Below are 55,866 nucleotides of genomic sequence, written 5' to 3'. Positions count from 1 at the left end.
ACGCCGGAGCGACTGGGCGACCGGCTCATCGTCTTCCACCAGAAGTACGCGCACGCCACGGAGCTTAATGCTTGAAATTTTGACAGCCGTGTCTGTCAGCCAACAGATGTACTGAATGCGCGTTTCGGGCCGTATGTGAATGCGTTGGCTTCTTGCTTGAGGTACGCGGTATAGACGGTGCCTGCTTCCGCACGTACTTCCACGTGCACTTCCACACGTACTTCTCCACGTGCTTTCCACGCGAAGGGCTTTGAACGGTCTTATGAGATCTCGTCGGGTATGGGGCGCGGCTGCCGCGGTTGCGGCCGGGCTGTCCGGGGTGCTGGTGTTCCAAGGGGTGACCGGCGCAGGGGACTTCGGCACCGGCGGCGAGGCGAAGGGCGGGCCGGTCAGGACCGACGTACGCAGCGCCGGGCTGGAGACCAGCGCCGACGGGCGCAGCGCGGCACTGGGGCAGCGGGACACCGAACCCTTCAGCCTGCTGGGTGTGACGTGGACCGACCCCGCGGCCCGCGTCAAGGCGACCGTCGAGGCGCGCACCCGCGGCGCGGAGTCCGGCCGGTGGGGGCGCTGGCTCACGCTGGACGGCGACACCGGGCAGGGCGAGTCCGGCGCCGAGCGCGGCGGCACCGAGCCCGCCTGGGTCGGCCCCTCCACCGGGGTGGAGGTGCGGATCACCGCGGGCGGCAGGAGCAGCGGAAAGCTTCCTGCCGGGCTGCGGCTGCACATGATCGACCCGGGCAAGGGGGACGCGCGGTCGTCCGCCATGGAACCGGCGGCGTTCGCCGTGGAGACCGGGGAGCCGTCCGCGTCCGGTGAGCCGTCGCCCACCGAGCCGGCGCCGTCCGAGCCCGCGGCGAGCGAGCCCGCACCGTCCGAGCCGGCGCCCTCCGAGCCCGCGACCGGCGAGTCGGCGACGTCCGAGCCGGCTCCCTCGCCGAGCACCGCGTCGCCGGAGCCGTCCGCGTCCGCCTCCACGAGCCCGATCCCGAGCACCAGCCCGAGCCCGAGCGCGACGTCCACCGTGCCGCCCGCGCCGCCGTCGTCGATGCCGCAACCTCCGGTCACGTCACGCGCGCAGTGGGGCGCCGACGAGTCGATCAGCCCGGAGGAGCCCGGTTACCTGCCCGGCGGCAAGGTCAAGGCGGTCGTCGTGCACCACACCGCCGAGTCCAACGCGTACGCCTGCGCCGACGGCCCGGCCCTGGTGCGCGGCATCTACGCGTACCACGTCAAGACGCTGGGCTGGAAGGACATCGGGTACAACTTCCTCGTCGACCGGTGCGGCGTGGTCTACGAGGGCCGTAAGGGCGGCATCGACCGCCCGGTGATGGGCGCCCACGCCTACGGCTTCAACGGTGAGACCACCGGCATCTCCGTCCTCGGCACCTACACGGACATCGCACCGCCGGAGGCCGCGCTGACCTCCGTCGCCCGGGTGGCCGGCTGGAAGCTCGGCCAGTACGGCGTGAGCCCGACCGGCACCACCACCCTCACGGCGGGCGCGGGCGGCACCAACTACTTCGGCAAGTCCTGGGCCAAGGGCGCCCAGCTGAGCTTCCCCACCATCCACGGCCACCGCGACGGCTACAACACCCAGTGCCCCGGCAACGCCTTCTACGCGCAGCTGCCGAACCTGCGCAAGTGGGCGGCTGGCCCGGTCGCCGGACTCACCATCACGTCCGTCAGCGCGCCGAAGTCCGGGACGACCCACTACACCAAGGCGGCCCTGGCGGTGGGCTGGTCGGCGACCACGCCGTCGTCCCTCATCAAGGGCTACGAGCTGCTGGTCGACGGCAAGCCGGCCGTCGCCGTGGCGGGCACCGCCACGTCGGCGTCCACGAACCTCGCCCTCGGCTCGCACAGCGTCGCCGTCCGCGCCACGCACCACTCGGGCAGCACGTCGACCAGCGCCGCCGTCACCGTCGTCGCCGAGACCACCGCGCCGGCCTTCACCACCCGGCCGACGCTCGCACTGCGCACCGGCACCGTTAACACGACGGCCGTCCCCGTCACCCTGTCGTGGAAGGCCACGGACAACGCGGCGCTGAAGAGCGTCCGGCTCACGGCCCCGGCCTCCGTCACGTACGCGACCACGAGCACGAGCGCCGCCAGGACCGCCACGTCAGGTGTGGCCACGGCCTGGAACATGACCGCGTACGACGTCGCCGGCAACACCGGCTCCGCCTCCGGCACCTTCACACCGGTGATCCTCCAGGAGACCTCGGCGGTCAGGTCCGGTACGTGGACCACCAAGTCCTCCACCAGCTACCTGGGTGGCAAGTCCTACTCCAGCGGCGCCAAGGGCGCCTCGCTGACGTGGACCTTCACCGGCCGCTCGGCCTCCTGGGTGGTGTCGCGGGCCTCGACCTCCGGACAGGCGTACGTCTACGTCGACGGGGTGAAGGTGGCGACGGTCGACCTGAAGTCGAGCACCACGAAGTACCGTGACGCGATCTGGACCAAGACCTGGGCGACCAGCGCCAAGCACACGGTGAAGGTCGTCGTGGTCGGCACATCCGGCCGGCCGGCCATCACCACCGACGGACTGGTCTACCTCAAGTAAGGGCCGGACTCCTCAGATGACGCCGGAGGGCCTCGCGGCCTTCCGGCGTCACCGCTGTCAGGCGCGTGCCCGTCGTCTCGTACGAGCCAGGACGCGTCCAGTGCGCGCCGGAGGAGCACCGCGGCCACCGCGCCCGCGGCGAAGGTGGGGAGACCAGCCCGGTCGCCGCCGAGCAGGGCGCACGGTCGGGTCCCGCCGAAGCCGCAGCCCGCGAGGGATGCGACGCGGAGCGCACTCCGCCCTGGGTGGCTTCGTCAGTGCGGTGTCACAGCCAGTCCCGCTTCTTGAAGACCACGTACAGGCTCGTGCACACCACTGCCATCAGCAGGATCGCGAAGGGGTAGCCGTACACCCAGTGCAGCTCCGGCATATGGTCGAAGTTCATGCCGTAGATGGTGCCGACGAGGGTGGGGGCGAAGAGGATGGCCGCCCACGAGGAGATCTTCTTGAAGTCCTCGCCCTCGGGGCGCCGCACGGGCAGGCAGCGGCAAGTCCCGCCCGCCATGGCTGCGCAGCACCGTGAACGCGATGGTGGGCCTTGCTCTGGTGATCGCCGCCTACTCCATTGTTTTCCCGGCGGTGATCTGGTTGTTCGCCTCGCTGGCCCCGGAGGAGGAGAAGGGGCTGTGGGGCGACAGAGGGACGGCGATGACGGCGCTCGGTGCGATCACGGCAGCGGTGACCGCGGTGGGTACATGGTTCATCTCGGTCCACAAAACGGTGAAGAAGCTGAAGCCGGACGGCGAGAAGGCGAGTCTGTTCGGCAAGGGCGGGGCGCCCCTGGTCATGCAGGGCGGCGGCAGCTGGGTGAACGTTGTGGTGTGTTGGCTGGTGCTGCTCCTGGTCGCACTCTTCGGACTCGCCCTCATGTCCTGGGCCGCCGTCTACGCCAGCGGCTGGCACGCACCGTGGAAGTGGGGGGTGCCCATTGCCCTGATCACGCTGGCGTTCCTTATCGACCAGACCACGTTCAGCTTGCACCCCTTCTACCGCCAGCGCCTGGCCGGCACCTTCGCCGTACGCCGCGCGGTGCTCAGGGACGGATCGGTCGGCGCCCTGCCCTACGACTACAACAACGAGCCCACCCCACTGGACCCCTACGCAAAGCGGGTGGAAGGGAAAGAAGGCAAAGGCTTCCCTCAGGTCATCTTCGCCGCCTCCGCGGCCGTATCGCTGCGCAACCGCACCGCGCCCGGCCGCCCCGCCGTGCCCTTCACCTTCGCCTCCGACTACTGCGGGGGCCCCGACACCGGTTGGGTCCGCACCAGCACGCTGCAAGAGATGGCCCCACCGCTGATCGGTCGGGACTTGACCGTCCAGTCCGCCGTCGCCGTGTCCGGAGCAGCCTTCGCCTCCGCGATGGGGTCCCAGACGATGTTCATGGAACGGCTGCTCGCGCTGTCCAACATGCGGCTCGGCACCTGGGTGCCCAACCCCCTCTATCTAGCAGAACTTGCGAAGGACGGGCCGCACTGGACGATGCCTCGGCTGCCGCTACGACAAGACCTACGGCAGCGTCGCTGCGGTCATCGTCTTTCTGATCTGGCTGTGGATCTCCAACATCGCGATCCTGCTCGGCCTGGAGTGCAACGCTGAACTCGAACGTGGTCGTGCCCTGGAAGCAGGGCACCCGCCGGGTAAAGAGCCTTACGTCGAGCCCCGCGACACCCGCAAACTCTGAGCTTGTCCTGAAAGCCGTCCTGCATGCGCGGGTCAGAGGGCTCGCTTCCGGCGGTGCTGCCCGAAGCGACGGGAGCGGAACCTCAAGGACCAACCGCTCAACCCCGGCAGCAACAGCAGCCGCGTCGTCATGACCGACGCCGTCAAAGCATGTCGACGGCGAGCGTCGTTGAGTCCTTGGGCCGGCCTGGCGCGTTGTTGACGTGGAAGGTTGACGACGCCGTGACCATGTGTGGTGATGCGCGTTGGTTCAAGTGGCATTGCGTGCACCGAAGTTTGCTGCGGTTCTTGGTTGGCTGCTTCCCGGCGTTGGGCTGGGACTGCGTTGTTCATGGTTCCGGTGACCGCCCTGTCGTGGCAGAGGCCCCTGGTCTTCTCCCTCGGGGACCAGGGGTTGCCGATGTCAGGAGGCCAGGCCGGGGTGGTGGCGGACTTGCTGACTTAGCGGGCAAGGCGGCACTTCGTGAGCGTGATCGCGGCCCACGTGATCAGAGGGTCGGAGACTGATCACGAGCCGCTGGTAGTGGCGGGCACGCTGTCGGGCGTACATGATCCACACCAGCGAGCGTTCGACGACCAAACTGCGGGGTAGGGCGACGAACCCGGTGGTGTCCTTGGGGCGGCTGACGGTCCTTGTCCGTGAGGCTGCGGTGCTGTTGAGGCTAGCGGGTCAGGCTGTCGTTTCACGGTAGGTCGGAGGGCGTCGGTTTGGGACGGCAGCACGGCGCCCGAGCGGCGGTGGAAGTTGCCCTGGAGACGTCCAAGTCCGTGAATGAGCTCCTGCAGGACGTCCGCAAAAGCCTGTGGGAGACAGGGCCCGCCAGCGGCTTCGGGCTGACCGGCAGGGCGTCGCTGCTGCCGATCCGGGTCAGATGGGCGGTGCTCGGTGTCGCTCGCATGTCCAGGTGATGTGCGGTACAGCTTTGGTGATGTCACTCTCAGCGAACGATGCCGGCAAGCGGCCCGGCGTCCGGCGACCGGGTGACTGGCGGTCTGAGAAAGATGGCTCACCGCGCAGTTGAACAAGCCCGGGCAGCAGCCAGTGGGCGAAGCCACGCATGTGATGCTGGTGGCTGCCAGGCGGTAGCTGACGACCTGTCGGCGGCTGGAGGCCAAGGGCGGTGAGGCTCGCTGTGGCGCCGAGGGTGCTATCGATACGTGCTCGCCTGGGAGTTCTCGGCAGGTGAGGACGAAGGTGCGGGTACCGCCGTCTTTTTTGGGTCCCTCGGCGCAGACTTGCCCCTTTGGCGTGCGATCGCGGTTGGCGGCGGTCGCCTCTGCGTCATCTCGGCAAACCACCAGGTACCCGCCACCACGCACGACCACAGCAATCCTTTCATCGTCGCTGTCGGCCAGGGTGATTGTTCCGCCCACCGTTCTACGGCAGCCAGTGATATCCAGCTGATCAGCAGGACGCACGTAACCCGTACACGTCGGTGTTTGCACATACGCGCCCGGCTACCCGCAGTAGTAGTGATCACACCGTTGTTGAGTCGCCCCGCAGGTGTGCATCCAGTGCCCTTGCTGGGCTGTTGGTCCGGCATACGCGGTGGCCTGCTTGGGCAGCCCGGGAACCGGCAGCCGAAGCCCCGCCAATCAATTCCACCAGGAAGCGGTTCAGACCACTAAGGAACAGGCCCAGAGCGCCGGCCGGGACAGCGGACAGGGGCTGCGCGAGGTGGGCCAGAACACCGCTCAGGAGATGCGTGAGCAGGTCGGCCGCCCCGGGCAACCCAATACCTGACGATCTGGTGCTCGCCGCACCCCTTGGCCCACCGGTTACTCCCGTGCCTTCCGGGCGAAACGTCCGCAAGCAAAGGGAAGCTGTTTCGTGCCGCCGGGGGCGGTTACGCCTTTGGCATGGCACGGACACCGGAACCACATCAGCGTCAAGACGAACCCGGCCGCTACGAAGGCGGCGACCGCTATGAAGGCCATAAGGACGGCGATCATGAACTCCGGCGGGAGTCCGGCGGAGTCGGGCCCGATCCGGAAGTGGAGCGCAAGGCGCCCGATGAGCCGACTGCCATGCCTAAGAGGTCGTGGTGGGCGGTGCTGAAGCGCACGGTGAAGGAGTTCAAGGATGACGAGCTCGCCGACCGGGCTGCGGCCCTGACCTACTACGGCGTCCTCTCCCTGTTCCCCGCTCTGCTGGTGCTGGTGTCCCTGCTCGGTATCGCGGGCAAGTCCGCCACCCAGCAAGTGATGGACAACCTGCAAAAGCTCGCCCCCGGCCCGGCCCGGGACATCATCTCCAACGCCGTACAGCAACTGCAGGGCAACGGCGGCACCGGATCGCTCATGGCCATCGTGGGTCTGGTGCTGGCCCTGTGGTCGGCCTCCGGCTACATCGCGGCGTTCATCCGTACCTCCAACGCCGTTTACGACATGCCCGAAGGCCGCCCCGTATGGAAGGTGCTGCCGTTGCGCCTGGTGCTGACGGTGGTCCTGATGGTGCTGGCGGTCGTGAGCGCGCTGATCGTGGTGTTCACCGGTCCCCTCGCCCAGCGGGCAGGCTCCGCCCTTGGTGCCGGGGACACCGCCATGACGGTGTGGTCGATCGCGAAGTGGCCGGTCCTCGTTCTGCTGGTCACGATCATGATCGCGATCCTGTACTGGGCCGCGCCCAACGCCAGGGGCCGCGGTTTCAAGTGGGTGACCCCGGGCAGCTTCCTCGCGCTGCTGCTGTGGATGATCGCCTCGGCCGGCTTCGCCCTGTACGTGGCGAACTTCGCCTCCTACAACAAGACCTACGGGACCTTGGCCGGCGTCATCGTCTTCCTGGTCTGGCTGTGGATCACCAACCTCGCGGTCCTCCTCGGGCTGGAATTCGATGCGGAGATGGCCCGCCAGCGCGCCATCGACGGCGGCCACCCGGAGGCCGAGGAGCCGTACGTCGAACCGCGCGACACGGCCAAGTGGACCGAGGAAGACCGCCGCCGCCTCGACTGAACCGACCCTCACCCCTCGCTGTCACCGGTTCGCGACGCGCCGCCAGTCGGTTCGCCACGTCTCAGCGGCAGGGACAGAGCGTCTGTGTGTGACAGGCGCAGTGGTGGGAACCTGCCGCACATGACAGGCTTGGCTGCTCTCAAAGAAGAAGACCGTCGCCTCAAGCGATTCGGTATCGGCGGCGGCCTGTTCGGCGGCGCGGGCACGGTGGCGTTCCTCGCGCTGCAGGCCCTGGTGGCCACGGGGATTGCCGCGCTGGCCCTGGTGCTACCGGTGTGGGCGTCGGCGCTGATCATCTTCGGCGTGCTACTGGTGATCGCCGGGGCCTTGGCCCTGATGGGTAAGAAGCAGGTCGCCCAGGCCACACCGCCCACACCCGAGCGGGCGATCGACAGCGTCAAGGCCGACGTGGCCGAGATCAAGGAGAAAGCGCACCGATGAGCAACAAGTCACCGTCCCCTGACCAGACCCCTACGCCTGAGGAACTGCGCGAGAAGACCGAGGCCACGCGCGAGCAACTTGGGCAGACGGTGGAGGCTCTGGCCGGCAAGGCGGATGTGAAAGCCCAGGTTCAGGAGAAGACGACCGAGGTAAAGGTGCAGGTGCAGCAGAAGGCAGTGCAGGTCAAGGACAAGGCGGCCCAGGCCGCGAAGGTGGCGCAGGACAAGCTCCCCGACCCGGTTGCGGCGAAGGCCGCCCAGGCCAAGGAACAGGTCACCCAGGCCGCAGCCACGGTGGCGAGCAAGTTCCAGGAAAAGACTCCCGAAGCGGTCACCGAGAAGGCGAGTCAGGTCACGCAGGCCGCGCGTCAGCGCCGCGGGCCGTTGATGGCGGTGGCCACCGCCCTCGTGGTGCTGCTGCTGGTCAAGAAGCGCCGCAACAGGGGGCGCCGGTGAAAGCGTCCAAGATCGCGTACAAGCCCGTAGGTCTGACCCTCGGCGCAGCCAGCGGCATGATCGCCGGAGCGGCGTTCAAGCAAGCGTGGAAGATGCTCGGGCGCGACGATGTCGCTCCCGATGCCACCGATCAGGACCGCACCTGGCAGGAAGCCCTCCTTGCCGCGGCCGTCCAGGGAGCGATCTTCGCCGCCGTCAAAGCCGCCGTCGACCGGGCCGGCGCCGCAACCATGCACCGCCTGACCGGCACCTGGCCCGGCTGACACACACCGTGCGACCCGAGGAAGGGACAGTGGCCGCACACCGTGGACCGCACGCCCTCACTGCGGTGGTTCTGACCGCCATGGTTCTGGCCGCACGATGGTGGTCAGTGTCCCGCCACCGCCGGCGGTACGGGCAGGCCGGCGCCGCCGCGGCCCCCTGGGGGCGCACCCCCCCTCCACGTTCCCTCACCCTATCCGGGGAGCGACAGGCTGGCAGAGCTTCGCGCCTCCATGCCTGACCGCATCGCCGACCAAGCTCTGCGCGAGACCGACGGACACCTCGACCGGTACTGGCGACAACTCCAGCCGCTCTACGTCCGGCACGAGAACGAGCCAGGAGCCAGGAGCCAGTCAGGGCTGAAGCCCACCCGCTGACCCTATGTCGCCGGGCGACCGCTCCAGCGCCTCCCGCGGGCAAGCAGGAGGGTCAGATGATCGCCCGGGAGCAGATCCCGACCGTGCTAGGGCCTGTCTGAAGTCGTGATCAGTGGAGGCTGCGTATCCAGAGCACGGCTCCGCGTAGATGGAGGCCAGCGAGGTAGCTCTGGGGCGTCTTGTCGTAGCGGGTCGCGATGCCGCGCCACGCCTTCAGCTTGTTGATCAGGCGTTCGACGGTGTTGCGGTCCTTGTAGAGGTCGGCGTCGTGGGAGACGGGGCGTCCGCCCCGGTGGCCCTTCTTCTTCCGGTTTGCGGCCTGGTTGGCCTTCCGGAATCACGGCCTTGATGTTCCGGTTCCGCAGGTGGGCGCGGTTGGCGCGGGAGGAGTACGCCTTGTCGCCGACGACCGTGCTGGGCCGGGTGCGCGGGCGGCCGACCGGCCCCCGGACCTTGATCTGGTCCAGGACCGGGATGAAGCGGGGGCTGTCGGCGGCCTGGCCCTCGGTCAGGACGAAGGAGAGCGGGCGGCAGCGCAGGTCGGAAGCGAGATGGACCTTGCTGGTCAGACCGCCACGTGAACGGCCCAGCCGGGCCGCCTTCAGCCGGGCCCGGCGTCGTCGCCGGATGCGCCGCCGTTCCTCCCGGTCCGGGCCGACCGGGCCCTGTTCACCTTCGACCTGCGGCTTTCGTTCCTTTCCGCGGCCCCTTTGACTCCTCGGCGGCCCTCTGAAGGGACGACAGGACCTCCTCGTCAACCCGCATTCCCGCGGCGTCGTGATGAGCACGGGCGACCGTGGAGTCCACGCTGACCAAGGCCAGGTCCGTCTGCCCGCCCCGGGCCGCCTCGGCGATCATCCCGTCCATCAGTGCCTGGAAGACGCCTGCGTCACGCCACCGCACGAATCGGCCGTAGACGGTCTGCCAGATCCCAAACTCCGGCCCCTCTCCCGCCACTGGGCACCCGAGCGAAACTTCCAGATCACACCCTCGAACTGCTCTCGCAGATGCTCCGGATACGGGCCGGACCTGCCTATCGGCAGGAACGGCCCGATCAACTCCCACTCAGCGTCCGTGAGTTCCCTACGCGCCATCACAAACATCTACCAGCCACCGAACGATCACCGGAAGAGGCATCCCACCCACTGATCACGACTTCAGACAGGCCCTAAGCCCAAGCGGCCTCGGCCTCACCGGGCCGAGGCCGCCTCAGGCACCACCACGGGGCGTCGCGCCCTGGAACCGAAGGTTCTTACACAGCTCTAAGCCGACTAAACCCAGTCGCCGTCCGGGGGCGGCGGGGTGCACGGCCCCAAATCTGCATCGGTGCAGAAGTTCAGGTCCATGGAGATGAAGGCGCCGTGGCTGGGCGGGGCGAAGCCCGCATGCTGGTTGTGGTATTCGGTGGTTCCTCCCACGACATACTCCTCGTATCCGAGGGAGTCACGAACCGTGCCCATGGAGCGCGTGGATGTGTTGTTGACGGCGGAAGCGGCCACCTGAGCGCCGTGCGGGCGCAGGTCCAGGTCCTTCACCGCTTCCGTGACAAGCCACATCCGGCCCGGCTTCTCCTGATTGAACATGCGGTATTCGTAGAGGCAGAAAGCTTCCTGAGGGCAGGCGTCCTTGCCCTGGCCCGTAATCTGACGCACGTCAACGGACTCGGCCGATGCCGTGCCGGAGGGCAGGAACAATACGACGCTTGAGGTGACTGCGGCTGCAAGAGCCGTCATCTTCCTGATCATGAAGCGCCTAACGATGCGGCGCCGCCCAGGTCACACGTCTCGACACCCCTGCGACCCTCATGAAGGCCACATGAGCGGCCTCGCGCCCTACGAGCTAGGGTCGACCGCAACACCGTCGAACGCCTGATCAACAAGCTGAAGGCGTGGCGCGGCATCGCGACCCGCTACGACAAGACGCCCCAGAGCTACCTCGCTGGCCTCCATCTACGCGGAGCCGTGCTCTGGATACGCAGCCTCCACTGATCACGACTTCAGACAGGCCCTAGACCATCCGGTCTACGACGCCGAGGGCACCAAGATCGGCGAGGCCAAGCACGTCTTCCTTGACGACGTCACCGGCCGCCCGGAATGGGTCAGTGTCAAGACCGGCATGTTCGGCACCAGCGAGTCGTTCGTGCCGATCAAGGACGCCACCGTGGTCGAGGACCACCTTGAGGTCCCCTATGCCAAGGACAAGGTCAAGGACGCCCCGAACGTCGGTGTCGATTCCGGTGGACACCTGTCCGAGGACGAGGAGTACCGCCTGTACGAGCACTACGGCAGCCCGGCGACGTCGGCTGGGCCGCACTCCCACTACCGGCGGGATGCCGTTGGACGGTGCGCGTGGTGCCGGTGGCGACTCACCACTGGACGGGTGTGGTGGCCATGGACTGCGTACAACGCGGCTTGTCGGGCACGCGGGCTGTAGGTTCCCGAAAGACGGGGCAGTAGACAGGAGAAGTCGTCGTGTCGTTCCTATGGGCCATCATCGCGGGACTCATCATCGGCCTGTTGGCCAAACTCGTCCTGCCCGGTCGTCAGCCCATTCCCCTGTGGCTGACGGTTCTCCTCGGTATTGCTGGCGCCCTTGCCGGCAACGCGCTCGCCAGCGCCTTCGGCGTACGCGACACCGGCGGCATCGACTGGATCCGGCACATTCTCCAGATCGGTGTCGCTGCCGTCCTCATCGCCGTCGTCACCCCCCTGTGGGCCCGACGACACGCTTGAGCCACCCGGCCCCGCCCGCCCTGTCGGCCCTACGACTCGGTCGGCAGGGCGTCTTCATGCGCAAAACGCCACACGGATCGACTGATCGGCCGTCAACGATCGGCTCATCCCCCTCAGCACGGCCAAGCGAGCGCGAGGACGGATCACAGCCCGCAGCGGTTCGAGCCGAAGGCGGGGGGGTACGAGCTGCAGCGTACGACTCACCTCGCATCTGTTAACGGCACACCCGGACCAACAATCGACCTCACGTACCCCGTGAACGTAGTCGCGAGGACAGTGCGCTGGGTGGAATCCTCCATCTGCACGATGGCGTCGTGATTCCCGGTGATGGCGCCGAGGTAGCCGTGTCCTTCCGGCTTTGGTGGGCGTTGAGGAGGGCGACATGTGCACGTGGTTATGGACTGGCCAGTGCGGTCGGCGGCTCCGCCTCCCCGCCCGGCGGCAGGGTCGCACCCCTTCTACCGATCCCTCGCGGCGGTGAGGAAGGTCGTGACCCGCCCCGGGTTCATCGCCTTTGTCAGCGGCCCATCGGGGCCAGGGGTAGCGGCGGGCACGGATGACTCATTCCTCGTCGTGCCGGCCAGGCACGAGGCGACCGGCGCTCTCCCACCCTCCCGCGAGATCAGCGAGGATAGGTTCGAGCTGAGGGCGGGAAACCGCTGTGCTGCCGTCTCCCTGGACACCGATGGCGGGGACCGGCGGCATCGCCGTGGTGGCGGCAACGCCGCTTAACGCTGATCGGCTCAGCGGGGTTCACGCCCGGGAGCGGGCGTGGCGTAGGGGGTTGCACGCCCTGTGGCGCGAGGCGGATGGCGAGCTGGGCGGCACCACGGGCGATGATGTGTTCGCGTGTCGCGTCGTCGAGGCTGTCGTCGCAAAGCGCTGCCAGGACCTGCCGCCACAAGGTCACCGGTTGCTTCCGTCCGTCGGAGCTGGCAGGCAGTCCCCCCGCGGGGCGGCCCCGGTGGCGTCCTCGGCGTCGCAGGGTTCGGGCAAGCGGCCGACAGGCTGGTCTGGGGTGGCATCCAGGACGCCAGGGCCCTTGGTGCGGTGCGGGTGCAGCGGAATCAGGGCAATCAGCCTAAGCAACTCAACGGTGGACGCGGCGTCATACCGGGCTAACGCGCCGAAGTCGATTCAGCCCCGGTGGCTTTGGGGTCGCCGACGTACGGACGTGTCAGCCGGCGCGAAGGCGGCGGTGCCGGGCGCGACGGGCATTGAACAGATGTTCCTCGTAGTGGTCCAGCGCCAGCATCAGTCCTAAAAAGACGACGGGCAACAAGACCGCGATCACCGCCGCGATGGGTGCCGGTGTCAGGCCATCGTCCCGGCCGGAGTGCGGGCGGCGTCAAGGACATCGGCCAGCGGCAGCCGCAAAGCTGCGGCGAGTTCCGCCAGTTCCTTCTCGGTGGGAAGAATAGGTCCCTGGGCGCCGTCTTGCGCAAAGACCCTGATACGCGGGGTGCGAATGCCGGTCCGCTCCGCGAGAGCCTGAGGGGTCATGTGACGACGGCGCATGGTTACCTGCAGAAGTTCTCCAAGGTCGGCCATAAAGCTCGCCTGCCCCGACCGACCGCCGTCATACGTCGGGTAACTCGTTGGGAGGAACATGGTCGGCAACGGCGGCGGACTGGGCGCACAGCGCCGCAAGCGCCTCAGCAGGAGCCCGCAGCAGTTCGCCCGCCCCAGGTCCCCGTCACACTCGACCCCAAACTCTGGGAAAGGCACCGGCGCATCATTCGCCATCGTCTTTCGGAAACACGAGCCTGCGCCTACTCACGCAGATGGCCTGTGCATGCCACCATCCGCAGTCCGAACGTGAACCTCTTGTCGCCCGTGGCCCGAGATCACCAGGGAAGGCGGGCGAGCACCGTCTTCCCGCCGCCGGGCCCGGGCGTGACGCGTACCTCGTTGGCCACCCTGGCGATCAGTGTCCAGCCCCACCCACCCCCGCGCCCCGGTAATGTCCGGGGCGCGGGGTCGCGGGGGGCTGGCGCTGGTGTCGCTGACTTCACCAGCACGCTCTCGTCGTACAGGTTGAGGCGCAGAGTGCATGGCCCTGGGGCGTGTCGAACGGCGTTGGTGACCAGTTCGCTGGTCACCAACAGTACTGCGTCGGTCACCGCGGGGCTGACCGGGCCTCCGCACGCGCGTTCGGCTTCGGTCAGGAAGTCGGTGGCGATTCGGCGGGCCCGGGCGGGAGCGTCCAAGGCTTCATCCAAGTCGATGCAGCGCTGCACGCGAACGGTCATCAACGTCATCCCCCCGAGGCAGGCGGCCGGTGGTTGGTGGTGCTGCTGGTACGCCTTCCCCGCAAAGGTCCCGATATCAGAGGTCGAGCCGGATCAGGGGTGGATAGAGGGCGAGTGCGGCCCGTTTGGCCGTCGCCGGGGCTCGTCGGCGGGACCAGCTGTCAGCTTGAGTGCGGCCGGGTGAAACCGCCGGGTGCGGCAGGCTAGGCGGGTTCGGCTTCACTGTTGTTGGCGGGTTCGGCAAGCAGGAGCCGTGCCTGTTCCACGGCAGGGGCGATGTTGAAGTTCATCTCTGCGCCGACCATGCTCAGCAGGGACTGCAGCCGTCCTGAAATCGCGGCCAGCGCCAGGGCGGCCCCGGCGTCCTGAGTGGCCTGCCGGACTGTCAGCAATGCGTTCGATCCGCGGAAACGCAAAGCGCTACATCCGCGCAGTCCAGCACACTCGCGGGTACCCGGCGTCGATCAGCTCCTCGGCCGTCTCGGCCAGCAGCTCCTCGCTGCCCATGTCCGACATGCCACTGGTGGGGGATCCGGGAGGGCTCACCCCGAAGGACGCTCGTGCGCTGTCGAAGCACTTCTTCGATCAGCTCACGGTGCTGGAAGAGGGCACGCCCGAGTATCAGTACGCGCGCAACACGCTGATCGAGATGAACATGTCCCTGGTCCGCTACGCGGCCAGACGGTTCCGCCATCGCTGCGACGACATGGAGGACGTCGTCCAGGTGGGCATGATCGGACTGATCAAGGCCATCGACCGGTTCGAGCTGTCCCGCGACGTCCAGTTCGTCACGTTCGCCGTGCCGTACATCATCGGTGAGATCAAGCGGTTCCTCCGTGACACCTCATGGGCCGTACACGTGCCCCGTCGCCTGCAAGAGGCACGCCTCGAACTGGCCAAGGCCACGGACGAACTAAGCACGCGACTCGGCCGTGCGCCGACGGTCAGCGAGCTGGCCGCGCTGATGAACCTCACCGAGGACGAGGTCATCGGAGCCCGTCTGGCCGCGAACGGGTACAACTCCACGTCCCTCGACGTCGCCATCAATGGCGACCACGAAGACGGTGAAGCTGCGCTGGCCAACTTCATCGGAGCCGAGGACCCGGCTATGGAGCTCGTGGAGGACTTGCACAGCCTCGCCCCGCTCGTGCCCGACTCAGCCACCGCGACAAGAAGATCCTGCACCTGCGATTCGTCGAGGAACTCTCAGTCGCAGATCGGCGAACGCCTCGGCATCTCCCAGATGCACGTCTCGCGCCTGCTCTCCCAGACCCTGGCACGACTGCGCAAGGGCATGCTCACCCCCCACTGACCGCGCCACGCTTCGCGTCAGGAGCCCTGCTCACCACCGCGTCGCAGGAGCGCGGGGGTACGACCGCCTCTCCGCTGGAGCGATCCTGCTCCGGATGCGGAACCGAGCACTCGTAGCGTCTTCGGCTGGACAAAGGTCGACGGCGACTGGGCCGACGAAGGTGTATCCATGTTCGGCGGCGTGACGGCGTACCTGGTTCGCGAGGATCGACTCCACCGGTGCAACATGGGACGAGAGCTGCCGGTGGGTCTCCGGACGCAGCTCAATGACGAACGCGTTGGGTGCCACGACTCGCTGCCGGCCAAGGATCAGGGCGTTGTCGTCACACTGCCGCAGGAGCATGGCGAGCACCTCTCGCTGCTGCTGTGCAGCGGGAGCCAGGCAGCTCCACAGGACTGTTGTCCATCGCTCCATCACGTGTTCGGCGGTTCTGAGGAATCCCATTGTGCGCCTGGCCGACAGCCTGGCAGACAGGCTCGCCCACGAGGGTGTACTTGGCCCCGATACGGAGGTGGTGCTCGCGATGACGGTCGAGGCCGTCTGGCCGTAGAGGGGCGCTAGCATCAGTGCGCCGCTGATGTCCGATCGAGAAGGCGATGCCCGCGATGGCCGATGACGCTCACCTCTTCTTGCTTCCTGACCGGCATCCGCTGCTGGGGGCCGCCCTGGCCGCTGTCGGCCCGCTGGAGTGCGCGGAAACACCAGCCGTACGCGGGTGGCTGCAGGCCCACGCCGTCTCGGCCGCTTCTGAGCAGGTCCGGATTCTTCCCTCCGGGTCGGAGGTGCTCATCCCTGAGGATGCCGAGCGCCTGCCTGTGCCCCTGAGCGAAGAAGAAGCACTGCGGGTCCAGCAGGAGTGCGCACCCCAGTCCGTCACGGACTTGGAGGCCGAGCTCCTGGAGTTCCGCGAGACGACGCAGGACTGGGAAGCCCTCGTCCACCGCGCGCTGACCGCGGGCATCCCGGCACCCCGGATCGCCCAGCTGACCGGCTTGCCCCCGCAAGAGATCGGGCGTCTGACGCAGGCATGACGTCTTCGGTGCCCCCTGGCGCCACGGTTCCTGTCTGCACACCCTCCGTTGCCCGCAGACGGAGTGCCGCACACGGTCGGGGAGGTTCACGCCGGATCCATACGGCCGAACAGTCCGGCATGCCCCGGCGGCAGCTGCGTCGGAATACGGCGCCAGCAGGGCGTCGTCGGCCACCTGCGCAAGGGTGGCAAGCACCGCGGTAACAGCACGGCGAGCCGCCGCCGCGTCTATCTCCTCGCGTGCCGCCACAGCGTCGACGAAGCCCCAAGGCGTCAAGTGAACCGCTGGCCGGCGTTCCGTCGATGAGCAACGGAGCGCACTGCCGCGGCAGCAGGCGTGCAAGATCCGTACGGTCATCTCCCAAGAGGTGCGCTCCCAGGACATCGAGCACGCTGTGCACCGCTCGAACCGCCTCTTGCCGGGCGGCGTAGCCTCCGCGCTCTTGGACCCTCCTTCTGCCGGTCCGCTCACGTGGAGTTCGGGCCGGCCCCGTCATGTGCGGTGGTCCGCGCTGGGGAGAGCAGCGAGGACCACGAGTGTCGATACAGCTCCCTGGGCGAACTGCTCATCAAAGCCCCTGCAGGTCAGGCTTTGGATCGACGTTGTTGGCCCAAAGGCCGTTCTCGTCCAGACAGAGATCGAACTCGACCCTTGGGCCCTCCCTCAGGGCCCATTCGCAGTCCACTGCGTTGCGCTCGACGGTGACTGGGGGGCCACCGCTATCAGGTTGGATCGCACCGATGCCTTTTTGCGGATCGAACCACCGCACCTGGCCATGGGGCATGTGTCACCTGCGCTGATACGCGGGGCGAGCGGTGGGGACGTCCGGATACAAAACAGGGTCATCTTGTCGGCCTCCTGCAGTTCCGAAGAACCGGCCCGTCATGTGCGCGATGACCACCTGCCCATCGCCAGCACGTGGGACGGGTGCCGAAGCGTGGCGATTCTACGACCACCAGGCACTATGAAGATACGGTGAACGTTCATTCTGTGGGCGCGACTTCGCTCATGAGGTCAATCCGCAACGCAAGTGGTCGCGAGTGGCTCAAGCGCCTCCTCGGCCGCTGAACCGTCAGCTCGGTACGGCGGCAGCCCAGAACGGGTCACGGGGAGTTGATCACTGATGCGCGAGGGCTACCGCACCAGGGAAGCATCCCAGCCATTCAGGCAGGAGGGTAGCGCGACCGCGAGAGCCGAGCGCGCCCCGGCGGCTCCGTGCGACTGGTGACGCCCCCCTCTCCGCGACCGGACCAGCGGAGGGCTGTCGATGCGCAGGTCGGAACGTTTTCTCGAACATACGCGCACGCCTGTCTTATGTTGTGCAGTTTTTGACTAATCCGGAAAGTGTGAGCGCGAGCGGCCGACCCTATGTGAACTTTGCATATTGTCTTATTTATTGCTCGCACCCTTGTCATGCCATCTGGTTATGCACATAGCTAGGTGCCGCGTCCGCTCTTCCGCCCGGGTTCCAGATGAGCCCTAGGCAGGCCGACAGCGCATCGGGCCCCCGTGCGCCGTCGGCCAGGGAAGTGGTCGTGAATCCTGTACGTGAGGAGATGTCATGAAGAAGGCTTACGAAGCGCCGGCGCTGGTCCGGCTCGGGACGTTCCGCAAGAAGACCGGGCTCCTGCAGACCTCCGGCAACGACCGGCTCCTCCTGAGCAAGAACTGACGACCGACGGTTCCTGACCTGACGTCATGACTGAACTGCACGCAAGTGCGGGGACGGGCCCCGGCGACGCGCACTTCGCGGTATTCACCGACCGCGAGGACGCGGCCGCCGTGGCCCGCTCCTTCGCCCGCCCCGGAGCACGAACCCTCACCCATGCCTCAGGTCGGCCCTGGTTGGTTGGGCAGTGGAACGACCAGGAGATCATCATCGCGCGGGCCGGCCGTGCGGCCCTGGCTGTCGTCGGCTGCTGCCCGATCGACGCCACCGAACTGCAGCGGCGCGCAGCGCGGTTGCGCGATCTCGCCGAAATCGACGCACTGGCCCGGTCGCTGCCCGGGAGCTTCCACCTCGTCGCCGCGCTCGACGGCGGCCTCAGGGTGCAGGGCACCGCGTCCGGACTCCGGCTGGTCTTCCATACCATCGTGGACGGCGTGCGGGTGGCCGCCACCCGCGCCGACGTACTCGCCAACGCGGTCGGCTCCGAGCTGGATGAAGAGCAACTGGCGGTGCGGCTGCTGTGGCCGGTCCCCTATCCGCTTTTCGAGGCGTCCCTCTGGCGTGACGTCACGGCGGTGCCTCCGCACGACGCGCTGATCGTCGCGGCGGACGGGCGGACCGTACGCCACTCGCGGTGGTGGACACCGCCTGAGCCGGTCCGCACGCTTGCCGACGGTGTCCCGTTGGTCCGCGAGGCCCTCACCGAGGCGGTTAGCGCCCGCACCGGCGCGGGCGGCGTGGTCAGCTGCGACCTGTCCGGTGGCCTGGATTCCACGTCCATCTGCTTCCTGGCCGACCGCTCCACCGCGCACGTGGTGGCCAGTACGTGGCCGGGGCGGGATCCGGCGGACACCGATCTGTACTGGGCCGAGCAGGCGGCGAAGCATCTGCCGGACGTGGAGCATGTGGTGTGGGACGCGGATGCCTCGCCGCTGGTGTATGACGATCTCCTCTCCATCGACGACTTGCTGGACGAGCCCACGATCGGCGTCATGGACCGTTCGCGGGTGTTGCACCATCTGCCGGGCATGGCGGAGCGGGGCAGCCGGCTGCACCTGACCGGCATCGGCGGTGACCACGTGGCGTGGTGCTCCGAGGCGTACTACCACCGACTGGCGCGCACGCGTCCGCTGTTCGCGCTGCGGCAACTGCGCGGTTTCCGGGCCCTGTGGCAGTGGCCCCTGGGCGCCACGGTCCGCGCGCTGGCCGACTCACGGCCGTACGGTAAGTGGCTCGCCGACTCCAGCGGTCACCTGCGTGACCCGGTCCCCCCCACCGTCACCACCAGCCTCGGATGGGGCATGCCCCCACGCCTCTTCGACTGGGTCACCCCCGACGCAGAACGGATGGCGCAGCGGGCGCTGCGCGAGGCGGCCGCGACGGCCAGGCCGCTTCACCCGGACCGCGGCATGCACGCCGACCTGGAGGCGATCCGCTCCTGTACCCGCATCATCCGCCAGTGGGACCGCATGGCGGCGCGAGCCGGTGTACCGATGGCCTCGCCGTTCCTGGACGACCGCGTCATCGAGGCATGCCTCGCCGTCCGGCCGAGCGAGCGCGTGTCGCCCTGGCAGTACAAGCCACTTCTCACGGCGGCCATGCGGGGCATCGTGCCGGAGACGTGTCTGCAGCGCACCAACAAGGCCGCCGCTTCCATGGACGCCGCAGACGGACTGCGCCGGCACCGCGCCGACCTGCTGGCGCTGTGGAAAGAGTCCCGGCTGGAGCAGCTCGGCCTCGTTGACGGGAACGCGCTGCGCCGCCTGGCCCAGCGACCCTCCACCCCCGGGCTGCGCGACGCCATCCTCTACTCGACCATCGCCGCCGAAGTCTGGCTGCGCGGTCTTTCCTCCAGCCGCATTCCCTAGCCCGCCACCGGAGAAAGGCAGTCACACCATGGCATTGCGGTTCGGCCCCGATGTCTCCACCGCGGAGACCGACTACGGCACAGTCCTGCTGGACCAGCGCAGCGGAAACTACTGGGAGCTCAACCCCACCGGCACCCTGGTGGTGAAGACCCTCCTGGAAGGCGGCGACGAGGCGGCGGCCGTCGACGCGCTCGTCACGGAGTTCGACATCGACCGGGCCCGCGCGGAGCAGGACGTCACGGCCCTCATGCAGGAACTGCAGAAGTCGGGTCTGGCCACATGACGACACCGAGCGCGCTGGAGCGTCCCACCGGCGTTCCCTTCACCCGGCGTCTGGCCGCCCGCCTCGTGCTGCTTCCCGCCGTCGCGCTGTCGCTGCTGTCCCCGCGCAGGATCCGCGCCGTGCTCGGTGTCGTACGTCGCGGAGCCGCGCCCGCCACCGCCGCGCAGGCGAAGAACGCCCGAGACGCGATGTGCGCGGTGAGCCTGCTGTGCGCCGGGCCGAAAGGCTGTCTGCCCCGTTCGCTGGGCGCGGCCCTGCTGTGCCGGCTGACGGGCAGTTGGCCCACGTGGTGCACCGGGGCGAGCGTGGTGCCTCCCTTCAACGCGCACGCCTGGATCGAGGCGGAGGGCCGGCCCATCGGCGAGGGCGTGCCCGACGACTACTTCACGCGGCTGCTGGCGGTGGGGCCCGTGACGGCGAACCGGCCCCCCGCGTCGTGACGACCTCCCGGGCGGAGGTGCCGGACCGCTCGACACGGGCCGCGGTGGCCACCATGTACCGGCTGACCACCGGGCACCGGACCTCCATCGTCGTGGCCACCGTGCTCACCCTCGTGGGCTCCGTACTGGGGTTGGCCCAGCCGCTCGTCGCCAAGCAGATCGTGGATGTGAGCGGCCAGGGACGGGCGTTCTGGCCCCTGCTGCTCCTCCTGGCAGTGCTGTTCGTCACCGAAGCGGCCACCGGTGCCATCGGTCGCTTCGTCCTGGAGCGCATGGGTGAAGGAGTCGTACGGCAACTCCGCCACGGCCTGGTGGGACGGCTGCTGCGGCTGGAAATGAGGGAGTACGACCGCCACCGCAGCGGCGATCTGATTTCCCGCGTGACCGCCGACACCACCCTGCTCAGGGAGGTGGTGTCCCAGGCCCTCGTCGACCTGGTGACCGGGGCGCTCGTCGCGGCCGGTGCGATCGCCCTGATGCTGTGGATCGACCCGCTGCTGCTTCTGCTGGTCGCCCTGACCGTGGCGACCGCAGCGGCGATCGTGGCGTCGCTGCTGAAGGGCATCCGGGCCGCCTCCGAACACATGCAGAACTCCGTCGGCGCGATCGCCGCCGACCTCGAACGCGCACTCGGCGCACTTCCGATGGTGCGCGTGCACCGCGCCGAGGACCGCGAAGCACAGCGCATCGGCAAACGCATCGAGGCCGCACACGACGCGGGCGTACGGACCGCGAAACTCGCGTCCGTGATGAGCCCGGCGGTCGAGCTCGCCGTCCAGGGCTCCTTTCTGATCGTCCTGGTCATCGGCGGCCTGCGCGTCACCGGCCACGCCAACTCCCTCGGCGACCTCGTGGCCTTCCTGCTCTACGCCTCCTACCTCGTTCTGCCCCTGTCGTCGGTGTTCCGCGCGGTCGGCCTGATCCAGCGCGGCATGGGCGCCTACCAGCGCATCGAGCAAGCCCTCGCCCTCCCCACAGAGCCCACACAGGCCCAGATGCCAGCAGTACGGGCGCGCACGCGTCAGTCGGCCCCGCCGAATGTCTCGCACGAGGAACCCGTCCTCGCCCTGCGGGACCTCACCTTCGGCTACACCCCCGACCGGCCGGTCCTGCGCGGCGTCACCCTCACCGTCCCCCATCGCCGCCAGACCGCACTGGTCGGCCAGTCGGGAGCCGGAAAAAGCACGATCTTCGCCCTGGTCGCCAGGTTTTACGAACCGGACTCCGGAACCCTCCTCTTCGACGGAGGGCCCGCCACCGAACTGACGCGCGCCGAATGCCGCGCACGCATCGCCGTCGTCGACCAGAACGCCCACGTCGTTCACGGCACGCTGCGCGACAACATCACCTACGCCGCGCCCGACGCCGCCGAGGCCGAAGTGCGACGCGTTGTCGAACTCGCCCAGCTCGACGACGTCGTACGCCGCCTGCGTGGCGGCCTGTCCGGCCTCCTCGGCGACCGCGGCAACACCCTCTCCGGAGGCGAGCGCCAGCGCATTGCCATCGCCCGCGCCCTGCTAGCCCGCCCCCAACTCCTCCTGCTCGACGAGCCCACGTCCCACCTCGACGCCATCAACGAAACCGCCCTCACCACGGTGATGAAGGACGTCGCCCAGGGGTGTGCCCTCCTGGTGATCGCACACCGGCTCTCCACCGTCCAGCACGCCGACCAGATCGTCGTACTGGACAACGGCCGCACCACCGCCAGCGGACGTCACGAGGAGTTGCTCACCAGCAGCCCCACTTACCGCCAACTGGCCGCCGGACAAATGCTCCGCCCGGCCGTGCCCCGACCCTCCCGCATAACGAACGCCCGGCCACAACCGCACAACCAGTTATGAACCGGAGTGGACCGGAGCGGACACGACAGCAATCGTGGACATAGCTGCCAGGGCACCGATCTGGCACGGAATGTGAGCCAGAGCCAGTATTCGACCGGCGCCGACACGAGTTGGTGCCTGCGTTCCCCCGAAAGCGGTGCCAACCGCAGCGTGGGCCTAACACAGGTACGCCGCCACGACCTGGCCGACGGTCTACGCGATGTGCGCATCGCCCACGGCGATCCCTTCGCCCCGCACACGGCTCCTGGCCACCGCCTTCCTCGGCGGCTTCGCCAAACCCGCCTGTACGCAGCAGCGCGCCTACGCGCCTTCTGATCTCCGGCCTGCCCAAGTGCACCCACATGGCGTACGACGGCGAAGTAGTCCCCGCCCCAGCCGCCCCGCTCCTCGACAAGCTGACCGAAGGGCTCACGGTCTACCGGCCGGCGACCGACTGATCTTCCGTAGCCTGTCACGTCCCCGCCTGTCAGTCGGCGGCAGTGGTGGGTCGCTTGGTGAAGCGGTGCCACCAGTGGTGGCGCCGGGGGTGTACAGCGCGGCCGAGTCGGCGACCGATCACCAGGTAGCCCAGGAAGGCGCCTGTCGTGTTGAGCAGGACGTCGTCGATATCGAAGGCCCGCCCGGTGACGAGGGCGCCTTGTACGAGCTCGACCAGCAGCATCACCAGCGCGGTGACCGCTGCCACGCGCAGGAGCCCGCGAGCGCGGGGGACCAGCACAGGCAGGAGCACGCCGAACGGGATGCCCAGCACGATGTTGCCGCCGAGTTGCTTGATGGTGTCGCGAAAGGCCGGCTGCGAAAGATAATCGCGGATGGAGTCCCCTGGGCGCAGGTTGCTGTGTGTGAACGGTACGGAGGCGGCCGAGGGCTCCAGCGTCAGCCGGGCCAGCACCACTGCGAAGGCCACCGTCCCGACGAAGGCCAACAGTATGGCCACCACCCGACCTCGCCGCGACACAAGGGGCTTACCCGAGGCCGCCTTCCCATCCGGTGCCTTCACGGCCTTGTGGTGCAGAACTGTCCGCGCCATCACGAGCTGCCGGTCGTTGGTCTGCCTGTACTTTCCGTTACCCGCAACGGGAAGGCAGCACGCGCTCCGCGCCGGTTCACGCCGGTTCCTTACGGCCGAACAAGACAGCGTGGCCTGGGGGCAACTGGGTGAGGATGCGACGCAGCAGCGCATCGTCGGCCACTTCCGCGATCGTGAAGAGCACGGCGGTGACAGCCCGGCGAGCCGCCGCGACCTCTAGCTCATCGCGTGCGGCCACAGCGTCGACGAAAGCCGAAGGCGTCAGCGGTTCACTGGCCGGCGCCACGTCGGTGAGTAGCGGAACGCACTGACGTGGCAGCAGACGCGCGAGATCGCTACGGTCGTCGCCCACAAGGTGTGCCCCCAGAATTTCAAGGACACTCTGTAGCGCCCCGGCTGCCTCATGCCACGCGGCGTAGCCGCCGCGTTCCTGGACCCGGTCAATCAGCGCTTCGACGGTTCTGTCCACAACTGGCTCCCATCGTTGCCTGGCCAGAAACCACTGCCTGGGCACAGGCCCTGGCCAACCGTGAGAACCCGCCTACCCTCCTTAACGGAGTGGAACCATGTGGCTACGTTTGGTTGCTGCATCTGAGGGGTCGAGGGGCACGCGATGGTGAGTGGCGCAACCGCCATGCTTGTGCGGCCAACGCGCCTGTCCGTGCGCCCATTCGCCGAGGAGCCGCTGCGTCGCCCACCGATACCGCGTCCCGCTCGACCACTGCCGGTGTGATGACCAGCCTGTTCACCGGCACCCTCCACCTTCTTGCCCTCGATACCGGCCCCCTCGGCAGCCACCGTACGAGACCGCTCCCCAGATCCTCCAACCGCTCGTTTCCCGTCATGTCAGGACAGCAGGGTGAGCAGTGCCGTCGGCATGGGCGGCTTCCTCGACCGCGCCCCACGGCTCGCCTTGGTCATGGCCCCTTGCGGCCGGGACCGGCGGGTGCCTGCATGACGCCGCTCGCCCTGCCCTCGTTTCTTCTGCAGAGGGCAGGGCGAGCAGTTGCGGCCGTGGCTGGTTTCAGCTGCCGACAGGGGTGACACCGAACATCAGGGTGCGACGAGTGATGTCGTAGTGGACCGTTTCCGTGTTGGCGAGCAGATCCTGCAGAACGTCCGCGTCGTCGGCATTGACCGTCAGCACTTCTTCCCACGCGCCCTGGTCGAGTACCAATTGCAAGGTGATCGTGCCGGGAGCTCCGGGCCCGCCAGCGACCCAGGTGAACTGATAGTGGCTGAGCTGGCGCACCTTGATGCTGTCATCCGTGACCGGCTGCGTGACCTTGGCCATGAGGCTTCTCCCTGTCGGGTAAGGGGGCTGGGGCAGGTTCGAGTTCCAAGGGCCTTGGAGAAAGGCTGCGATTGCGCTGATGCCGGGCGAGGGCTAAGTGCTCGACCGTGCGTGGACGGCTTCGATTCGGGTGGTCGGCCGGTCCATCAGTCCCCCGACAGCCCGGCTCGCGCATCAACTTCGCGGCGCCGTCCCGGCATGCCGTGCTCACGGGCCCGGCGGACGGCGGCGAGACCGGTGCCGCCGGCCATGACGAGGGGCGAGGCCGCTCTGCGCAGTGCCCCGAGCCGCTGCTGCTCGGGGCGCTGCTGCTCTCCGTGCAGGGCGTTGAGAACCAGCACGCCGGCGGTCAGCGCGGGCACCGCCCACTGCAGCAGGGAGAGATGGCGCTGCGCCTGTTCCAGCGTGATCGGATGATCGGCGGCTGTCTCGGCGTCCTCGGGGTCCAGGGAAGCGGCGAGTTCCACTTTCTTGCCCACCACACGGCTGTAGGCGGTGGCAGCCAGCGCCGCAGCGGTGAGCACCGCCTTGGCTGCGGTGGAGGCGCCCACGCCGCGCTGGTTGGCCACCCGTGCGCTGTTCGCACCCAACAGTCCGGCTCCGCCGATGAGGTGGGCACCGATCGCTGCTGCATTGACGGGTGTCCAGGCGGCCCAGCCGGCGCTGGCGATACGCGAGGCGAACATCTCATCGCCGCCCATTTTCCTCGCGGCCCCGTTCACGCCGATGGCTCCCATCAGGGAACCACCGAACCAAGCGGCCAGACCGATATCGTGCAGACTGCGCAGGACCGTGTTGCGTTGCGACATCTGAACCTTTCCACGACTCAAAGCCCCGCGATCTAGGGGCCACTCGGACAAGCGCCGGTGTGATGCACGGCATCGGCCAGGCAGGGCGGGCACACGGGCGACCGCCTGAGATCTGCCAGCGCCGAGCCCGTACGCCGCGAGCGAGAGCCACACATGCCAGCGCGTGCCAAGAGGGAGGGGCCGGTGCGTCTCGTCGCTGGCGGCATGCTCGAAATCACCGGCACACCGCCGGACCCTCTTCGACACTGTCAGCGGCTATACCTGGTCCCTGGGCGACGGGGGCGCCTTGGGCCTATCGGGCGCAGGTTCTGAGGGACAGCATGGGCGGGGGCGCGCCCCGAAGCCGAGCGGGACAAATTTCAGCTTGCCCTTCGTCGCCGCCCGGCGCTCCTCCCGTCGCCTTGCCCAGTCCTGCCAGTGCTTCCTACTGATCGTCCACCGAGGCAGCATGGCCGAGGCCGACGGTCTCAAGCCGGCTCAGGCCAATGCTCGCAGCGAGCGGGCCGGGCCTGCCGCGGCCTCTGGGTGTGGCCCGGCATTTAGCGCACCCACCCGTCAGCGCCACACGGAGCAGCCGCTGGGGCCCGGGCGGGCAAGGGCGGGATGTTCATGGGTGCTGGGGACACGACTCCGGAGCAGCGGCTGGAGCGGTTGCGGGCGCTGCTGCGCGGGACGCGCACTGATTCGCGGGCGGCGCGGCTGCTGGCGGCGGGCGACAGAGGCTATGTGCTGTTCGGGGCGGCGTTGCATGCGGCGGACCGGTTGCGGCAGCAGCAGACGGCGACCGACTTGGAAGGCCGGTTGCTGGCGGTGCTGCGGGCGGCGCTGGGGGATGAGGAGATCCGGGACTGGGGTCGGGAGTACCGGGAGGCGGTGACCGATCTCGGCACGCTGCGGGTGGTGCCGCAGGCCATCACCAGCCGGCCCACCTCCTCCGGGTACAGCCTGGCGAATCTGAACGCCGACTTCGCTCCGATCGCCCAGGAGCACATGGCGCAGCCGAACGCCGCGATCGTCAGCCGGGAATTAATTGCGACGGGCGCGGAAGTGGACAGCCCGGCGTTCCAGCAGGGCACCCGCCAGTACGGCTTGGGCGTCACCGTCTTCCAGCACACCGCCCCGACGCCCACCTCCGCGCACAGCACCGACACCGGCGAGAGCGGCGGCGACGGACCAAGCGAGCCGGTGCAGGAAGCACCGGAGGAGCGGGCTTCGGCGCAGTTTCGGGCGCGGCTGGAGCTGGAAAGCTTCCAGGTCGTGCGTGAGGTCGGCGACGGGCTGAGCGGCCGCGATGAGCTGTACTGGACGGCGTCCGCCACCAGCGACAAGGTCACGGCCTCCGCCTACTTCTCCGATGAGTTCGGCGCGGTGCAAGAAGGCCAGACACGCCACTTCCCCACCGCCGGCCGCGGGCGGACGATTCTCGACGGGCAGGCCAGCACCGGACTGGTGGTGCACATCACGGTCTGGGAAGCCGACCACAGCACCAGCGCCTGGTTCGACAACCTGGTGCACGCCTGCAACGAGCTGTCGAAATGGCTGTTCGACAACAACACCCCGGTGCGTAGGTGCGGATATGCCCACGCACCATGCATGGCGCCTGTGCGGCAAACGGGTGTCTCCAGCTGCTGCTCGTCACCGATCCCGGACCTTTCCGTTCGCCTGCGACCCCACGCTTGACAGGCGCGTCCTGCACCGACCCGTCATGGGGCGGGAATGCTCCGCACGCCAAATGGCCTCAACCGCCTCTTCGAGGGTGGGGTCTGCGCCTCTTCGCAAAGCTCACAGACCCCACTCCCAGCCACAACTGGCGACCCACGCCAACTGGGAAACCTGGTGGTCGGCCACGCCTGCCTGGATGGTGAAGCCCGAGCTGCCGTCAGCAGCACCAGAAGCGCACGGCCCCCCTTGGCGGACTTGGGTGGCGGGGCGCCACACCACCCCCTATCGTCCGAAAAGCGGGAAATGCCCGCTTGTGAATCAGCGAGGTGAACAACCATGGCACAGCGCACCCACCGTCTGCTGGCGATCGCCGCTCTGACCGCCGCCACCGTCGTCGTACCGATGACCGCGACCGCGCAGGCCGCTCCGGCGACCGCCTACACCAACGACGACCGCGGCCACCACGACCGCTGGAAGCACCACGACAAGGACGGCAAGAACCACGGCCGCTGGAACAACGACTGCGGTTGTGACGACAAGGGCCACGGCAAGGACGGCCACGGCAAGGACGGCCACGGCAAGGACGGCCACGGCAAGGACGGCCACGGCAAGGACGGCCACGGCAAGGGCGGAAGCTGCTACGGCGGCGGACTGCTCGGTGGCATCCTCTAACCATTCCGGAGCACCACGGCTGCGGCAGATACCAGCGGGCCTGCCGCAGCCGGACGCCAGAAGACAACGACGTCCAAACCCTGTTGGCGGAACGCTATGTGTAGGCGGGACCGGTGACAGGACGTGGGCAGACCCGCCCGGATGGGATCACGACCCGGAACCAGGCCCGGCTGTTCCGGTTCCCGTGCTGCTGCCCACGCCGGTGATCTAACCCACCGCGCCCCAGACCAGCCGAACTGATGTCACTCTGCCGGTCCTTCCTACTCGATTGCAGTGCTTGAGTGGACCGTCGTTTCCTGGTCCTCCTGGAGAATCTGCTGTCGCCCAGCCCACGGCGAGGCCCTGCCCGCATCGCGGTGTGGGCCTGCCAGCCCTTCGGACCTGTAGCGCCGCTGGGCTTCGCGGCTGAGGCCCGCGAGCGCGTCGAAACGGGGCTGGCCCAGGACGTGGACCTCGGCGGCAGGGTGGCGCACCCACGCCTTCGCGAGAGGAAGATCCCGTTCACCCATGACGACGATGTCGCGGCTGTGCAGCGTGGGCCATGCGACCGACTCCGCTGTCCAGGACCCGTGCTGGACATGCACCGTATTCACGCCATGGCGCTCTGCCACCTGTACAGCCAGTGCACCCAGCGGGCTGGTGTCGTTGCTGACCAGAACGGTGTGCGGCCGGGCTGCGGTGAGGACGCCGTCCAGCCACGTCTCCGCCCGGACTACGGATTGTCACGAGGGCTGGGTGCACCCGCCGCTCGTCTCCAGTATCACCGGCTCAAGGCTCAGGCCGACCTCCTCCTGGACGGTCTGTGGAAGGCCGGCGGCGACTCTCGCCGCTCTTGGCGAGGGCGACAGCGCCGACGAAGAGCTCGGCGACGCTGTCGGCGGTCAGGTGTGTCATCGGGCAGGTACTCCTTCGCCCTGCGGCAGTCCGGAATCGGTGCCGCGGTAACGGACACGAGACGGAGCAGCCGGTCCAGTTGAACCTCGTGCTCGTCGACCCGAACGACGCGGCCGTCGTCCGGCAGCCTCAGGCCGTCCGCGGCGCCGGAGAGGTCGAAGAGACCGGTCGGCGGCGAGCACAGAGTCACCCCCCCCGACTCCTGAAGCCGGGCACCGCTCCGCCGGGTCGGTCGCCAGGTCCACCACGAGGCTCGGGTGTCCGTTCCTGGCCAGCTCCTCCAGTACCGGCAGCGAAGTGGCCGCGTGACGGGAGGACCACGACAGCGCCACCACCTCACTCAGCGGCAGCTCCGAGGGTGCCGGGCCCGGCACCGCTGCGGCCGCCAGGAGAGGAGGGAGGGTGCGTAACTGCGCGGAGCGGAGGGGGTTATGAGGGGCCGCAGCACCGAGCAGATAGGCGATGCCCGACCAGGTAACGGTGTACGCCCGGTACTCGCGGAAGCTGCCCGACCGCATCCCGACGAGTCCTTCGTACGGCGCGAGCCTCAGCGGACCTGGGGCCTTCGCGAACGGCTCCCAGGCGCTGAGCGCCGCCAGCTTGCGTACGACCTGCGCCACCAGGCGCCGCGCTGGCACGTGCTGGACAGGTCTTTGGCCTCTCGCCGGAGGATGTCGACTTCGAGCGTGGTTTGATCCGCGTACGTCGGCAGGTCCAACTGCTGAACGGCCGCTTGTACTTCGCCCTTCCCAAGGGCGGGAAAACGCGTATCGTGGACATGCCCCGTTCGGTTGCGACCGATCTGGCTGCCTACTTCCTCCTGTACCCGGCCGTTGAAGTCGAGTTGCCGTGGGGCGGCCCCTTGGAGAGGGAGACACGGACGTTGCCCCTCGTGCTGACGACGACGTACGGCAACGCGATCCGCGCGAACATCTTCAACAACGATGTCTGGAAGCCGGCACTCGCGAAGGCCGGCGTGATCCCCATGCGGGAGACGGGGAAGCGCTGATGGCGTCCCGCAAGGACGGATTCCACGTCCTGCGACACACCTACGCCTCGATCATCCTCGAAGCGGGCGAGTCCGTCGTCACGCTTGCCCGGTGGCCGTTCCCTCGGGACCGCTGCTGCTGCCCCAGCCGCCGCTCGTCGCAACGACCCATCCTTGCTGGTCCTTCATCTGGGCGGCGAACGCGCTCAGGTCGTGTATCGAGCAGCCGCATTCCAACGAGACGCGGATGCTGATGTAGGGACTTCGGGGGTTGTCGTTGCCGTAGGAATCCTTCTCCCACCGAACGTCGTGGACGTGGTCCTTGAGGCCGGTGCGTTCCTCGTCGTGCTTGATCCCGTGGGCCTTGGCGTACTCGTTCAGGTCGTCGATCACGAACAGGTGGCTCGACCACTCGCCGGGCCAGACGGCGAAGAGGCGCGACGTGCCGGCCATTGCTCGCTCGTAGGAGGCGCGGTCGTTTCCGTGTGTCACCGTGCCGTCCTCGTGGACCTCGATATAGCACGTCGTACGTGCGGTGTAGGGGAAGTCCTTCCCTGCCGCTGCGGCGCTTCTCGGCTCCAATCAGCCCTCCCGGTGTGCGTGGTGCCCCGTTGAGCAGTCAACAGCATCTGCGGCGGCTGCCGCAGGCGGTTCGGCGCCACTCTTAGTGACGGGCGGCTGCGGCAGGGCGGCCGGAGCGGAGCCGTGCGAGAGGTACCGAACAGCAGGTGGGGGAGCGACGATCCCCTCCCTTGCGCGGCGCATTCTCCCCAGATTCTCCCCAGGGCCTCGAAATAGCCTTCCAGGAGCGTTCGCAGAAGCGAAGTTGATCGACATCCCGAGGGCTGCTCGCTACAGCCAGTCCCGCCGCTTGAAGATGACGTACAGGCTCGTACACACCACTGCCATCAGCAGGATCGCGAAGGGGTAGCCGTACACCCAGTGCAGCTCCGGCATATGGTCGAAGTTCATTCCGTAGATGGTTCCCACGAGTGTGGGTGCAAACAAGATGGCCGCCCAGGACGAGATCTTCTTGATCTCCTCGTTCTGCTCGAAGCCCGCCTCCGCCAGCGCCCGCATCTCCGCGTTCTGCTGCTGCGTGACCAGCGTCGTGTTCACGGTCAGGATCTCGGTGAGGGCCTGGCGGAAGCCGTCCACGCGTTCGCTGGTGTGGGTGACGTGGTCGGCGACGTCGCGGAGGTGGCGCTGGAGTTCCTCGTCCGTGCCGTATTTGGCGAAGCCCGCCATCAGGGAGTGGAGCATGCCGACCAGGGGGCGGGTGGCGCGCTGGAACTCGACCATTTCGCGGGAGAGTTCGTAGATGCGGCGCGACACCTCGGGGTCACCGCGGAAGACTTCCGTCTCGATCTCGTCGATGTCGTTCTGTACGCCGGCGACCACCGGCGCGTACCCGTCGACGACCGCGTCGAGGATCGCGTACAGCACCGCCTCCGGACCCAGGGCCAGTAGTTCCGGGGTCTCCTCCATGCGGCGGCGCACCGCGGAGAGGTCCGGCGCCGCGCCGTGGCGGACCGTGATGAGGAAGTCCGCGCCGAGGAAGACATGCAGCTCGCCGAAGTCGACCTCCTCCTGGGCGTCGAGGTAGCGGGCCGCGCGCAGCACGACGAAGAGTGTGTCGCCGTACCGTTCCAGCTTCGGGCGCTGGTGGGCCTCCATCGCGTCCTCGACGGCCAGCTCGTGCAGGTTGAACTCGGCGGCCAGGGAGAGGAGTTCCGCCTCGGAGGGGCGGTGCAGCCCTATCCACGCCATGCCGTCCGGCTCTTCACGCAGCCGGCGGAACGTCTCGGCGAGCGTGCCGGGGGAGGCCACCTTGAGGCCGTCCCGGTAGACGGACGCCTGGACGACGCTGCCCCGGTGCCGGGACGGCTCCGGACCCGGCGCGGCGGGCGCGTCCGCGGGCGGCTGCGCGGTGGCCGTGGGCGCGGCCGGCGACGTACGCCGGAGCCAGTTGGGCTTCCTTGAGGGCAGCGTCATAGGGCTTCCACCTCCCGCGTCGAACCATATACGCCCCGGTTTGCGGCGGCATGGCAGGAACCGGACCACTTTGCGGACAGCCGCTGTCCTCAGGCGGCGTAGCGTGCGCGGCATGGTCTCCGAGAAGAAGCCGGTGCTCTCCACCCGCGCCCTCGACCGCGCCACCCTGGAACGGCAGCTCCTGCTGCGTCGTACCCCCATGTCCGCGAAGCACGCCGTCGCGCACCTCGTCGGCCTCCAGGCGCAGAACACCACACCGCCCTACTTCGCCCTCGCCGCCCGCCTCGACGGCTTCCGGCCCGAGGAGCTGTCCGGGCTGATGGAAGCCCGTGAGGTGGCGCGCATCGTCACCGTGCGCTCCACCATCCACACGCTCAGCCCGTGCGGTGAGTCGCGCGGGGCAGTCCCCGCGGTCAGTCCGCGCGGCCCGTCGCCGCCACCGTCACGCCCAGGCCGATCATCGCGAAGCCCCCCGCCCCGCCCACCATCGACAGGCGGCGCTCCGAGCGGGCGAACCAGCCGCGGGCGGCGGCCGCGCCCAGGCCCCACAGGGTGTCGGAGACCAGGCCGATGCAGATCGGGATCAGGCCGAGCAGCAGCATCTGGGCCGCCACCCCACCCGCCGCGTGGTCCACGAACTGGGGCAGTACGGCCGCGAAGAAGACGATGCCCTTCGGGTTGGTGACGCCCACCACCACGCCGTCCACCACCGTCCGCAGGTCCCCGCGCGCCGGAGCCGCGGGCACTGTCGCGGTCGTACGGTGCAGGGCGGCCCTCATGTCCTCGCGGTGCCGCAACGCCTGCACCCCGAGGAACACCAGATACGCCGCGCCCGCCAGTTTCACCGCCAGGAACACCGCCGCGGACCGCTCGACCGCCGCGCCGATCCCCAGAGCGACGGCCACCACCAGGACGTACGAACCGAGGACGTTGCCGAGCACCGTCGCCATCGCCGTACGGCGGCCGTGCGCGAGGGCGCGCCCGATCACGAACAGCACGCTCGGACCCGGGATCATGATCACGAGCACCGACATGGCCGCGAACGCGAGGACCCGGTCTGTCGACACCATGCCCCACACCCTACGGGCGCACGGGTCATGCCAACAGGCCCGCCCGCCGGGCCGCCACCACCGGCTCCACGGCTCCTTCGCCCCCGTCCGGGGGTAGTGAGACCTGGGTCGGCGATTGCACGATGCCGGTGACGGGTGCCGCGATGAGGAGGCCATATGTCGGAAAGCGACGCGACGGAGACGTTCCGGGCGGCCCGGGACTTCCTGCTGGAGCACCGGGAGGACTACGAGACGGCGTACGAGGGCTTCGCGTGGCCCCGGCCGGCGCAGTGCAACTGGGCGCTGGACTGGTTCGACGTGATCGCGGAGGGCAATGACGCGACCGCGCTGCACATCGTCGAGGAGGACGGCACCGAGGCGCGTATCGGCTTCGCCGCGATGCGCGGCCGCTCCGGCCGGGTCGCGAACGGGCTGCGCCGGCTGGGGGTACGGGCCGGGGACCGGATCGTGGTCATGCTCGGCAACCAGGTGGAGCTGTGGGAGACGGCGCTCGCCGCGATGAAGCTGCGGGCCGTCGTCATCCCCGCGACGCCGCTGCTCGGGCCCGCCGACCTCGCCGACCGCGTCGAGCGCGGCCGGGCCCGCCATGTGATCGTCCGCGCCGAGGACGCGGCCAAGTTCGCGGACGTACCGGGGGAGTACACCCGGATCGCCGTCGGGGGCGCGGCGGACGGCTGGATCGCGTACGAGGACGCCTACGCCGAGCCCGAGGAGTTCACGCCCGACGGGCCGACGCACGCCGACGACCCCCTCATGCTGTACTTCACCTCCGGCACCACCGCCCGCCCCAAACTCGTCGAGCACACGCACACCTCGTACCCCATCGGCCACTTGTCGACGATGTACTGGATCGGGCTCCGGCCGGGCGACGTCCACCTCAACATCTCCTCGCCCGGCTGGGCCAAGCACGCCTGGTCCAACCTCTTCGCTCCCTGGAACGCCGAGGCGACCGTCTTCATCCACAACTACGCGCGCTTCGACGCGGCCCGCCTGATGGCCGAGATGGACCGGCACGGCGTCACCAGCTTCTGTGCGCCGCCCACTGTGTGGCGGATGCTGATCCAGGCGGACCTGTCGGCGCTGCGTACGCCGCCGAGGGAGGCCGTCGCCGCCGGTGAGCCGCTGAACCCCGAGGTCATCGAGACCGTGCGGCGCGCGTGGGGGGTGACCATCCGGGACGGCTTCGGCCAGACCGAGACGGCCGTGCAGGTCTCCAACAGCCCCGGGCAGTTGCTGAAGACCGGCTCCATGGGCCGGCCGAGCCCGGGTTTCCGGGTGGAGCTGCTCGACCCGGTGACCGGAAAAGCCGGCGCGGCCGAGGGCGAGATCGCCATTGACCTGTCCACCGACCCGGTGGGCGTGATGACCGGCTACCACGGCGACCCGGAGCGTACGGCCGAGGCGATGGCCGATGGCTACTACCGCACCGGTGACATCGGCTCGCGGGACGCCGACGGATACCTCACGTACGTCGGACGGGCCGACGACGTGTTCAAGGCGTCCGACTACAAGATCTCGCCCTTCGAGCTGGAGAGCGCGCTGCTGGAGCACGAGGCGGTGGCGGAGGCCGCGGTCGTCCCGGCGCCCGACCCGGTACGGCTGGCCGTGCCGAAGGCCTACATCGTCCTCGCCGATGGCTGGCAGCCCGGCCCCGACACCGCGAAGGCGCTCTTCGCGCACTCGCGCGCCGTCCTCGCCCCGTACAAGCGCATCCGCCGCATCGAGTTCGCCGAGCTGCCCAAGACCGTGTCGGGGAAGATCCGCCGGATCGAGCTGCGTGAGCGTACGGCGGCGGGGTCGGCGGCCGAGTACACCGAGGGGGACCTCGCGTGAGCCCATCCCGCGTCGAGATCCCGACGCCTTCCCGGTGACGGTCGGCGGCGAGGCGCGCGCGATGGCGCCGCGCCGGCGGTAGGGGGTCGGGGCGCGCCCGCTCTGCCGCTACGCGCCCCGGGCGACGAGTTCGTCGGCGGCGCTGTTGACGGGTTGCGGGGTGCCGGTGAGGTCCATGACGAACAGTGGCAGCCGCAGCCCGTCCGCGCGGGCGCGGGCCTTGTCCTCGTACCCCGCCAGCGAGAACGACACGCTCGTCGCCGACGCCGCCAGGCCGGTCAGCCACAGGCACTCCACCGCGCGCAGGGAGGTGGGCCGGGTCGTCGGGTCGACCTGGGCGACCAGGCCGGGGCCGCGCAGGTCGATGACGGTCCCGGGCCGCTCATCGGGCTGGACGACATCGCGGAAGCCGAGCCAGCGCAGGTAGAGCGCGGCCGTGGTGACCGCGTCGCGGGCGGTGCGGATGGTGACCGGGCGGAACGAGGGGCGCGGTACGGCGGCCGTGCGGGGCAGCGGTATGTGCGCGGGCACCGTCGACGCGGGCACCGTCGAGACGCCGGTCGTGGAGGCGGTGGCCCCGGAGGACGCGGCCGGGCCGTCGTCGGGCGCCGGCGGTCCCGGTGGCGTGGGCGGCACGGAGGTCACCGGCCGTACCGGGACGCGCAGCACCGTGCCGCACGGGCAGCCGAGCTCGGGCTGGGGCCACTGGTCCTGGCGCCCGCAGGCCGTGCAGCGGACGGTGACCCATTCGTCGGTCCAGGTGCGGTGGGTTATCGGCTCGGCGGGCGCGCCCCTGAGCAGGGGCGGGACGACGGGCGCCCCGCAGGCGCACGGGTATACCGGCGGTGTGTAGGCGTGCGCCCGGCGGCAGGCCGGGCAGCGTACCGGCACGTTCTCTCCCACGAGTGGCCCCCTTCGCTCCGTGACCCATCGTCCACCACGCGCGAGCGCTTGGGGAGGGTGTTCGGCCATCCCTTGACTGGATCGGCGACGCCACCTAGATTACTTCCATATAGCAGAACTACACTTCCGCATTACGGAATCGAAGCTCTCAGGTGGCGCGACAGAGCCCGAATCCGCCGGCCGAAGCAGGAGCACTCCATGCCTCGTATGACCGCCGCTCGCGCGGCAGTTGAGATTCTCAAGCGCGAAGGCGTCACCAATGCGTTCGGTGTGCCGGGCGCGGCGATCAACCCCTTCTACAAGGCCCTCAAGGAGGGCGGCGGGATCAGTCACACCCTCGCCCGCCACGTCGAGGGCGCGTCCCACATGGCCGAGGGCTACACCCGCGCCAAGGCCGGCAACATCGGTGTCTGCATCGGCACCTCCGGCCCGGCCGGCACCGACATGATCACCGGCCTGTACTCCGCGATCGCGGACTCGATCCCGATCCTCTGCATCACCGGCCAGGCCCCGGTCTCGAAGCTCCACAAGGAGGACTTCCAGGCCGTCGACATCGCGTCGATCGCCAAGCCGGTCACCAAGGCCGCGACGACCGTCCTGGAGGCCGCGCAGGTCCCGGGCGTCTTCCAGCAGGCCTTCCACCTGATGCGCTCCGGCCGTCCCGGCCCGGTCCTCATCGACCTCCCGATCGACGTCCAGCAGACCGAGATCGACTTCGACCCGGAGACGTACGAGCCGCTGCCGGTCTACAAGCCGCAGGCCACTCGCGCCCAGGCCGAGAAGGCCATCCGGTTCCTGCTGGAGTCCGAGCGCCCGCTGATCGTCGCCGGTGGCGGCATCATCAACGCCGACGCCTCCGACCTGCTGGTCGAGTTCGCGGAGCTGACCGGCGTCCCGGTCATCTCCACCCTGATGGGCTGGGGCACCATCCCCGACGACCACGAGCTGAGCGCCGGCATGGTCGGCGTCCAGACCTCGCACCGCTACGGCAACGAGACCTTCCTGGCGTCGGACTTCGTCCTCGGCATCGGCAACCGCTGGGCCAACCGCCACACCGGCTACAACCTGGACGCTTACACCAAGGGCCGGAAGTTCGTCCACGTCGACGTCGAGCCCACCCAGCTCGGCAAGATCTTCGCCCCGGACTACGGCATCGCCTCCGACGCCAAGGTCGCGCTCGAGCTGTTCATCGAGGTGGCGAAGGAGCTCAAGGCTTCGGGAGAGCTGCCGGACTTCAGCGCGTGGGCCGCCTCCGCCCAGGAGCGCAAGGCCACCCTCCAGCGCCGCACGCACTTCGACAACATCCCGATGAAGCCGCAGCGCGTGTACGAGGAGATGAACAAGGCCTTCGGCCCGGAGACGCGTTACGTCACCACCATCGGCCTCTCCCAGATCGCCGCCGCGCAGTTCCTGCACGTCTACCGGCCGCGTCACTGGATCAACTGCGGCCAGGCCGGCCCGCTCGGCTGGACCATTCCGGCCGCGATCGGTGCCGCCGTCGCGGACCCGGAGACCCCGATCGTCGCGCTCTCGGGCGACTACGACTTCCAGTTCATGATCGAGGAGCTGGCGGTCGCCGCCCAGCACAAGGTCCCCTACGTCCACGTCCTGGTGAACAACGCCTACCTGGGCCTGATCCGTCAGGCGCAGGCCGGCCTGGAGATCAACTTCCAGGTCAACCTGGAGTTCGAGAACATCAACACCCCGGAACTGGGCGTCTACGGCGTCGACCACGTCAAGGTCGCCGAGGGCCTGGGCGTCAAGGCGATCCGGGTCACCGACCCGAACGAGCTGGGCGCCGCCCTGGAGGAGGCGAAGAAGCTCGCCGCCGAGTACAGCGTCCCGGTGGTCGTCGAGGCCATCCTGGAGCGCGTCACCAACATCTCGATGAGCAAGACGGTCGACATGAGCAACGTCACCGAGTTCGAGGAGCTCGCCACCGAGCCGGGCCACGCCCCGACGGCGATCCGCCCGCTGGTCTGATCCCCACCGGTCCGAGTCCCACCACGCGAATCGGCCCCCGCCCGGAACCATCGGGCGGGGGCCGATCCCTGTCCGCGGTGGGCTCAGGGCTCAGGCTCAGAGCTAGGGGCTCAGGGCTAGGGGCTGGGGGCTCAGCGCTCAGGCGGACCAGCGCAGGGCGCGCAGGACGCGCCAGTCGACCTTGGCGGCGCGGTCGGCCAGGATCTCCACCCGTAGTACCTCATTGGTGTCCAGGACGCCGTTGCGTGTGACGGCGACGTTCAGCACGCCGTCCGCCCCGATCACGCCGCAGTCGATGGGCAGGTCGAGGGAGCGGTGCTTGGTGGTGAGGTGGTAGTCCTGGAACCGCATTCTGATACGGGTACCGGCCTGGCCCTTGACCGTGGCGTACGCGGTGGCGGAGTAGGCGCACGGGCCCTGGAGCAGCGCGGCGTCGTTGGCCATGGCCAGCTGCTTGTACTTGCCCGCCTCCAGGACGGGGCCGCCCGCCTGGGTCTCGTTGATGACGCTCGGCATGGGGTCCTCCTGTAACTGACCGCTCGCCCGGGCGACGATCCCCGGGAAGACGACGTTGTGGAACTGCCGCACCCGGGCGTCACCGGGGCAGGCCGTACCGCCGCCCGACCACGCAGCGTGCAGCCGGTGGTAGCCGTAGCCGGGGTCGGACGCGCTGCGGCAGACCCGCAGCGGGATGCCGTGCCGCTGGTGCAGCCACACCCCGAGCCCGATCAGCTTCTCGACCTGCTGGTCGGTCCAGGCGTCGGTGTGCTGGTAATTGGACGCCGTCTCGATGGACACCGCGCCCGTGCCGTCCGGGCGGCGGTTGGCCTGGTAGTTGGCGTCCGCACGGGTCTCGGTGCCGATGTACTGGGCGAGGTCACCGGCGTACCCCAGCCCGAAGTGGCTCTCCAGGTTCGTCGAGTCACGCCAGTACTCGTACATCCGGCGCGCGGTCCAGGGAGCGGCGATGCTGTGCAGGATGAACTGGGTGGGCCGGATCGCCGGCTGACCGTCCGACTCGGGCTGTAACTCCATACGTGTCGCAGCGGGATACCACGCCATGGGCTCCCCTTCCGGGCTGTCAGGTGCACGTTCAGCCAGGTGATACCCGCCCCCCGTAATCGCCACCCATGCTTGGCACCCGGCGTATCGGGGGTACCCGCCTGTCATGGCAGACGTAGTGGACGCTGACGAACTGCTCCGCCGCATCCGGGTGGCCCGCGACTGGGCCCGCCAGGAGGAGGAGCACGCACCGGACGAGACGACGGCGACGGCCTACAAGGCGGTGAGGCAGACCCTGGACAAACTGATCGCCCCGGCCTCCGGCTAAGAGCGCAGGCCGTGGCGCGTCGCAGGGCGGGTCGGCCCCGCGGTGTCGCCGGGCCCGAGTGCCGCCGGCCGGAGTGCCACGGCGCCGCATTCGCGGCAGACAGAAGAGCGCGGCGTTCGGGACCGTAAACCGAACGCCGCGCTGGCTGTGGAGTTGTAGCCGTCCGACGGTGCGAGGCTGGCGCGACAGGACGTTCGCGCCGCCGGACGGGGCTTGCGGGGGGAGGTGTCGGGACCGCGGCGGCGGCGTCGGGGCGCCCGGTCGTCCTTCCCTCAGGTCGAGAAGGGGGCCGGGGCTCCTTACCACCGCACTGGCACGCGCGCCGCCGCGGTCCTCACGCTGTCCGTACCGCCGGCCACCCCTCATCCGGGCCCGCGGTGCGGACTGCGTACGGCTGCCGACCTCCCGTCGGTGGCCGTACGCGGTCTGGGTACCGCCGTGGTGCTCAGTCCTCGCGCAGGGCGCGGACCGCTTCCTCGACGCGCTTGCCGTAGTCCGGGTCGGCGGCGTGGAAGTGCGCGATGTTCTTCTCGATGACGTCCTCGCGGGACACCTGGGACAGGCCGCCCGCGATGTTGGCGACGAGGCGGGACTTCTCCTCCTCCGACATCAGCCGGTACAGCTCGCCCGCCTGGAAGAAGTCGTCGTCCTTCACGTGCGCCGGGGCCGCGTGGGTGCCCGTGTGGCCGTGGACGGCCAGCGGGGCGGAGAGCGGCTGGTCGGTCTGGGCCGGGCCGGCGTAGGAGTTGGGCTCGTAGTTCTTGTCGTGGCGCGAGCCGTTGCGGGTGGCCATGAAGCCGTCACGGCCGTAGTTGTCGGCCACGGTCGCCTTCGGGGCGTTCACCGGCAGCTGGGTGTGGTTGACGCCGAGGCGGTAGCGGTGGGCGTCCGCGTAGGCGAAGAGGCGGCCCTGGAGCATCTTGTCCGGGGACGGGCCGATGCCGGGCACGAAGTTGTTCGGCGAGAACGCGGCCTGCTCGACCTCGGCGAAGACGTTGTCCGGGTTGCGGTCCAGGACCATGCGGCCGACGCGCTGGAGCGGGTAGTCGGCGTGCGGCCAGACCTTCGTCAGGTCGAACGGGTTGAAGCGGTAGCTCGCCGCCTCGGCCGCCGGCATGATCTGCACGTACAGCGTCCAGGACGGGTTCACACCCCGCTCGATGGCCTGGAGCAGGTCGGTCTGGTGCGAGTTGGCGTCCTTGCCGACCACCTCGGCGGCCTGCTCGGACGACAGGCAGCGGATGCCCTGGTTCGTCTTGAAGTGGTACTTGACGAAGAAGGCCTCGCCCTCGGCGTTCGTCCACTGGTAGGTGTGCGAGCCGTAGCCGTTCATGTGGCGGTACGAGGCGGGGATGCCGCGGTCGCCCATCAGCCAGGTGATCTGGTGCGTCGCCTCCGGGGAGTGCGCCCAGAAGTCCCAGACGTTGTCCGGCTCCTGCTTGCCCGTGAACGGGTCACGCTTCTGGGAGTGGATGAAGTCGGGGAACTTGATGGGGTCCTTGATGAAGAACACCGGGGTGTTGTTGCCGACGAGGTCGTAGTTGCCCTCTTCGGTGTAGAACTTGACCGCGAAGCCGCGCGGGTCGCGCACCGCGTCCGCGCCGCCCAGCGAGTCGGCGACGGTGGAGAAGCGGATGAACAGGTCCGTGCGCTTGCCGACCTGGTTCAGGAAGTTGGCCTTGGTGTAGGCGGTGACGTCGTCGGTGACCTCGAAGTAGCCGTACGCACCGGAACCGCGGGCGTGCACCACGCGCTCCGGGATGCGCTCACGGTTGAAGCGGGCGAGCTTCTCCAGCAGGTGCTGGTCCTGGAGCAGAAGCGGGCCACCGACGCCGGCGGTGGCGGAGTTCTGATTGTCGGCGACAGGGGCGCCGGACTCGGTCGTAAGCACGCGCTTCGACATCGTGACCTTCCGATACGTACGGGAGCTGCTGGCGGTGCGAGGAGCGTAAGTACGCCCCCGAGCTCACGTCAACAGTTTGTTGAAACTGAAGAGAGGTATTCCGGACGGCGCCGGCGCCTGGGCGCGACAGGACAGGTGTCAGCGACGGCGCCGCCCGGAAGTCTGGCGGAGTCGGAAGACTCAGACCTGCGCGCCGGAGAGGCGCTCGACGGCGCGCAGCAGCGCCGAGTGGTCCAGGCCGCCGTCGCCCTGCGCGCGCAGGGAGGCGACCAGCTGGGCGACCACGGCACCGACCGGGAGGGCCGCGCCGACATTGCGGGCGGCGTCGGTCACGATGCCCATGTCCTTGTGGTGCAGGTCGATCCGGAAGCCGGGGGCGAAGTCGCGGTTGAGGAAGTTGTCCTTCTTGCGGGTCAGCACGGTCGAGCCGGCCAGGCCGCCGTTGAGGACGTCCAGCGCCGCCCTGAGGTCCACGCCGGACTTCTCCAGGAAGACCACGGCCTCGGCGCACGCCTGGATGTTCACCGCGACGATCAGCTGGTTGGCGGCCTTCACCGTCTGGCCGGAGCCGTGCGGGCCGCACAGGACGATGGTCTTGCCCAGCGCCTCGAAGATCGGCTTGGCCTGGTCGAAGTCGGCCTGCTCGCCACCGACCATGATCGACAGTACGGCCTCGATCGCACCGGCCTCGCCACCGGACACCGGGGCGTCCAGCACCCGGATGCCCTTCTCCTTCGCGTTCTTCGCCAGGTCGACGGAGGTCTGCGGGGTGATCGAGGACATGTCGATCAGCAGTGCGTCCCGCTTGGCGTTCTCAAGGATGCCCTCGGGGCCGTACGCAATGGCCTCGACCTGGGGCGACGCGGGGACCATGGTGATGATCACGTCCGCGTCGGCGACCGCCTCGGCGATCGACTTCGCGGCCGTGCCGCCGGCCTTGGCCAGCCGGTCCAGCTTGTCCTGCTCCAGCGTGAAGCCGGTGACCTGGTAGCCGGCCTTCAGCAGGTTCTCCGACATGGGCGAGCCCATGATGCCGAGACCGATCCACGCGACCTTGGGGAGCGTGCTCATGAGGGTACCTCTCTCAAAACTGTTGTACGTGAAGTCAGTTGGCCGCGCGCTGCGGCCGGGGGAGCCACTCGAAGCTCTCCGCGCTCGGGCGGTCGCCGGCCTTGTACTCCAGGCCGACCCAGCCGTCGTAACCGGCCTTCCTCAGGCGGTCGAGCAGGTCGGCGAGGTCGAGGTCGCCGGTGCCCGGCGCGCCACGGCCCGGGTTGTCGGCGATCTGGACGTGACCGGTCTTGGCGGTGTAGTTGTCGATGACCTCGTGCAGGTCCTCGCCGTTCATCGACAGGTGGTACAGGTCCAGCAGGAACTTGGCGTTGCCCAGACCCGTGGCCGCGTTCACCTTGTCGACGACCTCGATGGCGGCCGGGGCGCTCACCAGCGGGTAGCGCGGCGACTCCGGCTTGTTGAGGGCCTCGATCAGCAGGATCGCGCCGATCCGGTCCGCCGCGCGGGCGGCCAGGACCAGGTTCTCCAGCGCGAGCTCGTCCTGGGCGGCCGGGTCGACGCCGTCGACGCGGTTGCCGTACAGGGCGTTGAGCGCCTTGCAGCCGACGGAGGCGGCGAAGTCCGCGGCCACGTCGATGTTGGCGCGGAAGCGGTCCGACTCCTCACCGGGGACGGACAGGGCGCCGCGGTCCGGGCCGGGCAGCTGTCCGGCGTAGAAGTTCAGGCCGACCAGCTGGGTGCCGGCGTCGTCCAGAGCCTTTTTGAGGGCGTCGAGCTCGCTCTGGTCGGGCGTCGGCGTCTCGATCCAGGGCCACCACAGCTCGACCGCCGTGAAGCCCGCCGCGGCGGCGGCCGCGGGGCGCTCCAGGAGCGGGAGTTCCGTGAAGAGGATCGACAGGTTCACATTGAAGCGCTGGTCCGTGACTGCGCCTTCTGAGAAGCGGGCCATGAGGGGCGGCGCTCCTTCCGTATTGCGGAAGTTTGTTTCTGCTTAACGGAAGATTGCCTGGAGTGGGGGATCGCTGTCAAGAGCGGCCCACAAAAAGGCGCCTCCCGGGGGAGGGCCCGGGAGGCGGTTGTGGGTGCTTATGGGGTCTGTGGGGGCGTGTGACAGCGTTACAGGGCGTCGACGGCGCTCACTTTCCAGCCGTCCGAGGTGAGCGTCAGGGTCATGCGCACCCGGTTCAGGTCGACGCGCGGGCCCGAGACCTGGGTGCTGGTGGTGACCTGATTGACGAAGAGCAGCACGACGGCCCGGTTCGGCGAGGCCGACACCACCGAGACCGCCGGATCGCCGCCGCCCGGCGGCTTCACCACCGTCGCCTTGACCACGCCCTGGTACTTACGGGCGGTCGGCGCCACCACGCTCGTGGTCGTCCTGCGGTACTCGTCCCGGAACGACCCCGTCAGATGCGCCCGCGCCGCCGCGAAATCCCGGTCCAGACGCCGGTAGTCGTACGACAGGACCACCGGCGCCGCCTTCCGGGCGGCCTCGGCCGCCTGCGCCCGTGCCCGGTCGGCGGCGCGCCCGTCCCGGTACTGCTGTGCCAGCACCACGACCGCGACTAGCCCCAGCACCGCCACGAGGGCCAGCACGGCGCTCAGCACCACACGGCGGCGCGAGCGTGACGGCCCGGAGCCGGCAGTTTCCCGCGCGGCGGCGCCGGAGTCGTCGGTGGCTCCGGCAGCCCCGTCGGCGCCGGAATCACCGTCGGCGGGGTCGCGCGGGCCGTCGGCGTCGGTGGCCGGGTTCCGCGAGCCGGGCGCCGCACCGTCCGGGTCCTCCCAGTCCGGCGCCTCCCAGTCCGGCTCCGCCGCCTTCGTGCGGGGCGCCGGCTCCTCCGCGCGCAGGGTGCGCCCCGCCACCACGTCGGCGCCGCGCTCGGAGCGCTTGGCGGCCGCGCGGGCCGCGGCGGTCAGGGAGCGGCGGGCGGGTGAGCCGGCGCCGCGGCCCCGGGTACTCGTGTTCGGCACAGCGTTTCTCCTTATCAGCCGACGAGCCAGCCGACGATTCAGCCGACGAACTCGACGTTGGACGTCAGCCAGCGGCCTTCCTCGCGTACGAGATCGAGCTGAAGCCGGTAGGTACGGGCCTGCCCCTGCGGGGCGGCGGTGTTGGTGACCTTGCTGTCGGCGACCACCAGGACCCGCGCCGACCGCTCGTCGGCGCGGGTGATCCCCGCCTCCAGCACCTGGCCCTCGGAGACGGACTTGTTCGCGGCCACCAGCTTCGTCAGCTCCGCGGTCTGCGCCGAGAACTGCTCCTTGAAGTCGCCGGTGGCGCCCTTCAGCACGTTCGCGCTGTCCCGCTCGTAATGCCGGTAGTCGAGCGAGGTGAAGTTGAGCGCCGACTGCCGGGCCGCCGCCAGGATGTCCTGGCGCCGCTGCTCCTCGGCCCGCTGCCGGTACACCTCGACGCTCAGCCAGCCGGACAGCGCCGTCACCACGACGGTCGCCACCGCGAGCGTCGCGGGCAGCGCCCTGCCCCGCCTGGCGGCTCGCACCAGCCCGGCGCCGAGCCGGCGCAACGGCCGTATCACGGGCATGAGCGCACCCCTTCTCCTGTCGGCACTCATGCCATCGGTCCGACGAGCAGCCATTGCCACGAGTCCTTTCCGAACACACTCTGTTCGCCGCCCGTCGAGCCGATCTCGACGAGCGCTCCGCCCGGCCCGGCCGCCGTGCCGGTCTCCGGGTCGTACGGGGTGACGAACGCGGCCGCGTCCGCCGTGCCGCCGCCCCCGGAACGGCCGGACGGGCCGGGGGCGTTCTGCGCGCCGCGTACGGAGGTGGGGCCGCCGCGCGGGGCGGTGCAGCGCGCGGCGGTGTTGGCCGGCCGCTCGCTGGTGTCCGCCGGGTCGCGGCGCTGCGTCCCGTACCCCTGCCGGCACGCCGGCGGCTTGTCGGCCTCCGCGACCAGCCCGAAGTGGGTGGTGCCGTCGCCGGGGATCACGGTGTAGCTGCCCGCCACCACCACCGGGAAGGTGACCAGTGCCTGTTCGACCCCCGGCAGCCGGGCCACCGTGACCTGGCCGCCGCTGATCAGATTGCCCAGGAGCACCGGCACATGGGGCCGGGTGGAGGTCAGCAGCGAGTTCACCTCCTGCGCGGCGGGCGCCCCGGCGCCGATCAGCCTGCGGAGGTCACCGTCACTGGACTTCAGCTCGGCGGTGAGGGCCGCCAGGTCCTTGGAGAACGACGCGATGGCCGAGCCCTTGTCGGCCTGGGTCTTCAGGACCGTCCGCGAGTCCTCGATCAGCGAGATCGTCTGCGGCAGCGACTCGGACGCCGACTCCACCAGGGCGTTGCCCGAGTCCACCAGCCGGCTCAGCTCCGGGCCCGTGCCGGCGAAGGCCTTGCCCAGCTCGTCGACCGTGATGCGCAGGTCGTCCTTGCCGACGGAGTTGACCAGCCGGTCCAGGCTGAGGATCAGGTCCGTGGCCGGCAGCGGCACCCGGGTGTCGCTACGGGCGATGGTGCTGCCGTCCCGCAGATACGGTCCACCGGAGCCGCGCGGCTGGAGATCGACATACTGCTCACCGACCGCCGACCGGTTCGCCACCACCGCCAGCGTGTCCGCCGGGATGCGCTCCCCGTCCTCGATGTCCAGGACCACCCTCACCCCCTCGCCGCCGGACAGCCGCAGCTCACCGACCCGGCCCACCGGCACCCCGCGGTAGGTGACCTCGGCGCCCTGGAAGACGCCCCCGGAGTCGGCGAAGTCGGCGTTCACGGTGTAGCCGCGGTCCAGGAGGAGATCGGCCAGGCCCGTGTACTGGACGCCGACGTAGGACACGCCCACGGCGGTCACGGTGGCGAAGGCGAGCAGCTGCGCCTTGACCGTACGGGTGATCACAGCAGCATCCCCTTCAGCATCAGCTCCGCGAGGGAGAGGTCGACCCCGGGCGGGAGGCCGTCACCGCCCCCGGCGGAGGTGTGGGCGACGGTGCACACCGGCGGGCAGAGCGGACCGCTGCCGCCCGAGGAGCCCGGCGGGGGAGGCGCCGGTGCCGGTGCGCCCGGCGCCTCCGGCAGCGCGGGCGGCTTGGGCACGGTCGGTACGCCGGGAACGTCGGGCAGCTTGGGCGTGTCCGGGAGCCCTGGTGTGCCGGGGAGTTCCGGCACGCCGGGGAGGCCCGGTTCGCCGGGCTTGGCCGGCTCGTCGCGGAGGTTGCCGTAGATGCTCGCCAGATCCAGATCGGCGGTGATCTTCAGATTGACGTAGTCGCCCTTGATCGCGCCCACCACGTTGCGCGGGAACGGATACGTCGTCATCAGCTCCAGGGCGTTGGGCAGATCGTCGCCCGCCTTGTTCAGCTGCTCCAGGATCGGCCGCAGGCTACGCAGATTGGCGACCACGTCGTCACGCGAGGCGTTGATCACTTTCGTACCGCTCGTACCGAGCGCCGACAGGGACGTGAGCATCGCCGTCAGCTTGCGCCGCTGGTCGGCCAGCACCTTCAGGGCGGGCGGCACGGTGTCGACGGCCGTGGCGATCGTCTTCTTCTCCGCCGCGAGCCGCTTGGACAGCCGGTCGATGCCGTTGAGGGCGCGGACGATCTCCGCGCGCTGGGTGTCCAGTCCGCCGATGAAGGTGTCCAGCTCGCCCAGCAGCGACTTCACGCGGTTCTCCCGGCCCTCCAGGGCCTTGTTGAGCTCCGTGGTGATGGTCTTGAGCTGGGCGACCCCGCCGCCGTTGAGCAACGCGGACAGCGCGGACAGCACCTCCTCGATCTCCGGGTTGCGGCCGGAGCGCGCCAGCGGGATGCGCGCCCCGTCCTTCAGCCGCCCGGCCGGCGCCACGTCCACGGGCGCCGACAGGGCCACGTACTTCTCGCCGAGCATGCTGGTCTGGCGCAGCTCGGCGATCGCGTTGCCCGGCAGCTTCACCGAGTCGTCGATCCGCAGCCGCACCCGGGCGTGCCAGCCGTTCAGCTCCACCTTCTCGACCGAGCCCACGGTCACGTTGTTCACCTTCACCGCGGACTGCGGTACCAGGTCCAGGACGTCCCGGAAGTCGACCGTCACCCGGTAGGCGTCGCGGTCCGCGGCCGCGCCGCCCGGCAGCTGGACGTCGTACAGCCCGTTGAAGCCGCAGCCCGAGAGCAGCAGCGAACCGGCGGCCGCCCACACCACCACCACACGCGTACGTGGCCCGCTCATGCGTCCGCCTCCAGGATTCCGCCCAGCGTCCGGTCGACCGGCCCGGTCCCGGCGACCGGCGCCGCCCCGGGCGCGCCCAGCTTCGGCAGGGAGTCGAACAGTTTCCTCAGCTCCTCGCAGTCCGCGGCCTTCGCCTCGCCCGTCGTACTGAGCAGTGAGCACAGCAGCGAGGCGGGGTCCTGCGCGTGGTCGGGGTTGTTGCGGGTGTCGAGCGTCCCCGAGGACGGGTTGTAGGCGTTCTGGAGGTTCGACAGCCCGGTCGGCGCCACCTCCAGCACCTCCGCCAGCGCGGCGCGCTGGGTCACCAGCACCTTGGTGACCTTGCTCAGCCCCTCGACGTTCGACGTCAGGGACTTCTTGTTCTTCCGTACGAACTCCGACACATCGGCCAGTGCCACGCCCAGGTGCCGCAGCGCCGCCGCGAGGTCCTTGCGTTCCCCGGCGAGCTGGCCGGCCACCTTCGCCAGGCTGTCGTTGAAGGACCGGACGCTCTTGTCGTCGGCGGCCAGCGCCGCCGTGAACACCTGGAGGTTACGCACGGTGGAGAACAGGTCCTGGCGGCCGTCGGACAGCGTCGTCACGGCCAGCGACAGGTCCTCGACCGTCTGGTGCAGCTGCGCGCCCTGCCCTTCCAGGTTGTCCGCGCTCACGCCCAGCAGCCGGGACAGCGAGCCGTCCTTGTTGGCACCGCGCGGGCCCAGCGCCTCGGCCGTCGTGTGCAGGCTGTCGAAGACGCGGTCCAGCTCGACGGGCACGGCCGTGCGCCGCTCGGGGATGACGTCCCCGTCGCGCATCGCCGGGCCGCCCCGGTAGACCGGCAGCAGCTGTACGTAACGGTCGCTGACGACCGACGAGTTGATGATCGCCGCATTGGCCTGGGCGGGAACCTTCCGCTCGGCGTCGTACCGCAGAACCACGCGCACGCGCTCGCCCTGCGGGGTGATCTCCTCGACCTCCCCGATCCGTACGCCCAGCACCCGTACGTCGGAGCCGGGGTAGATGCCCACCGTCCGGGGGAAGTACGCCGTGACGCGGACCGGGTCGGACTGCGGCCACAGCGCCACGGCGCCCGCGGCGACGACCGCGAGCGCGACGACCGAGGCCACCAGCCGGCGCGTCACCCGGGGTTTCTTCATGACGTACCTCCCGTGCGCGGGACCACCGGAGCGGCGACCATGTTCTGGATGTAGCTGTCGAACCAGCGGCCGTTGCCGAGGGTGTTGGTGAAGACCCGGACGTAAGGCGCCATCAGCTTGATGGAGCGGTCCAGGCTCGCCTGGTTGCGTTCGAGCATCGCCACCACCTGGTTCAGGCCCTTGAGCGCCGGGCCGATCTCCTTCTCGTTGTCCTTCACCAGGCCGGACAGCTGGATGCCGAGTGCGGCGGAGGTCTTGAGCAGGGCGTGGATCGCCGCCCGCCGGTGGGAGATCTCCGTGAACAGCTTGTCGCCGTCCTTGACCAGCGCCTGGAACTCGCCCGAGCGCTCGGCCAGCACGCCGCTGACGCCCTTCGCGTGGCTCAGCAGCTCCCGCAGCGCCTCGTCGCGGGAGGCGACCGTGCGGGAGATCCTCGACAGGCCCTGGATGGAGGCCCGTACCTCGGCGGGAGAGTCCTTGAAGGTGGTGGAGATGGTGTCGAGGGCGGCCGCCAGCTGCTCGGTGTCGACCTGTTCCGTCGTGGTGGTCAGGTCGCTGAAGGCCGTCACGACGTCGTACGCGGGTGTCGTCCGGTTCAGCGGGATCTCGCTGCCCGGCTCCAACTGCCCCGGCCCCTTGGGCTCCAGTGCCAGGTACTTGGCGCCCAGGATCGTCTTGATGCGGATGGCCGCGCCCGTCTTGGACCCGAACGCCGGATCGCCCTTGACCCGGAAGACCACCTTGACGTGGTCCCCGGCCAGGTCCACCTCGTCGACCTTGCCGACCTTCACCCCGGCGATCCGCACCTCGTCGCCGGGCTTGAGCCCGCCCGCCTCGGAGAACGCGGCGCTGTACGTGTCGCCGTCGCCGATCAGCGGCAGGCTGTCGGCGTTGAACGCGGCGGCCGTCAGCAGCGCGAGCGCGGTGATGCCGACGGCGCCGATGGTGACGGGGTTGCGGTCACGGAAGGGGATCATGCGGGTCTTCATGCACACCTCGCCCGGGCGACGTGGAGCTCGGGGGTGAGGACTTCCCTGGTCTTCGGCAGCACGATCCGGCCGTCGAAGTCGCAGAGGTAGAAGTTGAACCAGGAGCCGTACGAGGCGGTCCGCGTCAACTTGTTGAGCTTGTTCGGCAGCCGCTTCAGCACGCCCTCCACGGTTTTCTCGTTCTCGTTCAGCGTTCCGGTCAGCTCGGTCAGCTCGGCGATGTCGGCCTTCAGCGGCGGCCGGGCGTCCTCCAGCAGGCCCGAGGTGGCCGCCGTCAGGTTGCCGATGTTCACCAGTGACTCCCCGATGGGTTTGCGGTCGGCCGACAGGCCCGAGATCACCCGCTGGAGCTGCTGGATCAGCCCCGAGAAGCGGGCGCCGCGCTTGTCCAGCGTCGCCAGCACCGTGTTCAGGTTGTCGATCACCGAGCCGATGAGCTGGTCACGGTCGGCGAGCGTGGTCGTCAGCGACGCCGTGTGCGCCAGGAGGCTGTTCACCGTGCCGCCCTCGCCCTGGAGCGTCTTGATGATCTCGGTGGCGAGCTGGTTGACGTCCTTCGGGCTGAGCGCGGCGAACAGCGGCTTGAACCCGTTCAGCAACGCGTTCAGGTCCAGCGCCGGCTGGGTGCGCGACAGGGGGATCGTGCCGCCCGGGGGCAGCCTGGTGCCATCGCCCGCGCCTTCCGTCAGCGCGATGTAGCGCTGGCCGACCAGGCTGCGGTAGCGGATGACGGCGCCGGTGGTGGCGAGCAGCGGACGGTCGCGGCTGACGGTGAAGGTGACCTCGGCCAGCGTCCGGTCCTTGATGGCGATGTGCTCCACCTCGCCGACCCGCACGCCCGCCACCCGGATATCGTCGCCCTCCTCCAGGCTGGTGACATCGCTGAACACGGCCTTGTAGGTGTCCTCGGGGGTGAACGAGATGCTGACGATGGTCGCCGCGAGCAGGGTGGTGGCGAGGATCGTCACCACCGCGAAGAGGCTGAACTTGGCCAGCGGCGCCGCGGTGCTCCGGGCGCTCCGCACACGGCTCATGCGACGCTCACCGCCGTCCCGCGGGCCATCGGGCCGAACAGCAGCGTCGCCACCGCCGGTACCTCATCGGCCGGCACGCCCATGACGGGCGCGACGAGCGAGCCCACGGCGCGCTGCTCGGCCGCCGTCGCGGAGGACTGGTGGGCCGCCGGCTGCCCGGGCACCACGTCGCGCGTGCCGTCGTTCAGCTTGGTGTGGCCCGCCGGGACGCCGGGGTGGGGCAGCCCTCTGCAGTTCGGGCCCGACCGCTCCCCGTAGCGCGGTTCCTCGCCCGGCTGGTAGGCGGGGCGGGGGCGGACGTTTTCCAGGGTGATGCGCATCTTTCCGCCTCTGAAGGTCTCTTCCGCCGCTTTCTCCTGCCTCACCAGACCTTCGAGCAGACACGGGTACTCCGGCGCGTACCGGGCGAACAGCGCCAGCGTGGGGCGGGAGACGCGGCCCAGGGTGATGAGCCGTTCGCCGTTCTCGGCCAGGAACCCGTCCGCGGTGTCCGCGACGGTGGCCGTGGAGGTGAACAGGGCGGCCAATTGGTCCTGCTTCTCGACGATGGTGCGGCTGGTGGTGATGGTGTTGCGCAGAATCCTCATCAAGTCGGGGGCGGCGTCCCCGTACACCTCGGCCACATCGGCGAACCGCGAGATGTTCTCCTTGATGGACGGCATGTGGGGGTTGAGCTTGCTCAGATAGTCCTCGACGCGGACGAGGTTGTCGCCGATCCGGTCGCCGCGGCCCTCCAGGGCGGTGGCGAACGCGGAGAGGGTGGCGTTGAGTTCGGCGGGCTTCACGGTGCGCAGCAGCGGCAGCAGGTCGTTCATCAGCTGCTGAACCTCCATGCCGACCGTGGTGCGGTCCTGGGTGATGACGTCCCCGGCGCGGATGTGCCGCGCCGACGACCCGGCGGGCGCGACGAGGTCCACGTACTTCTCGCCGAACAGCGTCTTGGGCAGCAGCCGGGCCCGCACGTCGGCCGGGATGTGCGAGACGTGCTCCGGGTTGAGCGCGATGTCGAGCGTCGCCTTCTCGCCGTCCGCCCGCACCGTGCGCACCTCGCCCACCAGCAGCCCGCGCAGCTTGACGTCGGCGCGCGGCTCCAGCTGGTTGCCGAGCGTGCCGGCCTCCAGCGTGATCCGTACGACGGGGGTGAACACCTGCTGGTAGACGGCGACGGACAGCGACAGCAGCAGGGCGAGGACGGCGATGAAGACCACCCCGTACAGCCGCAGTTTCACAGGCATGCGCATCGGCCCCTACCCCGCAATCCGTACGGTCGTGCTGGCGCCCCAGATCGCCAGGCTGAGGAAGAAGTCCAGGACGTTGATGGAGACGATCGAGGTCCGCACGGCACGGCCCACCGCGACCCCGACGCCCGCCGGGCCGCCGCTCGCGTAGTAGCCGTAGTAGCAGTGCACCAGGATGATCACGATCGCGAAGACGATCACCTTGCCGAACGACCACAGCACGTCCACCGGCGGCAGGTACTGCTGGAAGTAGTGGTCGTAGGTGCCCGCCGACTGCCCGTAGTAGCCGGTGGTGATGGTCCGGGCGGCGAAGTACGAGGACAGCAGCCCCACCACGTACAGCGGGATCACCGCCACGAAACCGGCGATCATCCGGGTGGTGACCAGGAACGGCAGCGACGGGACACCCATGACCTCCAGGGCGTCGGTCTCCTCGCTGATCCGCATCGCGCCGAGCTGCGCCGTGAACCCGGCCCCGACCGTCGCGGACAGCGCGAGCCCGGCCACCAGGGGCGCGATCTCGCGGGTGTTGAAGTACGCGGAGAGGAACGCGACGAAGTTCGACGTACCGAGCTGGTTGAGCGCCGCGTACCCCTGGAGGCCGACCTCCGTGCCGGTGAAGAACGACAGGAACGCGATCACCCCGACCGTGCCGCCGACCACCGCGAGCGCGCCGCGGCCGAAGCTCACCTCGGCCAGCAGGCGGAGGGTCTCCTTCTTGTAGCGGCGCAGTGTGCGGCCGGTCCAGGCCAGCGAGCGGCCGTAGAAGACGAGTTGGGCGCCCAGCTCCTCCAGGCGCTGCAACAGGGCAGCCATGCTCAACCCTTCTGCGGAACGACTTGGAAGTACACGGCGGTCATCACGAAGTTCGTCACGAACAGCAACATGAAGGTGATCACCACGGACTGGTTCACGGCGTCGCCCACGCCCTTGGGCCCGCCCTTCGCCGTCAGCCCCTTGTACGAGGCGACGATCGCCGAGATCGCGCCGAAGACCAGGGCCTTCAGTTCCGCCGCCCACAGGTCGGAGAGCTGGGCCAGGGAGGTGAAGGAGGCGAGATACGCGCCGGGAGTGCCGTTCTGGAGCACGACGTTGAAGAAGTAACCACCGGCCACGCCCACCACCGAGACCAGCCCGTTCAGCAGCACGGCCACGACCATCGAGGCCAGGACCCTCGGCACGACCAGCCGGTGGATCGGGTCGATGCCCAGCACCTGCATCGCGTCGATCTCCTCGCGGATCTTGCGCGCCCCGAGGTCCGCGCAGATCGCGGTGCCGCCCGCGCCGGCGATCAGCAGCGCCGTCACGATCGGCGACGCCTCGCGCAGCACGGCCAGGACCGAGGCGGCGCCCGAGAACGACTGGGCGCCCAGCTGCCGGGTCAGGCTGCCGATCTGCAGGGCGATGACCGCGCCGAAGGGAATCGAGACCAGGGCGGTCGGCAGGATCGTGACGCTCGCGATGAACCACGCCTGCTGGATGAACTCGCGCACCTGGAAGGGCCGCCGGGGGAGCGTGCGCACCACGTCCAGGGCCATCGCGAACAGGCTGCCCGAGTGCCGCAGGGCGCCGATGGGGGAAAGGCTCATGCGTGCAGCTCCCTCTCGCGCTCGGCGATCGTCTGCCAGCGCGGCGGCCGGGTGATGCCGGAGCCGGGCAGGAGGCGGGGGGTCATGGCGGGAGCGGCGGCACTGTCGTCGATCTGGGCCAGTTCCTGCTCGACCTGGGCGGCGTCCTTCTCCTCCGCCATGCCGATGGGGCCCTGCATCCGGCCGTTGAGGAACTGGCGTACCACCGGCTCGTCGCTGGTCAGCAGCTTCTCCCGGGGCCCGAACATCACCAGCTCGCGGCGGAACAGCAGCCCGATGTTGTCCGGGACCTGGCGGGCCGAGGCGATGTCGTGGGTGACGATCAGGAAGGTCGCGTCGATCTGCGCGTTCAGATCCACGATGAGCTGGTTGAGGTACGCCACCCGCACCGGGTCCAGCCCCGAGTCCGGCTCGTCGAACAGGATGATCTCCGGGTCGAGGACCAGCGCCCGCGCCAGCCCGGCCCGTTTGCGCATTCCGCCGGATATCTCGCCGGGGAGCTTCTCCTCGGCGCCGATCAGGCCGACCATGTCCATCTTCTCCAGGACGATCTTCCTGACCTCGCTCTCCGGCTTGCGCGTGTGCTCGCGCAGCGGGAAGGCGATGTTGTCGTACAGGTTCATCGACCCGAACAGCGCGCCGTCCTGGAACAGGACGCCGAACAGCTTGCGCACCTCGTACAGGTCGTGCTCGCGCAGCCGGGTGATGTCCTGCCCCGCGATCCGGATCGAGCCGCGCTCCGGTTTGAGCAGCCCGACGAGCGTCTTGAGGAACACCGACTTGCCCGTGCCCGAAGGGCCGAGCATGACCGAGATCTCCCCGGCGGGCAGCGTCAGTGAGACGTCCTGCCAGATGACCTGGTGACCGAAGGACTTGGTCAGCCCTTCCACACAGATCTCGACACCCATCCGGTTCACCCTTCGGCCGTGGAGCAGCTCCGTCATCTGCTCTACGGGGAGGGGCGGGCCGTCCGTCGCGACGAGTCGAATTTTTTTACGGGCGCGGAACGGGCGGCGAACGGGAACGGAACAGGTCTGTGCGGGCCGCGGCCCCCGCACCCGGCGTACCGGCGGGGCGGCGGGCGGGGGGCCGGGGGCGCCGGCGTCAGGGCGTCGGGAGCGACGGGGCAGCCGAGGGAGCCGAAGGAGCCGCCGGGAGGGCGGTGCCAGGTACCGGTACGGACAGGGACGGCTTCGGCACAGGCGGAAGGCCGGGGACGTCCGCCACCTCGGGGACGTCCGGGACATCCGGCACGGTCAGCGGGGCCGAGGGGGCCGGGACGGGGAGGGGCGGGACCTCCGGGACGTCCGGGAGATCCGGGACCTCCGGGACTTCCGGAAGGGGCGGAGTGGGCAGCGGCAGGGGCAGGGGCAGCAGCGGCTTCGCCGAGCCGGTCGCGGCGGGCGCATCCCGCGTGACCGGGGCGGCAGGCCCGCCCGGGGTCGCCCGCGTGGGCGACGGCGACGGCACCGGGTGCGGCCGGCCGGCTGGGCGGACGTCCGCCGTCCCGGACGCCGCCCCCGGCGTCGCCCCCGAGGTCGCCGGGGCCGGGGCGGGCCGGTCCCACTCCTGCACGTGCGGCAGCACGAACCCCGCCACGGCGAGCGTGGCGGCCGTCGACGCCGCGGCCACCACCTGCGCGTTGCCGACCCCGCGGGGGCGGCCCCGCCCGCACAGCCACAGGACCAGCGCCAGCGTGCCCGCCAGCGAGTTGCGCAGCGTGCGCCGGGCCCGCGCCAGCAGCGACTCGACGGTCCGGTAGCTGAGCCCCATCTTGACGGCGACCTGCCCGACGTCGAGGTCCTCGGACTTCAGCCACAGCGCCTCCGCCTGCCGGGCGGGCAGCTCCCCGCTCCGCCGGGCCAGCCACGTGGCCTCGGCGCGGTCGCACACCACCTCGTCGACCGGCGCCGGGCCCGGCGCGATGAGGGTCGGGCTGCGGCGCACCTCCGCCTCGCGGTGGACCTGCCGGTACCGGTCGACGCACAGCCGCATGGTCACCGTCGTCAGCCAGGCGCCGAGCCGCTCGTCGTCGAGGTGCGGGTGCTCGGCGGCACGCAGCATGGCCTCGTGCACGGCGTCCTCGGCGTCCTCCACGCTCATGGATCTGCGGCGGGCCACTTTGAGCAGTTGCTCGCGGTGGCTCCACGCGCGCTGCCACCGGTCATGTGACATGTCCGTAGCCATGAGGGCCCCTTCGCGCTCACCGCCGGTCCCGAGCCGCCCGGCGGGACGCGACATTACCGCCCGGTATCCGGACTTGTGGAGGGGGCGGTGACCATCGAGTCCGTACCGTTGCCGAGCGGCGGACCAGGGAGGACGACATCAGGGCCCGGAATCGGAACAACGGGTTCCGCAGGTATGCCGGAACCGCCCGCCCCGTCCGACGGACGGGGCTCCGGCGGCTGCTTCGACGGCTTCGCCGGCGTGGACGGCGCGGGGGCGGGCGTGGACGGCGCCCCGGCCGGCTGACGGCCGGGCTCGGACGCGGTGGCCGAAGGCGAGGGTGAGGGCGAGGGCGAGGGCGCAGGACGTCGCGCCGGAGCGGAGGAGGGCTCGGCACCGAGGTCCGGCACCACCTGGTGCCCTTCGAGGAAGTAGGCGAACCAGGCCCTGACCGTACGCAGGTAGGCGGACGACTGGTTGTAGCCGAGGATCGCCCGGTCCAGGTCGTACGGATCGGACAGGTCCCGCCCGCCCGCGCACAGGTAGCGGCCCGCCGCGAGCGCCGCGTCATGGATGTTGCCCGGGTCGGAACGCCCGTCGCCGTTGCCGTCCGCGCCCCAGACGGCCCAGGTGGACGGGATGAACTGCATGGGTCCGACCGCCCGGTCGTACACCGTGTCCCCGTCGTACGCCCCCCCGTCCGTGTCCCTGATCAGGGCGAACCCGTTGCCGTCCAGCCGCGGCCCGAGGATCGGCGTCAGGGTCGTACCGTCCGCCCCCACCCGGCCGCCGCGCGCCTGCCCCGACTCCACCTGGCCGATCGCCGCCAGCAGCTGCCAGCGCAGCCCGCACCCGGGCGCACTGCGTGCCAGGTCCTCCTCCGCCCAGTCCGCCGAGGGCGCCATCGCGGGCGGCGCCACCAACAGCTGGCAGGGCCGGTACGCCACGCCCCCGGCCGGCACGCCGACCTTCCACGGCCTGTACTACGACGAGAAGCCGGTCTACCACGAC

Annotated in this window: 52 protein-coding genes and 9 pseudogenes (1 of these 61 only partly in view); 25 read left to right on the top strand and 36 right to left on the bottom strand. The window is 69.6% G+C overall.

Features of this window, described 5'->3' with window-relative positions:
• Positions 1–54 carry the 5' portion of a response regulator transcription factor gene (locus QWM81_RS21645; RefSeq protein ID WP_290113869.1) on the bottom strand. The gene continues 660 nt to the left of window position 1, outside the view, so only the first 54 of its 714 coding nucleotides appear in the window; its start codon is at positions 52–54; the stop codon falls past the left edge of the window.
• A gap of 208 nt (positions 55–262) precedes the next feature.
• Here QWM81_RS21645 and QWM81_RS21640 point away from each other — a divergent pair, with 208 nt between their 5' ends.
• Positions 263–2,566, top strand: a complete 2,304-nt coding sequence (locus tag QWM81_RS21640) for an N-acetylmuramoyl-L-alanine amidase (RefSeq protein WP_290113868.1) — start codon at positions 263–265, stop codon at positions 2,564–2,566.
• A gap of 265 nt (positions 2,567–2,831) precedes the next feature.
• On the opposite strand, the pseudogene QWM81_RS21635 reads toward QWM81_RS21640, so the two are convergent.
• Positions 2,832–3,029: pseudogene (locus QWM81_RS21635) on the bottom strand (CorA family divalent cation transporter); the annotation flags it as partial.
• Between the two features lie 1,032 nt (positions 3,030–4,061).
• Here QWM81_RS21635 and QWM81_RS21630 point away from each other — a divergent pair.
• A pseudogene (locus QWM81_RS21630) lies at positions 4,062–4,247 on the top strand (YhjD/YihY/BrkB family envelope integrity protein); the annotation flags it as partial.
• Positions 4,248–4,690: 443 nt separating this feature from the next.
• Here the strand turns inward: QWM81_RS21630 and QWM81_RS21625 are convergent.
• Positions 4,691–4,880, bottom strand: a pseudogene (locus QWM81_RS21625) (IS5-like element IS4811 family transposase); the annotation flags it as partial.
• Between the two features lie 1,226 nt (positions 4,881–6,106).
• On the opposite strand from QWM81_RS21625, the gene QWM81_RS21620 reads away from it, so the two are divergent.
• The 5 genes from QWM81_RS21620 (at position 6,107) to QWM81_RS21600 (ending at position 8,732) form a co-directional block, all read left to right on the top strand.
• A complete protein-coding gene (locus QWM81_RS21620) occupies positions 6,107–7,198 on the top strand; it encodes a YihY/virulence factor BrkB family protein (protein WP_435372412.1) in 1,092 nt (363 codons plus the stop codon).
• Between the two features lie 84 nt (positions 7,199–7,282).
• Complete coding sequence (locus QWM81_RS21615; RefSeq protein ID WP_435372411.1) at positions 7,283–7,639, top strand: phage holin family protein; 357 nt, start codon at positions 7,283–7,285, stop codon at positions 7,637–7,639.
• Entirely contained in the window at positions 7,636–8,094 is a 459-nt protein-coding gene (locus QWM81_RS21610) for a DUF3618 domain-containing protein (protein WP_290113866.1), read from the top strand. Before QWM81_RS21615 ends, QWM81_RS21610 begins: the two co-directional genes overlap by 4 nt.
• Positions 8,091–8,357 (top strand): DUF4235 domain-containing protein, encoded by a 267-nt coding sequence (locus QWM81_RS21605; protein WP_290113864.1) that lies wholly within the window; start codon positions 8,091–8,093, stop codon positions 8,355–8,357. The genes QWM81_RS21610 and QWM81_RS21605 overlap by 4 nt, the downstream gene beginning before the upstream one ends.
• A 231-nt stretch (positions 8,358–8,588) precedes the next feature.
• Complete coding sequence (locus QWM81_RS21600) at positions 8,589–8,732, top strand: hypothetical protein (protein ID WP_290113863.1); 144 nt, start codon at positions 8,589–8,591, stop codon at positions 8,730–8,732.
• Positions 8,733–8,841: 109 nt separating this feature from the next.
• Here the strand turns inward: QWM81_RS21600 and QWM81_RS21595 are convergent.
• Both QWM81_RS21595 and QWM81_RS21590 read right to left on the bottom strand, forming a co-directional pair.
• A pseudogene (locus QWM81_RS21595) lies at positions 8,842–9,826 on the bottom strand (IS5 family transposase).
• 177 nt (positions 9,827–10,003) lie between these two features.
• Positions 10,004–10,477, bottom strand: a complete 474-nt coding sequence (locus QWM81_RS21590) for a hypothetical protein (protein ID WP_290113862.1) — start codon at positions 10,475–10,477, stop codon at positions 10,004–10,006.
• Positions 10,478–10,579: 102 nt separating this feature from the next.
• Here QWM81_RS21590 and QWM81_RS21585 point away from each other — a divergent pair.
• The 3 genes and pseudogenes from QWM81_RS21585 to QWM81_RS21575 all read left to right on the top strand — a co-directional run.
• A pseudogene (locus tag QWM81_RS21585) lies at positions 10,580–10,720 on the top strand (IS5/IS1182 family transposase); the annotation flags it as partial.
• Positions 10,671–11,165, top strand: coding sequence for a PRC-barrel domain-containing protein (locus QWM81_RS21580; RefSeq protein ID WP_435372414.1), 495 nt, complete (start codon positions 10,671–10,673; stop codon positions 11,163–11,165). The pseudogene QWM81_RS21585 and the gene QWM81_RS21580, both read left to right, overlap by 50 nt.
• Before the next feature lie 38 nt (positions 11,166–11,203).
• The gene (locus tag QWM81_RS21575) at positions 11,204–11,464 is read left to right on the top strand and encodes a GlsB/YeaQ/YmgE family stress response membrane protein (RefSeq protein WP_290113861.1); all 261 of its coding nucleotides are present in this window, start codon (positions 11,204–11,206) and stop codon (positions 11,462–11,464) included.
• Between the two features lie 1,314 nt (positions 11,465–12,778).
• Here QWM81_RS21575 and QWM81_RS21570 read toward each other — a convergent pair.
• From QWM81_RS21570 to QWM81_RS21565, 3 genes are all read right to left on the bottom strand, one after another.
• Entirely contained in the window at positions 12,779–13,015 is a 237-nt protein-coding gene (locus QWM81_RS21570; RefSeq protein WP_290113859.1) for a helix-turn-helix domain-containing protein, read from the bottom strand.
• 296 nt (positions 13,016–13,311) lie between these two features.
• Positions 13,312–13,716: an ATP-binding protein gene (locus QWM81_RS29175; protein ID WP_353938331.1), complete on the bottom strand. Its 405-nt coding sequence runs from the start codon at positions 13,714–13,716 to the stop codon at positions 13,312–13,314.
• A gap of 203 nt (positions 13,717–13,919) precedes the next feature.
• Complete coding sequence (locus QWM81_RS21565) at positions 13,920–14,132, bottom strand: hypothetical protein (protein ID WP_290113857.1); 213 nt, start codon at positions 14,130–14,132, stop codon at positions 13,920–13,922.
• Between the two features lie 98 nt (positions 14,133–14,230).
• On the opposite strand from QWM81_RS21565, the gene QWM81_RS21560 reads away from it, so the two are divergent.
• On the top strand, positions 14,231–15,028 hold the full coding sequence (locus QWM81_RS21560; protein ID WP_290113854.1) for a SigB/SigF/SigG family RNA polymerase sigma factor: 798 nt from the start codon (positions 14,231–14,233) through the stop codon (positions 15,026–15,028).
• A 30-nt stretch (positions 15,029–15,058) separates the two neighbouring features.
• Here the strand turns inward: QWM81_RS21560 and QWM81_RS29170 are convergent, their stop codons facing one another.
• Positions 15,059–15,442, bottom strand: coding sequence for a DUF3662 domain-containing protein (locus QWM81_RS29170; protein WP_435372413.1), 384 nt, complete (start codon positions 15,440–15,442; stop codon positions 15,059–15,061).
• 191 nt (positions 15,443–15,633) lie between these two features.
• Between QWM81_RS29170 and QWM81_RS21555 the strand changes: the two genes are divergently transcribed.
• Positions 15,634–16,059 carry a DUF6003 family protein gene (locus QWM81_RS21555; RefSeq protein ID WP_290113852.1) on the top strand — a complete coding sequence of 142 codons (426 nt, stop codon included), beginning with the start codon at positions 15,634–15,636 and terminating at the stop codon, positions 16,057–16,059.
• Between the two features lie 340 nt (positions 16,060–16,399).
• On the opposite strand, the pseudogene QWM81_RS21550 reads toward QWM81_RS21555, so the two are convergent.
• Positions 16,400–16,555 (bottom strand): annotated as a pseudogene (locus tag QWM81_RS21550) (hypothetical protein); the annotation flags it as partial.
• Between the two features lie 72 nt (positions 16,556–16,627).
• On the bottom strand, positions 16,628–16,843 hold the full coding sequence (locus tag QWM81_RS21545) for a cold-shock protein (protein WP_290113850.1): 216 nt from the start codon (positions 16,841–16,843) through the stop codon (positions 16,628–16,630).
• A 777-nt stretch (positions 16,844–17,620) separates the two neighbouring features.
• Here QWM81_RS21545 and QWM81_RS21540 point away from each other — a divergent pair.
• The 5 genes from QWM81_RS21540 to QWM81_RS21520 are packed head-to-tail and all read left to right on the top strand — an operon-like array spanning position 17,621 to position 22,160.
• Entirely contained in the window at positions 17,621–17,731 is a 111-nt protein-coding gene (locus QWM81_RS21540) for a keywimysin-related RiPP (protein ID WP_290113848.1), read from the top strand.
• A gap of 26 nt (positions 17,732–17,757) precedes the next feature.
• The gene (locus QWM81_RS21535; RefSeq protein WP_290113847.1) at positions 17,758–19,596 is read left to right on the top strand and encodes a lasso peptide isopeptide bond-forming cyclase; all 1,839 of its coding nucleotides are present in this window, start codon (positions 17,758–17,760) and stop codon (positions 19,594–19,596) included.
• A 28-nt stretch (positions 19,597–19,624) separates the two neighbouring features.
• Positions 19,625–19,879, top strand: a complete 255-nt coding sequence (locus QWM81_RS21530) for a lasso peptide biosynthesis PqqD family chaperone (protein ID WP_290113845.1) — start codon at positions 19,625–19,627, stop codon at positions 19,877–19,879.
• Positions 19,876–20,319 carry a lasso peptide biosynthesis B2 protein gene (locus QWM81_RS21525; protein WP_290113844.1) on the top strand — a complete coding sequence of 148 codons (444 nt, stop codon included), beginning with the start codon at positions 19,876–19,878 and terminating at the stop codon, positions 20,317–20,319. The genes QWM81_RS21530 and QWM81_RS21525 overlap by 4 nt, the downstream gene beginning before the upstream one ends.
• Positions 20,320–20,372: 53 nt before the next feature.
• Complete coding sequence (locus QWM81_RS21520) at positions 20,373–22,160, top strand: ABC transporter ATP-binding protein (RefSeq protein ID WP_290113890.1); 1,788 nt, start codon at positions 20,373–20,375, stop codon at positions 22,158–22,160.
• Between the two features lie 466 nt (positions 22,161–22,626).
• Here the strand turns inward: QWM81_RS21520 and QWM81_RS21515 are convergent, their stop codons facing one another.
• From QWM81_RS21515 to QWM81_RS21500, 4 genes are all read right to left on the bottom strand, one after another.
• Entirely contained in the window at positions 22,627–23,190 is a 564-nt protein-coding gene (locus QWM81_RS21515) for a VanZ family protein (protein WP_290113843.1), read from the bottom strand.
• A 76-nt stretch (positions 23,191–23,266) separates the two neighbouring features.
• Entirely contained in the window at positions 23,267–23,659 is a 393-nt protein-coding gene (locus tag QWM81_RS21510) for a DUF2267 domain-containing protein (protein ID WP_290113841.1), read from the bottom strand.
• A gap of 555 nt (positions 23,660–24,214) precedes the next feature.
• Positions 24,215–24,484 (bottom strand): hypothetical protein, encoded by a 270-nt coding sequence (locus QWM81_RS21505; protein ID WP_290113839.1) that lies wholly within the window; start codon positions 24,482–24,484, stop codon positions 24,215–24,217.
• A gap of 146 nt (positions 24,485–24,630) precedes the next feature.
• Entirely contained in the window at positions 24,631–25,293 is a 663-nt protein-coding gene (locus tag QWM81_RS21500) for a hypothetical protein (protein ID WP_290113837.1), read from the bottom strand.
• Between the two features lie 609 nt (positions 25,294–25,902).
• Here QWM81_RS21500 and QWM81_RS21495 point away from each other — a divergent pair.
• The 3 genes from QWM81_RS21495 to QWM81_RS21485 all read left to right on the top strand — a co-directional run bounded on the left by QWM81_RS21495 (position 25,903) and on the right by QWM81_RS21485 (position 29,530).
• Positions 25,903–26,973, top strand: a complete 1,071-nt coding sequence (locus tag QWM81_RS21495; protein WP_290113835.1) for a hypothetical protein — start codon at positions 25,903–25,905, stop codon at positions 26,971–26,973.
• 318 nt (positions 26,974–27,291) lie between these two features.
• Positions 27,292–27,627, top strand: coding sequence for a hypothetical protein (locus tag QWM81_RS21490; RefSeq protein WP_290113832.1), 336 nt, complete (start codon positions 27,292–27,294; stop codon positions 27,625–27,627).
• A 1,585-nt stretch (positions 27,628–29,212) separates the two neighbouring features.
• Complete coding sequence (locus tag QWM81_RS21485) at positions 29,213–29,530, top strand: site-specific integrase (RefSeq protein WP_290113831.1); 318 nt, start codon at positions 29,213–29,215, stop codon at positions 29,528–29,530.
• A 78-nt stretch (positions 29,531–29,608) separates the two neighbouring features.
• Here QWM81_RS21485 and QWM81_RS21480 read toward each other — a convergent pair whose 3' ends face one another.
• Entirely contained in the window at positions 29,609–30,001 is a 393-nt protein-coding gene (locus QWM81_RS21480) for a hypothetical protein (RefSeq protein WP_290113830.1), read from the bottom strand.
• A gap of 360 nt (positions 30,002–30,361) precedes the next feature.
• Positions 30,362–31,504, bottom strand: a complete 1,143-nt coding sequence (locus QWM81_RS21475) for a magnesium and cobalt transport protein CorA (protein ID WP_290113829.1) — start codon at positions 31,502–31,504, stop codon at positions 30,362–30,364.
• Between the two features lie 112 nt (positions 31,505–31,616).
• Here QWM81_RS21475 and QWM81_RS21470 point away from each other — a divergent pair.
• Positions 31,617–31,877: pseudogene (locus QWM81_RS21470) on the top strand (DNA glycosylase AlkZ-like family protein); the annotation flags it as partial.
• A 40-nt stretch (positions 31,878–31,917) separates the two neighbouring features.
• Here QWM81_RS21470 and QWM81_RS21465 read toward each other — a convergent pair.
• Positions 31,918–32,574 (bottom strand): LysE family translocator, encoded by a 657-nt coding sequence (locus QWM81_RS21465; protein ID WP_290113828.1) that lies wholly within the window; start codon positions 32,572–32,574, stop codon positions 31,918–31,920.
• Between the two features lie 156 nt (positions 32,575–32,730).
• On the opposite strand from QWM81_RS21465, the gene QWM81_RS21460 reads away from it, so the two are divergent.
• A complete protein-coding gene (locus tag QWM81_RS21460; protein WP_290113827.1) occupies positions 32,731–34,407 on the top strand; it encodes an AMP-binding protein in 1,677 nt (558 codons plus the stop codon).
• A gap of 108 nt (positions 34,408–34,515) precedes the next feature.
• On the opposite strand, the gene QWM81_RS21455 is transcribed toward QWM81_RS21460, so the two are convergent.
• A complete protein-coding gene (locus tag QWM81_RS21455) occupies positions 34,516–35,310 on the bottom strand; it encodes a hypothetical protein (protein WP_290113826.1) in 795 nt (264 codons plus the stop codon).
• A 198-nt stretch (positions 35,311–35,508) separates the two neighbouring features.
• Between QWM81_RS21455 and gcl the strand changes: the two genes are divergently transcribed.
• Complete coding sequence (gene gcl, locus QWM81_RS21450) at positions 35,509–37,293, top strand: glyoxylate carboligase (protein ID WP_290113825.1); 1,785 nt, start codon at positions 35,509–35,511, stop codon at positions 37,291–37,293.
• Between the two features lie 138 nt (positions 37,294–37,431).
• Here gcl and QWM81_RS21445 read toward each other — a convergent pair whose 3' ends face one another.
• Complete coding sequence (locus QWM81_RS21445) at positions 37,432–38,328, bottom strand: peptidoglycan recognition protein family protein (protein ID WP_290113824.1); 897 nt, start codon at positions 38,326–38,328, stop codon at positions 37,432–37,434.
• A 133-nt stretch (positions 38,329–38,461) separates the two neighbouring features.
• Here QWM81_RS21445 and QWM81_RS21440 point away from each other — a divergent pair, with 133 nt between their 5' ends.
• Positions 38,462–38,623, top strand: coding sequence for a hypothetical protein (locus tag QWM81_RS21440; protein WP_290113823.1), 162 nt, complete (start codon positions 38,462–38,464; stop codon positions 38,621–38,623).
• 445 nt (positions 38,624–39,068) lie between these two features.
• Here the strand turns inward: QWM81_RS21440 and QWM81_RS21435 are convergent, their stop codons facing one another.
• From QWM81_RS21435 to QWM81_RS21360, 16 genes and pseudogenes are all read right to left on the bottom strand, one after another.
• Positions 39,069–40,526, bottom strand: a complete 1,458-nt coding sequence (locus tag QWM81_RS21435; RefSeq protein WP_290113821.1) for a catalase — start codon at positions 40,524–40,526, stop codon at positions 39,069–39,071.
• Between the two features lie 180 nt (positions 40,527–40,706).
• Complete coding sequence (locus QWM81_RS21430) at positions 40,707–41,597, bottom strand: 2-hydroxy-3-oxopropionate reductase (protein WP_290113818.1); 891 nt, start codon at positions 41,595–41,597, stop codon at positions 40,707–40,709.
• A gap of 34 nt (positions 41,598–41,631) precedes the next feature.
• A complete protein-coding gene (locus tag QWM81_RS21425) occupies positions 41,632–42,489 on the bottom strand; it encodes a TIM barrel protein (RefSeq protein WP_290113816.1) in 858 nt (285 codons plus the stop codon).
• 167 nt (positions 42,490–42,656) lie between these two features.
• A complete protein-coding gene (locus QWM81_RS21420) occupies positions 42,657–43,514 on the bottom strand; it encodes a hypothetical protein (protein WP_290113814.1) in 858 nt (285 codons plus the stop codon).
• 38 nt (positions 43,515–43,552) lie between these two features.
• A complete protein-coding gene (locus QWM81_RS21415) occupies positions 43,553–44,086 on the bottom strand; it encodes an Rv1363c family protein (RefSeq protein ID WP_290113811.1) in 534 nt (177 codons plus the stop codon).
• A gap of 26 nt (positions 44,087–44,112) precedes the next feature.
• Positions 44,113–45,396 (bottom strand): MCE family protein, encoded by a 1,284-nt coding sequence (locus tag QWM81_RS21410; protein WP_290113809.1) that lies wholly within the window; start codon positions 45,394–45,396, stop codon positions 44,113–44,115.
• On the bottom strand, positions 45,393–46,703 hold the full coding sequence (locus QWM81_RS21405) for an MCE family protein (protein WP_290113807.1): 1,311 nt from the start codon (positions 46,701–46,703) through the stop codon (positions 45,393–45,395). The genes QWM81_RS21410 and QWM81_RS21405 overlap by 4 nt, the downstream gene beginning before the upstream one ends.
• A complete protein-coding gene (locus QWM81_RS21400; protein ID WP_290113805.1) occupies positions 46,700–47,839 on the bottom strand; it encodes an MCE family protein in 1,140 nt (379 codons plus the stop codon). Before QWM81_RS21400 ends, QWM81_RS21405 begins: the two co-directional genes overlap by 4 nt.
• A complete protein-coding gene (locus QWM81_RS21395) occupies positions 47,836–48,816 on the bottom strand; it encodes an MCE family protein (protein WP_290113889.1) in 981 nt (326 codons plus the stop codon). Before QWM81_RS21395 ends, QWM81_RS21400 begins: the two co-directional genes overlap by 4 nt.
• 8 nt (positions 48,817–48,824) lie before the next feature.
• Entirely contained in the window at positions 48,825–49,862 is a 1,038-nt protein-coding gene (locus QWM81_RS21390) for an MCE family protein (RefSeq protein WP_290113803.1), read from the bottom strand.
• Positions 49,859–51,103: an MCE family protein gene (locus QWM81_RS21385; protein ID WP_290113802.1), complete on the bottom strand. Its 1,245-nt coding sequence runs from the start codon at positions 51,101–51,103 to the stop codon at positions 49,859–49,861. The genes QWM81_RS21390 and QWM81_RS21385 overlap by 4 nt, the downstream gene beginning before the upstream one ends.
• A 6-nt stretch (positions 51,104–51,109) precedes the next feature.
• On the bottom strand, positions 51,110–51,916 hold the full coding sequence (locus QWM81_RS21380) for an MlaE family ABC transporter permease (protein ID WP_290113801.1): 807 nt from the start codon (positions 51,914–51,916) through the stop codon (positions 51,110–51,112).
• Between the two features lie 2 nt (positions 51,917–51,918).
• Complete coding sequence (locus tag QWM81_RS21375; RefSeq protein ID WP_290113800.1) at positions 51,919–52,689, bottom strand: MlaE family ABC transporter permease; 771 nt, start codon at positions 52,687–52,689, stop codon at positions 51,919–51,921.
• Complete coding sequence (locus tag QWM81_RS21370) at positions 52,686–53,597, bottom strand: ABC transporter ATP-binding protein (protein ID WP_290113887.1); 912 nt, start codon at positions 53,595–53,597, stop codon at positions 52,686–52,688. Before QWM81_RS21370 ends, QWM81_RS21375 begins: the two co-directional genes overlap by 4 nt.
• 196 nt (positions 53,598–53,793) lie before the next feature.
• A complete protein-coding gene (locus QWM81_RS21365) occupies positions 53,794–54,876 on the bottom strand; it encodes an RNA polymerase sigma factor (protein WP_290113799.1) in 1,083 nt (360 codons plus the stop codon).
• Positions 54,877–54,929: 53 nt separating this feature from the next.
• A pseudogene (locus tag QWM81_RS21360) lies at positions 54,930–55,739 on the bottom strand (lytic transglycosylase domain-containing protein); the annotation flags it as partial.
• 1 nt (position 55,740) lies between these two features.
• On the opposite strand from QWM81_RS21360, the pseudogene QWM81_RS21355 reads away from it, so the two are divergent.
• Positions 55,741–55,866 (top strand): annotated as a pseudogene (locus tag QWM81_RS21355) (glycoside hydrolase family 48 protein); the annotation flags it as partial.

It is taken from the genome of Streptomyces ficellus (assembly GCF_030406405.1).
GTDB classification, from domain to species: Bacteria; Actinomycetota; Actinomycetes; order Streptomycetales; family Streptomycetaceae; genus Streptomyces; species Streptomyces ficellus_B.
Note: the sequence above shows the minus strand (reverse complement) of the source record. Positions and strands in the feature narration are given on the sequence as shown.

Coding starts and splice junctions, on each gene's coding strand:
- QWM81_RS21640 (WP_290113868.1), top strand. CDS start 263: ATGAGATCTCGTCGGGTATGGGGCGCGGCTGCCGCGGTTGCGGCCGGG.
- QWM81_RS21620 (WP_435372412.1), top strand. CDS start 6,107: ATGGCACGGACACCGGAACCACATCAGCGTCAAGACGAACCCGGCCGC.
- QWM81_RS21610 (WP_290113866.1), top strand. CDS start 7,636: ATGAGCAACAAGTCACCGTCCCCTGACCAGACCCCTACGCCTGAGGAA.
- QWM81_RS21600 (WP_290113863.1), top strand. CDS start 8,589: ATGCCTGACCGCATCGCCGACCAAGCTCTGCGCGAGACCGACGGACAC.
- QWM81_RS21590 (WP_290113862.1), bottom strand. CDS start 10,477: ATGATCAGGAAGATGACGGCTCTTGCAGCCGCAGTCACCTCAAGCGTC.
- QWM81_RS21570 (WP_290113859.1), bottom strand. CDS start 13,015: ATGGCCGACCTTGGAGAACTTCTGCAGGTAACCATGCGCCGTCGTCAC.
- QWM81_RS29175 (WP_353938331.1), bottom strand. CDS start 13,716: ATGACCGTTCGCGTGCAGCGCTGCATCGACTTGGATGAAGCCTTGGAC.
- QWM81_RS21560 (WP_290113854.1), top strand. CDS start 14,231: ATGCCACTGGTGGGGGATCCGGGAGGGCTCACCCCGAAGGACGCTCGT.
- QWM81_RS29170 (WP_435372413.1), bottom strand. CDS start 15,442: ATGGAGCGATGGACAACAGTCCTGTGGAGCTGCCTGGCTCCCGCTGCA.
- QWM81_RS21555 (WP_290113852.1), top strand. CDS start 15,634: ATGGCCGATGACGCTCACCTCTTCTTGCTTCCTGACCGGCATCCGCTG.
- QWM81_RS21545 (WP_290113850.1), bottom strand. CDS start 16,843: ATGCCCCATGGCCAGGTGCGGTGGTTCGATCCGCAAAAAGGCATCGGT.
- QWM81_RS21540 (WP_290113848.1), top strand. CDS start 17,621: ATGAAGAAGGCTTACGAAGCGCCGGCGCTGGTCCGGCTCGGGACGTTC.
- QWM81_RS21535 (WP_290113847.1), top strand. CDS start 17,758: ATGACTGAACTGCACGCAAGTGCGGGGACGGGCCCCGGCGACGCGCAC.
- QWM81_RS21530 (WP_290113845.1), top strand. CDS start 19,625: ATGGCATTGCGGTTCGGCCCCGATGTCTCCACCGCGGAGACCGACTAC.
- QWM81_RS21525 (WP_290113844.1), top strand. CDS start 19,876: ATGACGACACCGAGCGCGCTGGAGCGTCCCACCGGCGTTCCCTTCACC.
- QWM81_RS21520 (WP_290113890.1), top strand. CDS start 20,373: ATGTACCGGCTGACCACCGGGCACCGGACCTCCATCGTCGTGGCCACC.
- QWM81_RS21515 (WP_290113843.1), bottom strand. CDS start 23,190: ATGGCGCGGACAGTTCTGCACCACAAGGCCGTGAAGGCACCGGATGGG.
- QWM81_RS21505 (WP_290113839.1), bottom strand. CDS start 24,484: ATGGCCAAGGTCACGCAGCCGGTCACGGATGACAGCATCAAGGTGCGC.
- QWM81_RS21500 (WP_290113837.1), bottom strand. CDS start 25,293: ATGTCGCAACGCAACACGGTCCTGCGCAGTCTGCACGATATCGGTCTG.
- QWM81_RS21495 (WP_290113835.1), top strand. CDS start 25,903: ATGGGTGCTGGGGACACGACTCCGGAGCAGCGGCTGGAGCGGTTGCGG.
- QWM81_RS21490 (WP_290113832.1), top strand. CDS start 27,292: ATGGCACAGCGCACCCACCGTCTGCTGGCGATCGCCGCTCTGACCGCC.
- QWM81_RS21475 (WP_290113829.1), bottom strand. CDS start 31,504: ATGACGCTGCCCTCAAGGAAGCCCAACTGGCTCCGGCGTACGTCGCCG.
- QWM81_RS21465 (WP_290113828.1), bottom strand. CDS start 32,574: ATGGTGTCGACAGACCGGGTCCTCGCGTTCGCGGCCATGTCGGTGCTC.
- QWM81_RS21460 (WP_290113827.1), top strand. CDS start 32,731: ATGTCGGAAAGCGACGCGACGGAGACGTTCCGGGCGGCCCGGGACTTC.
- gcl (WP_290113825.1), top strand. CDS start 35,509: ATGCCTCGTATGACCGCCGCTCGCGCGGCAGTTGAGATTCTCAAGCGC.
- QWM81_RS21445 (WP_290113824.1), bottom strand. CDS start 38,328: ATGGAGTTACAGCCCGAGTCGGACGGTCAGCCGGCGATCCGGCCCACC.
- QWM81_RS21440 (WP_290113823.1), top strand. CDS start 38,462: ATGGCAGACGTAGTGGACGCTGACGAACTGCTCCGCCGCATCCGGGTG.
- QWM81_RS21435 (WP_290113821.1), bottom strand. CDS start 40,526: ATGTCGAAGCGCGTGCTTACGACCGAGTCCGGCGCCCCTGTCGCCGAC.
- QWM81_RS21430 (WP_290113818.1), bottom strand. CDS start 41,597: ATGAGCACGCTCCCCAAGGTCGCGTGGATCGGTCTCGGCATCATGGGC.
- QWM81_RS21425 (WP_290113816.1), bottom strand. CDS start 42,489: ATGGCCCGCTTCTCAGAAGGCGCAGTCACGGACCAGCGCTTCAATGTG.
- QWM81_RS21415 (WP_290113811.1), bottom strand. CDS start 44,086: ATGCCCGTGATACGGCCGTTGCGCCGGCTCGGCGCCGGGCTGGTGCGA.
- QWM81_RS21405 (WP_290113807.1), bottom strand. CDS start 46,703: ATGAGCGGGCCACGTACGCGTGTGGTGGTGGTGTGGGCGGCCGCCGGT.
- QWM81_RS21400 (WP_290113805.1), bottom strand. CDS start 47,839: ATGAAGAAACCCCGGGTGACGCGCCGGCTGGTGGCCTCGGTCGTCGCG.
- QWM81_RS21395 (WP_290113889.1), bottom strand. CDS start 48,816: ATGATCCCCTTCCGTGACCGCAACCCCGTCACCATCGGCGCCGTCGGC.
- QWM81_RS21390 (WP_290113803.1), bottom strand. CDS start 49,862: ATGAGCCGTGTGCGGAGCGCCCGGAGCACCGCGGCGCCGCTGGCCAAG.
- QWM81_RS21385 (WP_290113802.1), bottom strand. CDS start 51,103: ATGCGCATGCCTGTGAAACTGCGGCTGTACGGGGTGGTCTTCATCGCC.
- QWM81_RS21380 (WP_290113801.1), bottom strand. CDS start 51,916: ATGGCTGCCCTGTTGCAGCGCCTGGAGGAGCTGGGCGCCCAACTCGTC.
- QWM81_RS21375 (WP_290113800.1), bottom strand. CDS start 52,689: ATGAGCCTTTCCCCCATCGGCGCCCTGCGGCACTCGGGCAGCCTGTTC.
- QWM81_RS21370 (WP_290113887.1), bottom strand. CDS start 53,597: ATGGGTGTCGAGATCTGTGTGGAAGGGCTGACCAAGTCCTTCGGTCAC.
- QWM81_RS21365 (WP_290113799.1), bottom strand. CDS start 54,876: ATGGCTACGGACATGTCACATGACCGGTGGCAGCGCGCGTGGAGCCAC.